This window comes from Psychrobacter immobilis (assembly GCF_003148585.1).
GTDB classification, from domain to species: Bacteria; Pseudomonadota; Gammaproteobacteria; order Pseudomonadales; family Moraxellaceae; genus Psychrobacter; species Psychrobacter immobilis.
Genome location: NZ_QGGM01000014.1, coordinates 1 through 57671, shown reverse-complemented (window position 1 = coordinate 57671; position 57671 = coordinate 1). Strand labels below are relative to the sequence as shown.

Sequence of the window (57671 nt, the reverse complement as noted above, 5' to 3'; positions counted from 1 at the left end):
CTGACAAAATTTAAGCATACGATCGGTATCGGCTTGTAGCGCCACGCGGTGTCCCAATTTTAATCCAGTTAATAATTGCGACATTGCGGCGGCATTAGTGCGGCAAAGGATGGCATCTTTTTTACTATGTACCATACCTTTATCGGTAGAGGACTGTTTGTTCGGATTGCCCTTTAACGGGACATCTTCTTGCAATGCTTTGAGCAAAGTATTGGCAATCTCAGCAATCGGTTCGCCAAAACGAAATGACTGGGTCAATAAGGTTTGTGGTAAGGGTAGTTTTTTCATCGCATTGACTGCGCCGCGCCATTCATAAATCTGCTGATGAGCATCACCCACATAAATCACTTGCCGTGGCTGCTGGGTTAAAATTCCCATCATCAAGGGATCGGCATCTTGGGCTTCATCAAACAAAATAAAATCAGCTGGAATACTAGGCTTCGATAATGCCCATAATTTAAGATAAATATCATGCCCGATACCAGCAGGATGGCGTGCATCAATTGACTGTAACCAGCGCTGCTCAACAGCAGGGTAGAGCATTTCACGCAGCTGCTCTGCGTCAGAATCATCGAGCCAGTTGGGAAACAATATATGTCTAGGGGCAGGATAACTGGCATGGGTACTACAAAAATTGCTGACAGCATCACTGACGAATCGCGATAGTCGGGCTGGAGTGAGGGTAATATATTTGTTTATACCATCCATTTGCCGACGTACTTGCACGGGCTGCAAACCCAAATCATCACCCAAACGCTTGGGTGAAAAACGCGGCAACGACAGCTTAGCAGTGATATCACGGGCGACATGCCGATAAGCAAGCGAATGAAAGGTGCGACATTCCACATGCGGTGGAAACTTTGAGCGAGCATCATTGGCAATCGTCTTGTTAAAAGCTAAATATAAGCCACGTCCACGCAAACGCTCACCAATCAGTTTTAAGGTCGTCGTCTTACCAGCACCCGCATAAGCCACCACTTTAAATGACTTGTGATCCATCGCCATGTTAAGCGCGCTCAGCTGCTCATCAGTGGGATCGCTCATATAAGCTGGCATAGATGCGGACATAAAAAATTACCTAAAAGAGTAAAACGGATCAAAAATGATGGGGGTAAAAAAAGCCACTGCATAGACAATGGCTGGCTCGTCATATGAAATTGCAAAATACTTGCAAGCGCACATGACAATAATACAAAAACTCATAGAAAATAAAGGTGGAAATAAGAGGTTATAGTAACAGATTAGCGCGTTGGCTGTTTTTGGAATAAGTACCTGACAAGTGATGTTATTCTTTACTTAACCCTGTATCGCTTGCTAAGGCAGGACTGTGTTCTTCTTTAATTAAAATTTTCGCTAAAAATAATCCTAGCTCAAACAACAACCACATCGGAATGGCGAGCATCAACATCGACACCCCATCAGGCGGTGTAACAACCGCAGCAACGGCGAAACAGCCGACAATAATATAACGGCGTTTATCTTCTAGGCTCTGAATGGAGACGACGCCCGTCAATATCAATAGCAAGGTGACGACTGGAATCTCAAAGGTTAAACCAAATACCATAAAGAGTTTGAGTGCAAAACTTAAATAACTATCAATATCGGTCATTGGCAATACGTTCTGCGGCGCGAACATAATAAAAAATTTGAGAACGCCTTTAAGGACAATAAAATAAGAGAAAGCCACACCCGCATAAAATAAAAATATAGAGGACATCAAAACGGGAATGGCGATTTTTTTCTCTTTTTTATATAAACCGGGTGCGACAAACGACCAGATTTGATACAAAATGTAGGGCATTGCAAAGAATGCTGCGACAAAAACAGTCAGGCGTATCGGTGCCATAAAGTTGGAAGTGATATCCGTCGCGATCATCGTTGAGTTGGCAGGTAACTGAGCAACCAATGGGTTGGACAAAAAATCATAGAGCTCGCGTGAAAATCCGACCAAGGCTAAAAATATTACCAGTACCGCGACGCATATCTTTATGAGATGTCTACGTAGGTCAATTAAGTGCTCAGTAATAGGCATATCACCAAGTGAGCTTAAGATATCGCCAGAGTCCTCAGTATTGCTGTCGATATTACCATCAATGGTAGCTGTTGAGGTCTCGATATCTGAATCCGCGACTTTTTCTTGACGGCTTTTTTTACGTTTAAATAAGCCCACTAATGACTCTCCTGCTCATTAACAGAAGCCTGTTTAGGTAAAGGACTGTCTATATGGCTGTTTAGTAAGATATCGGCTTTATAATTTGGTAAGTAGGGCGGTTGCGGCAAACGACGCGCTTTATCATAAGCACCAAGACGAAACCACATATTTTCCCACGGTCTAGTTGTGATGGTTTGAGACACTGGATTGGCGTTATCACTACAGTCAGTTTTTGGACTATCATTATCGCCTTGTGCCGATGACTGCTCAGGGCTTTCTGGTTTCTCAGCCTGTCTATTACTGTCATAGGCGTAGTCAAACGCTTTTGGCTGCACTGGTCGATTATCATCATTCTCACTACTGGCTTGACTACTTTGACTAGGCGTATTGTCATTGCCTGGATCACGCGATGCTTTTAAATGCTGGTTTTGCGAGGATTCAAACTCTTGCATACTGCCGCGCATTTCCGCCATCTCGCGCCTCATATCTGCTTCAGTCTGGCGAATTTTGGCCAGCTCTTTTTGCATAAGCTGGCGGGTCTCTGCCAAATCAAGCTCAGCTTCGATTTCAGATTGCAGGGTGGATACCGTGCGGCGAATTTTGGCATACCATTGCCCAGCGGTACGCGCTGCCTGTGGCAGTTTTTCTGGGCCCAAGACGATTAGGGCGATAACACCAAAGAGGAGTAGTTCAGAAAAGCCGATATCAAACATAATGTTCCGATGTCATTGTCTAAAAGGTCACTGTCTAGAGGCTATACATTATGCGTGTCATCAACCTTGGTGGTTGTTGAGCGCTCTTCAGTGTGTGCATTGCCATCATGATCGAGCACCACATGCTTTTTAGCATGCTCAGTATTTTCATCTTTGACCGCTTCTTTGAAGCCTTTGACTGCGCCGCCCAAATCTTTGCCAGCATTTCTAAGCTTTGAGGTGCCAAATACGACCACCACTACCACCAATAAAATCAGCCAATGCGTAATAGAAAAACTACCCATAAAGGTATCCTTGTGTCTTGGTTTTCAGTCTTTGTATGCCTACTTTGGGTGTATCGAATATCGTTATACTCAATAAAAAGCCTCGGCATACAATGCGAAGTAAAACAGAGCTATATTATAACCTGCACTTGTGACAAAAAGGTGAAATCAACAATAATCAAACAGGGCAATCGCCAAGCTTATAGAAACTATCGCGCCGCCTTTTCATCGATACCTGATAGACCAAAACGTCGACCCAGCTCATTTAATACCGCATCCGACTCAATATCGAACCACGCCAGTCCTACTAATGTATGAAACCAGACATCGGCCACCTCATAGATGAGCTCATGACGAGCGTCATCATATTGCGCTTTATTGCTATTTTCGTCGCAATTGGCAAAATCTTTGGCGGCAATGATACTTTCCGTACTCTCTTCGCCAACTTTCTCTAGAATTTTATTTAAACCCTTTGCGTATAAGCTTGCCACGTACGAGCTATCAGCATCTGCATGTTTACGCTCTGCCAATACACCGTCAAGCTGTTGCAAAATAGAGCGATTGGTAGTGTCGTTGTCATGGTGACTGTGATTGGCATCTGAAGGGATTACATCGTTAGCCTGCGTCTCTTTAGTTTCAGGAGTGGCTTTTTCTGCATCGCTTGAATGATAAATATCAGCAGGGTCTTTTAATACCTTATCGACGGTTTGCCATTCAGGCGTTTGGCCCGACAAATCTAAACGCTGATAGAAGCAAGACTCGCGACCAGTATGGCAAGCGATACCGCCAGCCTGAGTGACACTAAGGACAATCACGTCTGCATCACAGTCCAAGCGAATATCATGTACGGTCTGAGTATGACCCGATGACTCGCCCTTATGCCACAATTTGGCACGTGAGCGCGAAAAATAAACCGCTGTCTGCGTTTGCGCGGTTAACTGTAGTGCTTCGGCATTCATCCAAGCCATCATCAAAACACGCCCAGACTTATGATCTTGAGCAATTGCAGGAATCAAACCATCAGTATTAAATTTTATGGCAGCCAGCCAAGCAGGTAAAGTCATAATATATCTGTCTTCTTATTTATATAGAAATCAAAGGGGAATAAGTGAATCGTAACTGATTCTATTTATGGTCTGAATAAAAAAGCGGTTGGCATTAGGGCATGTCCTCAATATCAAATCCTATAGAGATGTGGGTACAGCGCTTCTTTCATAATTTTATCAAGCGCAATCGACTTATTGAGGCGAAAGTCATAATTGACAAAATGCTGCCGCGCCTTGGCTACTGTTTCTCCAGTATGCATACGGGTAATTTTTATCACTATAGTGCCGCCATTATCGTATAACGGCTCAACGCCTACTTCAAATAATAGCTCTTCACGCGCCCGTATGCGACTGACAATACTTAGCTGTAACTCATCGATAATTAAACCGTGATAATCTGCATCGATCTCTTTAATACCTTTAGAGTAAAAAAATCTCTGCCGCGCCTCACATAGCAATGCCGTCAATGATTCGAGCGTCAGGTACTGAGCCATATCAAGTTCAATATGACGCACACGCATCACTGTTTCAAAGACAAATATGTCGTTATCAAAGTCTAATTCTTGTTTTGACACGTTATCTCCTAGATTGATTGCAGGCTATGAGTGCTGCTAATCATGGTGTAGGTTGGTAGCGTCATCATCGTACGATAGACGCTCGATAAGTGTGATAAATAACTTTGTATTATTAATGCTCAGCTTATACTAAGGTTCAGTCTCTACTTAAGCACAGCTTAAGCTGACATTCAATCTATTTGGCGGTAAATCCGCAGTTTTATGAGTGTTTTGACTAAAATCTTTATAAATGGGCTCATACCCATTATCCACTGTCATGACTACTAGGGCGTGTCCTCATTTTAAAAATGATGATAAGAATGATATAAATTGCCGTCAAAAAGGGAAAATAGCGCAAATAATATCGAGATATTGATGAGCTATTTGACGTAGCTTGGCAGAATTTAACCGTTTTTAGTCCATTTATTTGCTTTCGTTCAGATTGAGGACACGTCCTAGGCGAGGCGTAAAAGTTTCCTTGGCAAAACAGTGCATTATCTGCTAAAATACCGCCTCCCACCTCGAGGCAAATAGAGGTTTAGTGGGTGTTTTTACAGCCACTATTCGTTATTAACTATTTGACGACCAGGTTCTATCAAAGACAAAGAGGCAAATCATCATGAAAGTTAAGATGAAAACCAGAAGCGGTGCAGCTAAACGCTTCAAAAAAACAGCGAACGGCTTCAAGCGTAAGCAAGCAAACAAAAGCCATATCTTGACCAAGAAATCAGCTAAGCGTATTCGCCAGTTGCGCGGTCTAAAGATGGTGGACAAGTCTGACGAAGCAGCAGTTCGTCGCATGTGCCCATACATCTAGTAGGCTATCGTCATTTAGCTTTAATTAAGCGCTGTTTAATTTATAGCGACTAGATTAAAAATATCTGACTTTGCAATCTGATAGCGATGTCTACTATTCGATGGCATCGTGATTCGTTTAATAATGATTAAAGAAATCTTGGAGTAATTTATGGCCCGTGTAAAACGTGGTGTACAGGCGAATCGTCGTCACAAAAAAATCCTAAAACGCGCAAAAGGCTACTACGGTGCCCGTTCACGTGTTTACCGCGTAGCGGTACAAGCAGTGACCAAAGCTGGTCAATATGCTTATCGTGACCGTCGCAACAAAAAACGTACCTTCCGTCGTCTTTGGATTGCACGTATCAATGCTGGTGCACGCTTAAACGGCTTAAGCTACAGCCGCTTTATCAATGGCATGAAATTGGCTAACATCACTGTCGATCGTCGCGTACTTGCTGACATCGCTATGCATGATGCAGCGACTTTCACAGCGTTGGTCGAAAAAGCAAAAGCGGCATTAGCATAAATATTAACCTTCCTTTAGGGTTGCTGCTTGTTTAGTCAGAATTTACAAGTAGTTATCTATATGGACAGGGATAATATTGATTAATAGTATGATATTAATAAAAGCTACCGCTGGTCGGTGGCTTTTTTTATATCACATTATCTTAATACTTCATGTCACAGCCTTGTTTTAGCACCAACGCTAAATATGCTTTTTTGAGATAGCTTTTATTATCGTCTAAATATTCAAGCCATTCATATCACTGGTATTATTTTTGAATGACTGGGTAAATGGTTTGCAATATTTGGTCAAATCCCTACAATTACCAATCACTATTATTAATAGTCCGTTTAAATCAGGAAGAATGCATCTTATGACTACCCCTGCTGCTACCACCGATTTGTCGGCGCTACCGACCTTGTCCACAGAGCTAAGCGAGCTTAATGAAGCTCAGCTAAATGAGTTGGCCAGTGCCGCTGAAGCCTTGGTTCTACAAGTAACCGATGTGCATGCGTTGCAAGATTTGCGTGTGCAATTGACCGGCAAAAAGAGCCCATTAACTGGCTGGTCAAAGCAGATGGGTAAACTCAGCAGCGACGATAAAAAAACCTACGGCGGCTGGTTACATCAAGTCCGTAGCCGTATTCAAGATGCGTTAACCGCGCAGCAGCAGCAGCTAGAGGTCGCAGCGTTAAACGCTAAGCTTGCAAGCGAAAGTATTGATATCACCTTGCCTGCTCGCGGTGGTCAAAAAGGTCATTTGCATCCAGTGACCATGATTACCCAGCGTATGCAGCAGTATTTTATACAAGCAGGTTTTAACGTTGCTACTGGTCCTGAAGTTGAGAGTGATTACTATAACTTTGAGGCGCTTAATATTCCGTCGCATCATCCAGCGCGCGCGATGCACGATACCTTCTATTTTGATGCGCACTATTTACTACGTACGCATACCAGTCCTGTGCAGATTCGCACGATGGAAAAGAATGAACCGCCTATTCGCATTATTTGCCCAGGTCGCGTTTATCGCAATGACTCGGATCAAACGCATTCGCCGATGTTCCATCAGCTAGAAGGTTTAATGGTCACTGAGTCGAGCACTTTTGCAGAGCTAAAGGGTCTGATTAGTGAGTTCTTGGAAGCATTCTTTGCCAAAGAGCTGACCGTCCGTTTCCGTCCGTCATTTTTCCCCTTTACCGAGCCGTCAGCTGAAGTTGATATCCTCGATGACAATGGTAAATGGCTTGAGGTTATGGGCTGCGGTATGGTACATCCACAGGTGCTTACCAACTGCGGTATTGATGCCGAAAAATATACTGGCTTTGCTTTTGGGATGGGGGTTGAGCGCTTCGCGATGTTATATTACGGCATCGATGATTTGCGCTTGTTTTTCCAAAATGACGTACGCTTTTTAAAGCAGTTTGGCTAGATTTTATTATTTAATAATACCTCTACCTTTACTCCAAAACCTTTATTATAAAATTCTGATCTGAGATATTTATGAAAATTAGCGAACAGTGGCTACGTCAATGGGTAAACCCCAACAATACTAGTGAGCAATTGGCCGAACAACTCACGATGGCAGGACTTGAGATTGACGATCGCTTTGCGGTTGCCCGTGCCTTCAGTGGTGTGGTCGTCGGTGAAGTCATCAGCGTTGAGCAACATCCAGATGCTGATAAGCTACGCGTCACACAGGTAAATATTGGTGCCGCTGAGTCATTACAAATCGTCTGCGGTGCACCCAATGTGACTGTTGGTATGAAAGCACCCGTTGCGACCGTTGGTGCCGTTTTACCATCTAACGACGCAGAAGGCTTTAAAATTAAAAATGGCAACCTACGTGGTGTTGCCTCCAACGGTATGTTGTGCGGCGCTTCTGAAATTGATTTAGTCGATGACATTGATGGTCTGCTCGAATTGCCAGCAGATGCACCAATTGGTATGGATATCCGTGAATATCTAGGCTTAGACAATCAAATCCTAGATATCTCTATCACGCCAAACCGTGGTGATTGCTTTAGCGTACGCGGTATTGCGCGCGAGATATCAGTCATTAACGATTTGCCGATGCAAATGCCAAATATCCCTGAAAATATTGTCTCTACTTATAATGAAGCAACACCAACCGTAACAGTCAGTGCAGTTGAAGCGTGCCCACGCTATCTATTACAGTCAATTAGCAACATTGATCGTAGCATCGATACACCAAAGTGGATGCAAGATGCACTAGTGCAGTCAGGACTACGCTCGCACAACTTTTTGGTTGATGTGACCAACTATGTATTGATGGAATTGGGTCAGCCGCTACATGCTTTTGATGCCGATACTATCGAGGGCGATATCGTTGTGCGTTTGGCACAGCCTGAAGAAACGATTATTTTATTGAATGAACAAACCATTACCTTAACCGGTGATGAATTGCTCATCGCTGATGATAAAGGTGCACTTGCACTTGCTGGAATCATGGGCGGTCAGCGTAGTAGTGTGACTGATAGCACAACCAATATTGTTATAGAAAGCGCTTTCTTTGGTCAGCTAGCTATTGCCGCGCGCGCACGCCGTTTTGGGTTACATACCGATGCCTCACAACGTTTTGAGCGTGGGGTAGACTTTGAGTTACCAGAGCTAGCACTGGCACGCGCTGTTGATTTGATTACTAGCGTTACTGGTGGGCAAGCCGGACAAATAGTAAAAGCAGAAAGCAGTGAGCATTTACCAGCTCGCGCACCGATTACTTTACCAATTGCTAAAGTTCGTGATGTCATCGGTATTGAGATTGAGCCAGCAGTCATGGTTCGTATCTTAACCCAATTGGGCTTTGAGGTAGTGCAGCAAGCCGATAGCCTGATTTGCACGCCACCTTCTTATCGCTTTGACATGAGTATTAAAGAAGACCTCATCGAAGAAATTGCGCGTATCTATGGCTATGACAATATTCCAAGCGTGTTGCCGCATTTGCAAGTCAGCATGGATTATGACGATACCGCAGACTTGACACACGAGATGAAGCTGGCGCTGGTCGATAATGGCTATATGGAGGCGATTAGCTTTAGCTTTAGTGACGCAAAAATAGAAGCCTTGCTCGATGACAAAGTCCTAGGAGAAGTACTGGCACTGGCCAATCCTATTTCTAGTGACTTAGCCGTGATGCGCCGTACTTTGCTATCAAGCTTATTGCCTTGCGTGCAATATAATCTCAATCGTCAGCAGCCACGCGTTCGTTTCTTTGAAACAGGGCTTAGTTTTGTTGGTCAAAGTATTAGTGAGTTGGTGCAGACACCAAGTATTGCGTTAGTAGCAGTTGGCGATGTCTGGGACGAGCAAGCGTATCAAAACCGTGCGTTAGACTTTTATGATCTTAAGCATGATATTGAGCAGTTATTACCTGCACAAATGGATAGCGCCCGTATTCGCTATGAGCGCAGTGAGCTTGCTTTCTTGCATCCGGGTCAAAGTGCTAAGCTCTATATTGATGATGAATATGTCGGTTGGTTGGGTCAGTTGCATCCTAACACGGCTAAGCAGTTAGATTTGCCAGCTACGTGGGTTGCTCAATTATCACTTGCGCCATTACTGACCCTTACCCGTGAGCAGCATACCATCACCACCCCAAGCAAATTTCCACAAGTACGCCGTGATATTGCCATTTTAGTAGACAGTGAGATCAGCTTACAGACATTAGAGTCGACGATACGCGCGGCAGCTGGTGAGCTATTGGCTGATCTGTGGCTGTTTGATGTGTATCAAGGCGACAAAGTGCCAGCTGGTCAGCGCTCATTAGCTTTTGCGCTAATATGGCAAGACAATGCACAAACGCTATCTGATGACGCCATCAAAACCGCGACTGACAAAGTGGTACAAGCACTAACTGAGCAACATGCTGCAAAGTTGCGTGACAGCTAACACATAACTCTTATCATAGACATGCTCTGTAGCCTCATTCTTAAAGAGGCTATAGGGCATTGCTATTTATAAGAATTATAATTTTATAAATTTTTTTCATAAAAATAGTTAAGTGGTTATTAATAAAGGATTTTAAAGCAGTCTTTGTTAAAAAGAGGTTAGAAAACCTTTATAATAGCTAGCATTAACCCTCATACCGCTAAACCATGATATTCGACATCACGACATAGCATAGGAGTCGTACTGTGAGCACCTTAACCAAATCTGACATGATTGAGCATTTGATGAGTCATCTTGACCTAACACGCCAAGAAGGCCGCTGTTTGGTAGAGAATTTCTTTGATGAATTGTCAGAGAGTTTAATTGATGGCAAAGAGGTCAAGCTTTCAGGCTTTGGCAACTTCGAGCTTAAAGATAAAAATAGCCGTCCAGGTCGCAACCCTAAGACAGGGGAGCCAGTCGCCGTATCAGCACGCCGTGTGGTGACTTTCAAAACAGGGCAAAAATTCCGTCAACAAGTTGATGAGCGTCTATTTGACGAGTAGCAGTAACTATCAATGATATGAAACTGAACATATAAATATATCATGACTTCATGATGGTTGTTAAAGTTACGCTTTATTATTAATGTGAGATGGTTGATCTACATTTGATCAGAGACATTAACTATCATGTTTAGCTATGAATAACCACGAACAATGGTAAATGACGTAAATGACACGCACAAAAAAAGAGAGCTTAGGCTCTCTTTTTTTTACTACAGTATTTCTATCATATAAACGATAAAATTACTGAGCTGGTTCTTCAATAACTACAACTTCGTCAGCTGCGTCTACAGCTGGAGTTTCGCTAGCTACGTCAACGCTAGTAGTAGTACCGTCTACAGGTACTTCAGCATCGATTTCGTCAGTAGCAGTAGCAACTTGAGCATCAGCGATGTCAGCTTCAGCTTCAGCAACAGCAGCGTCAGCATCAGCAGTTACTTCGCCTTCAGCAGCAGCTTCGTTTAGCTCTTCTGATGCATCTTGCACTTCTTCTTGTGCGTCAGATAAATCTTCAGCAGCGTTTTCTTTGTTGCTGTCACAGGCAGTAAGGCCCATAGTTGCAGTCATGATACCAGCTAGAGCAAGTAATTTTAAGTTCATAAGGTTTTCTCCGGGAAAATGAAATGATCAGTAGCAGCAAAAAAGGTTGAAAGCTGAGATTTCTCAGAATTCAACTAGTCTTAGTTACAGCTACTCAGCTTTCACGCATTCTATAGGATTTCTATATAAATAGAAATAGGCTGTACAATTAAGTAACAATAAAATTGTAAATAGTGTTTTACATCACTTATTCGTTATAATTTTTAATACAACGAGCCAAATTAATAGACGTATAATCAATGACATCACCCTATTCTGATGACTTATTCGATGTCTTGATTTCTACTATGCTTTTTAAGCATCTATTGTATCTATTAGGGGTTTAATAGTTATTAAATGTCTTGATTAGTGCGATATCAAGAGCCCAGTAAAGTAGCCTTTATCAAAAATACTTTGAGATTACTTACTTGTTAGAAATCGGATTTGATCAAAAAAATAAAGAATTGAGTCAAAATTACACTATATAAAAAATCATCAATACGAGTAGCTATATATATCGTATATTTGAGGAATGAAACAATGAAATGGCAAGGTAGACGCGGCAGTTCCAATGTGCGCACCAGCAGTGGTGGCGGTAAAATGATAGGCGGTGGTATCGGTGGTATTATTATTGCTGGCATTTTATGGCTGGTATTTGGGGTAAATCCAATGACCGCTTTACAGACGGGTCAAGTAGTAGCAGGCGGTGGCAATAGCAGTGCCGCTACCGAACCTGCGACAAGTAACGATCGAGATACGCAGTTTGTCAAAGTAGTCTTGGCTGATACTGAAGAAGTTTGGCATCAGATATTCAAAGAAGCAGGCAGCACCTATCAGGAGCCATCATTGATTCTCTTCAATGGTCAAGTTAGCTCAGCCTGCGGCAGTGCTAGCTCCGCGACGGGCCCATTTTATTGCCCAGGCGATCAGACTGTCTATCTAGACAAATCTTTCTTTGTAGAAATGCGCCAAAATCTCGGTATCACGGGTGATAAGCAAGGCTCTGGCGACCAAGATAATCAAGGTAAAGCGGGTGATTTTGCGCAAGCTTATGTTATTGCGCATGAAGTTGGTCACCACGTACAGACTTTGTTAGGCATCAGCCAGCAAGTTAATGAAGCCAGCCGTCAAGTCACTCGTGCACAAGCCAATAAGCTATCAGTACTACAAGAACTGCAAGCTGATTGTTTTGCTGGGGTTTGGGCACAACGCAACCAAGAGCGTGTACAGTTTTTGGAGGCAGGTGATATCGATGAGGCCATCAATGCCGCTGGTCAAATCGGTGATGATCGTTTAGCGCGTGCTAGCGGTGGAGCAGTCGTACCTGATAATTTCACTCATGGCACCAGTCAGCAGCGTGTTCAGTGGTTCACTCGTGGTTTGGAAAGTGGCAACGTGCAGTCTTGTGATACTTTTAGCGGGGCATTATAGTCAGTATCGCTATGATATTTTAGCGTAGTAACTATCGCCTAAAAAAGGCGATCCAACAAAAAGCCTGCAACATCGATTGCAGGCTTTTTGTATTTTAGAGCGTTTTAGACATATTCAATGAATTTAAAATACACGCAGTTGAAATGCTTAAAAACGGTCTTGATAGCACCAAATAATCATTTAGTGATTATCTGCTGTTGTTAAGAATGTAAGCACCAGCACCGCCTACTGCAGCACCACCAAGTGCGCCACGAGCGATGTCTTTGCTATCGCCGCCACTTCTAATAAGTGCACCAGCAGCAGCGCCGGCAGCAGCACCTTTAGCGGTATTGCTCAAGCCACTATTGTATCCATTAGTTGCACAGCCACCCATGATAAGGGCAGAGCTAGTAAGGGCAGTCATTGCGATAGTTTTAGCAAATTTCATAGTATCACCTGTTAGGTTATCAAGTTAGTTTATCAAAATCAAAATACGATATTTTTATTACCACTGATTTTAATACCGATAGTAAGCTGTATTAAAATATTTGGGCAAGTATCTTAGAATAATCTATTGTGCTACCGCAAGACATACAAAGGTCTGCATTAGTAAGGATTACATCAAGGATGTTAAATATCTCGAAAATTATACTGCTATCAACACGTGATAGCAGAGTATATCTATACTGGCTCCTATACTAACCCATATAATAATTTCTAGGCGTAGTAAAAGCGCTAAGCTTTGCAAATAGCCTGTAAAGGATGTTTCTCCACTGTATCGTTGGTAGGGGTTTTGCTTAGGGTTATTGTATTTATATTGATAGTAAGCTAACTGTTTTTAAAAATAGTACTTTTGGCGTTTAATAGTGAGGTATTAAGGTCTGCTCTCATTTTCATTGCCATTCTCAAATTCAGGACATGCCTGAATATATAAAAAATGAATACAAAAAGAAAAGACCGCACGAATGCGGTCTTTTCTGCTTAAGTGGCTTATTTATTGAGTATGGGAAAGCAGCACGGATCTATCATTAGTTCTGTGATTTACGTTTCATCTGCTCAAAGAATTCATCATTGGTTTTCGCTTCTTTCAAGCGGTCCAGTAAGAACTCAGTAGCTTGTACGCCATCCATCGGCTGAAGCAGCTTACGTAAAATCCAAACTTTGCGCAGTTTATCTTCATCAAGCAGACGCTCTTCACGGCGTGTACCAGATTTTTTGATATTAATCGCAGGGAAGACACGTTTTTCAGCCAGATCGCGCTCAAGCGTAATCTCTTGGTTACCAGTACCTTTGAACTCTTCAAAGATAACGCTGTCCATTTTACTACCCGTATCGATAAGCGCACTGGCAATAATGGTCAAACTGCCACCTTCTTCGACATTACGTGCGGCACCGAAGAAACGTTTTGGGCGCTCTAACGCATTGGCGTCTAGACCACCGGTTAACACTTTACCTGACGATGGAATAACCGTGTTATAAGCACGCGCCAAACGAGTAATCGAATCCAGTAAAATAACCACGTCTTGTTTGTGCTCGACCAAACGTTTGGCTTTTTCGATAACCATTTCAGCAACTTGTACATGACGCTGTGGCGGCTCATCAAAGGTAGAGGCAACCACTTCACCGCGTACCGTACGTACCATTTCGGTGACTTCTTCTGGACGCTCATCAATTAATAGGACGATTAAGTAGCATTCAGGGTTATTACGAGTAATCGACTGAGCAATGGTCTGTAGCAGCATCGTTTTACCCGCTTTTGGCGGTGCAACAATGATAGAACGCTGACCTTTACCAATCGGCGCGATTAGATCGATGATACGACCCGTCAGATCCTCAGTGGTGCCGTTACCAAGCTCGAGTTTTAAATGCTCAGTTGGAAATAGGGGTGTCAGGTTTTCAAAGATAAGCTTATGACGTGAGCGATCTGGGGTATCAAAGTTGATTTCGCCAACTTTCAATAACGCAAAATAACGCTCAGAATCTTTTGGTGGACGAATCGTACCAGCGATACTATCACCCGTCTTGAGACTAAAGCGACGAATTTGGCTAGGGCTGACATAAATGTCATCAGGACCGGCTAAGTATGAGCCTTCTGATGAGCGTAAAAAGCCAAAACCATCCGGAAGAACCTCAAGTACGCCGTCACCATAAATGGCTTCACCGTTCCGCGCATGGGTTTTTAGGATAGCAAAGATGATGTCTTGTTTACGGCTACGCGCCATATTATCAAGACCCATTTCTTTGGCGATAGCCAATAGCTCAGCGATTGATTTTTTCTTTAATTCAGTAAGATTCATAGATAGGTCATTAGCAATTGATCAGATGAGAGATGCCATTAGCAGCACAAGTCACGACAGTGATTAAAACAACGATAGTATGGTGATAGAGGGTGCGTGCACAGAGCTGGATTTATGTAGTTTGGATATTACGTGTCAGCTTATATACGAATTGCAATCGTTTATGCAAGGTAATAAGAAATAAGGATAAAGAAGTCTACATAAGAGTCTGCGTCAAAAACTCAATATCAGTAATTGTGTTTAGTCATTTCGTTCAGCAATGGTGTTTATAACGACGATTGTGTTTTTGTTGATAAACACGAGGAGAATAGCGATAAGACAGTTAGGAAAACCGTTAGTTTTCTGTTGTCAGCAGACTATACGGTCTTCACAATAGCATTGTCAATAAATTTTGCCAAAAAAGTCGTCTAATTGAGTTTTTTGCATAAAAAACAAGCAAAAAAGCCACTATCTACGTTAGATAATGACTTTTTCGACGGTGTTGCTGTCTCTTTAGAATGCTTATGCAAAACGAGTAAGTCTCGATTTAGAGATGCTTGTCTAACACTTTTGCCAATTCAGCTTTTGGCTGTAGACCCATCACTGAGTCAACTTTTTCGCCATCTTTAAAGACAAATAGTGTTGGGATATTACGGATACCAAAACGGCTGGCCGCTTGTGGGTTGCTATCCACATCAACTTTGACAATTTTAACTTTGCCTTGGTACTCAGTGGCTAGATCTTCTAAAATAGGGGCGATTGCTTTACAAGGACCACACCATGCTGCCCAGAAGTCTACCAATACTGGCACATCTGATTGCAATACGTCTTTGTCAAAGTCGGCATCGGTAGTATGTAAAATAAGGTCTGACATAATTTATCTCTCTTGTTTTATTATTTCTATCGCCATCCATCAACTAATATATTTGTTGCATAATAGAATGATGAGTGACCAAAGAAGCGTTTAGAAGTGGTTAAAATGTGCCATTATATTAACATGTTTGCTCGGGGTTAACAGATGCAGGCTGGTTAAATTGTTTAACAATTACGATTAGCACAATAAATCGACACATAACGACACAGGCATGGTTTTATCTGTCACTTGATAATACTGTCTGTGTCTTTTGCTCAAAAATAAGCGGTTTATCACACTATATCTATACTCTAATATCTACCACTTAAGACAGCTTTCATATGCAAGCTCATTAATCATTCAAGCCCATTTATATAAGTGCCTATTTTTATGCCTTTTACTGCTGAAGAAGTCAACGCCCTCAATGCTCAAGAAAACGCCTATCCGCTTGAGTTTTTTCAAGCATTTGCGCAACAGATTACTGTCTACGAAGATGATGATATTTGGGTGGTTGATAAGCCTGTAGGTCTGTTGAGTGTCGATGGCAAAACGCTCAAGGTCAGTTTGCTGGCAAGACTTGAGCGTGCCAACCCCGCGGTCAAGCTGATTCATCGTCTGGATATGGATACCTCAGGGCTGCTCATTTTTGCCAAAAATGCTGCCGCACAAACCCATATTAGTAAGCAATTCATTGAACGTTTGCCACAAAAAAAATATCAGGCACGCGTCTTTGGAGAGTGGGAGCGTGTCGGTGCAACGGGTGAAATATCCATACCAGTGCGCTATGAGCCAGAGACGAAACCGCGCCATATCGTCGATCCTAGCTGGTCAAAGCATGCCTTAACTTTATATGAAGTCATCAGCCATGAGCAATGCAACGGTCAGACAGTCACGCGCGTAATGCTAAAGCCTGTCACCGGTCGTAGTCATCAGCTGCGCGTCCATATGGTGCATGTGGGTCATGTGATGATTGGCGATCCTATTTATGCAGAAGGTACGGCTTTAGCGATTGCGCCAAGGCTTAATCTTCATGCCCAGCAATTGCGTCTCAAGCATCCTACGCTTGGGGCGTGGATGGATTGGGAAAGCCCAAGTCCTTTTTAAATGAATTTATGTCAAAAAATCTTGTAAAACCCATCATGCAAAAACAAGGAACGTATTATGCTTGATATGACGGCAGCCAAACAGGCAGTTAAGAAACGCTTCAAAGCTCAATCGGCACTCTCAGACACACCAGTGGATTATGAAGTACTGATTATCGGTGCAGGAATTGCCGGTATTGGTATGGCGTGCCGATTGCAGCAGCAAAAACACAAAGGACTGTTTGGTCATAAAAATCCAGGTAAGCAGAAACGCAAATCAGCAAAGCAACAGCAGAAAAGTGCACAGCGATTTTTGGTGTTAGAAAAACGAGCAGATTTGGGTGGTACATGGGATTTATTTACCTATCCAGGCATCCGCTCTGACTCTGATGCCTTGACGTTTGGCTACAGTTTCAAACCATGGCTAAATCACAGGATTTTGGCAAAGGGCGGTGATATTAAAAACTATATTGCTGATACGGCGCGTGAGTGTGGTATCAGCGAACATATTCGCTATCAGCACGAGGTGCAGCAGCTGTCTTGGTCAAGTAGCCATCAACAATGGACGGCGATGGTAAAAAATCATGCCAGCGGTGAGGTGTTTACGGTAACGGCAAAGTTTGTCGTTGGCGCCACGGGTTACTACGATTATGAGCAAGGTTATCGTCCTTCTTTTAATAAAGAAGCAGATTTTCAAGGTGAAATCATCCATCCGCAGCATTGGCAAAATGTGGATTATGACGATAAGAAGGTAGTCATTATCGGTAGCGGTGCCACAGCGATGACATTGCTGCCAGCTTTGGTGGATGAAAAAGGTGGGCAATGCGCGCGTCACGTCACTATGTTACAGCGTTCTCCCACGTATGTGGCAAGTGTACCGGGCGATGATTATACGCTTGATTGGCTAGCAGGTAAATTTTCACCGTTGTCGAAAGAGCAAGCTTATACGCTGCTGCGTACTCGTAATGTATTGATTCAACAAGGTACTTATCGAGCGGCTATATTGGCACCCAAGCTTATGAAAGCGTTATTAAAACGCGGTGTCAAAACAGAGCTAAAGGGTAGCGGTATCGATGTGGCGCATTTTGTACCAGACTATAATCCTTGGGATCAGCGGATATGTGCGGTGCCAGACAGTGATTTATTCAAAGCATTGCATGGCAAACGCGCCAGCGTCGTCACCGATCAAATCAGCCATTTTACCAAGACAGGCATTATGCTTGATTCTGGCAAGCATCTCGATGCTGATATCATCGTCACAGCGACAGGATTAAAGCTACAAATGCTCGGCGGTGCCAAAGTATATATTGACGGGCAGGCGATAGATATTGGTTCGCGCATGACTTATAAAGCGGTCATGATTGAAGATATACCAAACATGGTGGCACTGTTTGGTTATACCAACGCCTCATGGACGCTAAAAATCGATTTGGCGTGTCAGTATGTGATGCGACTGCTGGGCTATATGCATCAGCATCGCTATCAAGTGGTATTGCCACAAGCACAGACTAAAGATGCCAAAGCGCTTAAGCAGACAGATACGGTGATGGGCGCGCTATCCTCAGGATATGTCAAGCGCGCTCAACACGAGCTACCCAAGCAAGGCGATATATATCCTTGGCGGGTGACAAACAACTATCTAAGCGACCGCATCATGCTCAAACATCGCAAAATAAAAGATGATTGGTTACGCTTTAGTCGTTAAGGTCGCTTAGTTACAGTCGTTTGCTAAATGCTTTTTAATGGCTATTAATAAAATCAGTAACTTGTTTGCTTAAGATCTGCCACAAGGTTTCTTGCGCGCTTTTGCTGCCCCACGCATTATGCGGGCTAAATATAACGCGGGGATGCTTGGCAATGGTCAATAAAGGGTCGTCAGCGGTGATTGGCTCTTGCTCAAAAACGTCGCTGGCGTAGCCGATGATTTGCTCATTGTTAATGGCATCAGTCAGCGCTTGGCTATCCACGATGCCACCACGAGCGACATTGACGATGAGCGGCTGTTTGACCATTTTTGTTAAAGTATCTGCATTAATCAGGTGCTGAGTTTTCTCGTTTAATGGGCAATGCAGGCTCAGTACATCAGACTGTGCCAGTACGTCGTCAAACGCGGTATAGTCGTCATTGCGCGGTGCGCGTCCTTGCTGCTCCGCCCACAATACTGTCATTCCAAAAGCGCGCGCAATATCGGTCACGCGTTTGCCGATGGTACCGACCCCAATAATACCTAGCGTTTTATCTTCCAAATCTATCAGCGGAATATCCAGTAGGCAAAAATTACCGTTTGCTTGCCATGTGCCATCAGCGACTTTTTGATGATAATAAATACCCGCGCGCATGGCGTTGAGCATGAGCATAAAGGTATGTTCGGGCACACTTTTGACTGCATAACCTGCGACATTATAAAGCGCCACATGGTGCTCAACACAAGCGTCTTGATCGACGTTGTTCATACCAGTAGCGGTCAGTTGAATAAGCTTGAGCTTGGGCAATTTGCTTATCACTTCAGCGCTGATTTGCACTTTATTGGTGATAATGATGTCGGCGTCTTTGCAGCGCTCTACGATAACAGCAGCATCTTTTGGGGTATCATCATAAGTGAGGTAGTCGCTGATGCCTGCTGGGGCTGGTAAGTCGATGCCATCAGAAAAAGTGCCTTTATCTAAAAAAACCGCGCGCATGGTTATTCCTTATTAAATAGTTATTTTAAAATGCTTTTAATAGTTATAGACTTAATGTAGCACGTTGGTGATTTTAGTCAAAAAGCACGTCAAAAAATCCATCAAAAAAGTCCAAAGCAAAAACCTCTACTTCAATATTGAAATAGAGGTTTTGTTTATTGAGATAGTAGTCTTTTGTGCTTATTTAGTCTTATGCACTTATAAAGAAAAGCGTTTACGCAATTTGCCAATAAGGCTACGTACGCGACTGCTTAAATCAATACGAACGTCGTTTTCAGGGTCATGCTCGACTTCATAGCGTTTGACCAAGTCAGGGCTGGCTTTTAGCTTCGCATGATGCTGAAACGCACGGTTGACGCTAATCTCAAGCAGGCTGGCGCGCATCGGTTTCGGCAAGCAGCGATAAACCTGACCTTTATTAATCAAATCAATCAGCAAGCCAGCATCTTGAAATTCAGTCTGTACCAAAACCACCAAATGCGGCGCATCTTGTTTTAAGGTAAAGATAATCGGCGCGATATTCTCACCGCTGACATTGATATCGGTGATACAAACACCGATATCTTCATTCGCCAAATAATCGTACGCTTCTTCTAAACTCTCAGCATGCAGTACTTTATAACTGTGAGAAAATTGCTTACGTATTTGCTCAATCAACTCATTGGTTTCATCGATCACTAGCAGCGTTTGCTTATTACCTGAACTGTCGAATTGATCGGCATCTTCGTCTGGATTATAGGTCAAGGCGATTTCGGTAGCGCGTCCGACCACGGTGATCAGCTCTTCAGATTTACAAGGCTTAGTCAAATAACGATAAATCTCACCATCGTTAATAGAGCCAATAATGGCGTTTAAATCGGCATAGCCCGTCAATAAGATACGCATGGTAGACGGTGAGACATCTTTTACTTCGCGTAAGATATCCACACCGACTCGCTCAGGCATCCGCTGGTCACTGACCGCCACGTGTACATGGTTGTTCTTGATATAGTCAATATACTCAGTCGGGTCGGTGGTGATAAACACGTCATGGGTCTTACGAAACAGCAGTTTCATAGACCGTAAAATGCGTTGTTCGTCGTCGATAAATGCCAACTTCGGCTTTGACTCAGCGCTGGTTTCAACTGTGGTTAAGTCATTTTCTAATTCATTCATGATGAGTTCCTTATGATGATGAATAATAGTCGTTAAATATCTAAATATGTTCTACGTAACAGGGTAGCTGACCCAGCGCTTACGCGACTAGGTTTTGCTCTGTTAAATTATTATTAATCGGCAGTATTAACGTAAATGTGGTGCCAACGCCTTCGGTCGATACGACTTTGATATCGCCATTATGTTGCTCCATAATTTGCTGGCTGATTGCCATACCAAGACCAGTGCCTTCGCCTGCGCCTTTGGTCGTAAAGAACGGCTCAAAGATTTGATTGAGAACTTCTGGACTCATGCCTTTACCGTTGTCGATGACATCAATATAAACATGGTGATCATCGGCACGGGTGCGTACTTCGATCTTGCCATCAGGTTTTTCTCCCATGGCTTGCGCGGCATTGTTCAGTAGATTGACCAAGACTTGGTTGATTTGCGACGGTGAGCATTTCACTTCAGGCGTGGGCGCAAAATCAGTCACAATCTCTTGATGTCTAATGGAGTTGCCAGCGATTTTAAGCGAGGCTTCGATACATTCGCGCACATCGATGGTTTTCACTTTTGACTCATCAAGACGGGCAAAGTTACGTAGATTTAGTACCATTTCAGTGATTTGCTCGACGCCAAATAACGAATCTTTAATCAGCTCTTTTAATTCAGCTGATAGGTCATCTTCTTGGATTTCATCAGAAGCACGGATAATATCCGCCAATAGCTTGTCAATTTTTCCATCAGTCGCCGCGTCAGTTTTAACGCTTTTTAATCCTTGTACCAATTCAATCAGCTCTTCGTATTGCTCCGTCAACTGACCAATAATTTCAAGGTTGTTTTGCACGTATGATAAAGGTGTGTTCACTTCATGAGCAACGCCTGCCACCATTTGTCCCAACGTTGCCATTTTTTCTGAACGAATCAATTGTAGCTGCGAGTTTTTCAGCTCTTTTAGCGTCTCTTGTAGCTCAGCGGTACGTTCTTCGACTTTAATCTCTAGCTGTTGGTTAATGTTGGCAAGCTTACCTTCGTTAGACTGGATTCGGTCTAGTAGGTCATTAATAGAGCCGTTCACCAGTCCAATCTCGTTGCGACCTTCTGCGAATTTAACCTCGCTCAGCTTATTGTATTGCTTATTGTTAATTAAGTTTTCCGCTTCAGAGATTTTATCAGTGGTTTCTTTCAGTGGTTTGAATGCCAAAAATGTCAGCATGAAGTAAATCACGCCCGCTGTGATAAGTAGCGCCAATGCAATCCAGTTAACCAAGTTTTCGCTGAGATTATCTGCAATGGCGTTAATTTCAGCATCAGGTTGGACAACGATCAGCTTCCAATAAGTCTCAGGAATCTCAAAGACATAGGCTTGACTGCCGTTGTAGTAACTGTCTTTTGTCAACTCAAAGCTCTGTAATAAGCGGCTGTCCATGGCGTTTTGCTTGTTTTCACCATTATTTAGGTAAGCAGCGTAGTTAACAAGATAATAACCTTTTGCCGTACCAGTCTCAGCTTTATCAAGCGTGGTCAGTACCTGCTGAACTTGTGGTGAGACGCTAGCGGCGACTTGTTCGATGATCTCATTACGTTGGACATCTAAGAAATCAAGCACGGGTTGCCAAGCAGGGTCTGAGTTGATGACTTGTTTGATATCAAGTGGCGTACCCGTTTTCTCGTCAATATAGCTTAAGCGTTCAGGGTTAGAGGAGGCGATCACCTTATCACTATTATCCAAGAGTAGAATGTAGCCTGAGCCTGAGCTTTCGCTTAACTTGACGATGTTCTCTTGTAGCTGATTCAGCGTAAAGTTAACCGTACTGGCACCCCAAAACTGATTGTCACGCTCGATTGCCACACCGCAACTCATCGCAAGCTCGCCTTTGGTTTGGCTAGCGCGCACATGGTTCCAAATACAGCTCTCAGGTTTGAGCAACTTTAAGACGCTAAACCAATCTTCTTGATAATAAGGGTTGGTAGGATTTGGATCGCTCAACACCGCTTGATAATCGCCGTTTTGACGCACCATCAAAAATGGATGGGTCGCGGTATTTGCCCCAAGTGCCCCTTTTTCAGGCCAAATGCCACCACTACCCAGTAAGTTATAATCACGCTTATCAAAGGCATTGGCAGTACTGGTTTGTAAAATCGCCTCTTCTGTGGGCAAGGTTTGCGCGCTTTGCTGTAGTAGTAAGGCACTACGCATTACCCGATTGATATCGGCTGAAATACTATTTACCGCGGTATTGCCACGCTCAGCCACCAATTTTGCAGATTCAAGGCGGATTTTCTCATAGCCCTCTTTATCAACAACATAAACGACGACCGCCAGTACGACCGCAAAAGCAATAAATAAAATAGTGGTTACTTGGGTACTGACTTGATTAAAAAAGCCAACTTTTTTGGAGGCACTCATGATGGTGATAGTCCTTGGATAATAGTGACCACGAAGAAGAGTGCCAATGCTAGGTATTGATGGCAATCAATTAGGTGGTAATGCGTAATCTTAATTAAAATGGTCTGTACATAATGGCAAAAAATTAAAACTATAACTTTACTCTTATAACTTAAACGACTTAACTATTTATGTTCTTATAACTTAAAGGACTATGAAAGGCCATACTGTGCCCATAAATCCTTAAGGATAATTAATCATGAATATCAGGTGGCAAAAGAGTATGTATAGACGTGCGTTTGAATAATTCAGGTAAGAAAGAAGAAATGTTCTATTGCATTTCTTAACAATACAGAATCAATTTTATAATGACAATATTTTTCCTTTACTTGCGAGTCGTTATCTTATTGTTTTATATGACCAACTTATGCTTGGCGTTGATATAATCTTGCAATAATCTGCTCTTGAAAAGTCAACTTAGCGCACTCATCTAGCTGCTAACGTTATATAATGGTCGGCTTTATCTTGCGACCTAGCTAATGAGCTGACGCTGCCGGTATGGCCGGTGACCTCTCAGACTATTAAGTAATGACATCGCGCTAGTGATTCACGCTAGCAACTCTCATTATGAGCTATCTATTTTTTCCTATTATCTGAGTACAAAAGACATCGCCCTATGACTATCTCTATCGCTTCATTGCACAATACTGAATTTGCCGTTGGTCAACGTTATTTATCTGATACGGAGTCCGAGCTGGGCTTGGGTGTGGTCATCGATGTAGATGACCGATGTGTGCACATTCTATTTCCACAAAGTGAAGAGACGCGCGTCTACGCCAAAAACTCCGCGCCATTATCACGCGTGGTGTTTAAAGTCGGCGATAGTATTTCTGATCAAGCGGGTAAGAGCTATACCGTAACCGCGGTCGAAGAAGTGATGGGTGTACTCAAATACAGTGTCGATGAGCATGAACGAGGCATTATGGAAACCCGTCTGGCTGCCAATATCACGCTTGCTAAGCCGCTTGAGCGTCTGCTGGCTGGTCGGATTGAGCGTGGTGATTGGTATGAGCTGCGTCAAGATATCTTGCGTATGCAGTCGGCGCTAGCGGGTCATCCGCTGAAAGGTTTGATGGGTGCGCGTGTCGACATCATTGAACATCAGCTCTATATCGCTCATGAAGTTGGCAAACGTATCGCACCGCGTGTGTTGCTTGCTGACGAAGTTGGTTTGGGCAAAACCATCGAAGCAGGTTTGATTATTCATCAACAGCTGTTAACAGGCAAAGCTGAGCGTGTGCTCATTCTTGTACCAGATAGTTTGCAATATCAGTGGATGATTGAGCTGCGTCGTCGTTTTAATCTAAATTTTGCCTTATTTGATTTGGTACGTGCAGCAGCCATTAAAGAACATGATCCTGAGCAAAACGTCTTTGCCACTGAGCAATGTATCATTGCGGGTATGGATTTATTACTCGATCACCCTGATTTGTACGACCAAGCGATGGATGCAGGGTTTGATTTATTGGTGGTCGATGAGGCGCATCACCTGCATTGGGATGAGGCACAAGGCGGCAATGATAAATATGACTTGATTGCTGACTTTGCCGAAGAAACGCCAGGGGTCATGCTATTGACAGCAACGCCAGAACAGCTTGGCGCACAAAGTCACTTTGCTCGTTTGCGTTTGCTTGATCCAGATCGCTTTGATGATTTGGATGAGTTTATCAATGGTCAAGAAGCCTTTGCTGAAACGGCTGCCGTTGCTGGTGTATTGATAGAGGATAAGCCATTAAGCGACAGTCAAATTGCCGCTTTAAGCAGCTTGTTAGACATCAGTCTTGATGAGTTGGCAACGATTAATGATGACGAAAAATTGCGCACCTATGCGCTCAACGAGCTATTAGATCGTCATGGTACAGGTCGTATTCTATTCCGTAATACCCGTGAAAGTGTGAAAGGGTTTTATGGTCGTAGCAGCCAGCCGTACCCACTGGCATTACCTGCAGCATGGAAAGACAGCTATCAAACCAATGGTAAATTGCGTGAGCAGCTATGGGGCGAAGAAAACCAACCTGATGGTGGCTGGCTAGAAGATGACCCACGTGTGCCTTGGTTGATTGATATTTTGCGCGGCGAGCTTAAGCACAAAAAAGTGCTGTTGATTGCCCGTAGTGGCGCGACGGTTGAGAGCTTGGAGGCGGTATTACGTCTGCATGCCGGTATTAAAACCGCTATCTTTACTGAGCAGATGACCTTGCTTGAGCGTGACCAAGCAGCAGCGTTCTTTGCCGATAGCGAAGGCGCGCAGATATTGTTGTGCTCGGAGATTGGCTCGGAAGGTCGTAACTTCCAGTTTGCCAGCCAGCTGATATTGTGGGATTTGCCAGCCAATCCAGATACCTTAGAGCAGCGTATTGGTCGCCTAGATCGCATCGGACAAACGCAGCAAATTATGCTGCACGTGCCTTATGTACAGGGCACAGCGCAAGAGCGACTGTATCATTGGTATCACGACGCGCTGAATATGTTTAATCAAATCTCTCCAACGGCGCAGAGCGTGCAAGAGCAGTATATTCAAGAGCTAAAACCCATGCTTGAAGGCGCGGATACTGACGAGAACCGTGCGATACTACAAGATATCATTGAAGAAGCGAAACAGACGCGCTTGGGGTTAGAGGCACAGCTACAAGCGGGTCGTGATCGCCTATTAGAATACAACTCGTGTCGCCCACGTGTTGCCAAACGTATCGCTGACGCCATGCGCGATTTTGATGGTCATAATCTATTGCCGCAGTTTATTGAGCGCTTTTTTGCCTCAGCCAATATCGATCACAATATCCAGCGCGATGGCTCGTGGGTAATTGCTCCGATCGACAGCACTGAAATTAGTGATTATATCGATGGTCTGCCACTCGGTGACGAAGACGGTATGACGTTGACATTCGAGCGTGAGCAAGCACTACAGCGTGAAGATATCGAGTTTATCACTCACGAACATCCATTGATGCGCGCGATTTATGAGTTGGCGAGTACCAGCACCTTTGGTAATACCACGGTGGCAATGCTAAAAAGTTCTGCTGTACCACAAGGTATGGTACTGCTCGAAGTGAATTTCCGCGTTGAAGCCATTGCGCCAAGGTTGCTCAATTTACCCGCGACGCTGACCACGCAAAATATCCGCGTGTTTATCAGTGAGCAAGGCAGTGATTTGTCCTCGCGTATCAGTGCGGAGATGATTATGCCGCATATTGAGCGTCTGGATAAAAACCGTGCTCGCCAAGTCATTAAAGTACGCGGTGATGTGATTGAGCAGCGTTATTATGAAGCGGAAGAGATTGCCCGTCAGCAGCTTGCTGAGATTGGTGAACAAGCCAGTGCCCGTTTTAGCCAGCAGTGGTCACGTGAAATCAAGCGTCTTAAGCATCTACAAACGATTAATCCTAACGTACGCCCTGCCGAAATTGAGCGCTTGGAGCAGCTAAAAGCCCAAGGTGAGCAAGCACTAGGGAGTCTATTATTAGTCCCAGACTCTATCCGTGTGTTAGTGGCAGTGAAGCCATAAATGTAAATGATCAAAAGAACGAGATGCTATTAAACATCTCGTTTTTTTATGATTAATATCGTTTATATTAGGACGCGCCCTAAGGCATGTTAAGCAAAAATATTAACATGATATTGCCAAGTGAGCGTCGCTCTCTAGTCAAAGCCATCGATATTGGGTAAGATGTTTATCTTTTCGATTTATAGCCCGTTTGCTATAAAAGGGTGACCGCGTCTCGTGTGAAGTATCATATATACCTTTGTACTCGATGGCTTTGTACTTCTTTTAAGTTGAAACAACGATATAATAAATGCTGGTGATAGCGCTGCTATGACCGTGTTTTTTGCGCTAAAATTTTCGTGTTAAATCTCTCTTGTGCATTTTCAGCAAGTGATTTCATATTATTTTACATTCAAATGCAAAGTGTCTTTTGTCTTTCGCGATATCATATCGATATCTTTAGGTGCGTATTTTCAGATGCTTAGCGTTTTTGATAAAAATAAGGAAACCTATCGTCATGTCCGATTATTCGCAATTGATTGATGAGCTGCTAGCTACTGTAGCGCTTATTGAAGTGACCCCCGATGTCTTTGAGGGTAAGAGCCATGACTATGTTGGCAGTCGTATTTTTGGTGGACAAGTGCTCGCCCAAGCCATCATGGCGGCGGCGCATACATTAGATAAAGACAAGCCCTGTCATTCACTGCACGGCTATTTTTTGCGCGGTGGTGATATCACGCAGCCAGTGATTTATCAGGTGCGCCGCTTGCGTGATGGTCGTAGTCTGTCTGCGCGTGAAGTGACGGCGATTCAGTATAAAGAAGTGCGTGGTAAAGCGCCTATTGAGCAAGTAATATTTTCAATGATAGCTTCGTTTTCGCCGATGGAAGAGGGTTTAGAGTATCAAGAGGATATGCCTGTCTATCCGCCACCAGAGGATTTACTGGCTGAGCAGGACCTAAAAGAAGAGTATGTCGGAAAAGTCCCAGACGCACTCAAAGCCCGTTTTATGCGGCGTCGTCATGTCGAAATTAAACCCGTTAAACCGCGTGATCCGATTCATCCAGAGCCAATGAAACCGAAGCAGGCGAACTGGTTGCGTATCCGCGAATTGGGCAATCAACCTGTTGCGATTCAACAAGCGCTATTGGCATTTTCGTCCGATTTTTATCTGGTTGGTACAGGGCTGATGTCACATGGTGTTAGCTTTATGACCAGCGGCTTGCAAGCGGCCAGTATCGACCACTCGATGCATTTTCATCGTAATTTTGATCTAAACGGTTGGATGTTATATGACATGTGGAGTGATACCACGTCTAATGCCAAGGGCTTAAACCATGGGCAGTTTTGGCAAGATGGTAAGCTGGTTGCTACGGTACAACAAGAAGGCCTGATGCGTTTACGTGTGCCAAAGTCTTAGCACTAACCGTACTACAATGGCTAAAGAAAAAGCGACTCACTATTGATAATGAGTCGCTTTTTTTATTCTAAAATTTTAACCATTGCTCGTGGCAATCCAAGCGTTGCCTGAGCATCAACAGCATTTAGCCAATTAATATTAATTTGTGCTGCTTCTAAAGCTTCGGTTATTTCGGTAATTTGCTCAGCATTTAAAATCAGCGATTGCGGTGTCAAATACCAATGAAAATGGGTCAGTGAATGTTTAATAGGAGCATCGTCTAATAAAGTTTTACTGACTGCTTTTGCTGTCAATTTATGCTTATCTAACCACTCATTGATAATTTGCTCGGCAGTGGTAAATTCTGCTTCGTATACTTTTTCATTACTGGTCACTTTTAATGATGTATCGTCAATTTCAGTCGTTTTTTCTGCAGCAGTTTTAGTATTCATTTTGCCTGCGATTTTTTCTACAAACTGTAAAGGTAAACTCCACAGTCCGCCCCAAATGCCATTGTCAGGACGTTGTAGCCACAGTATTTTGCCATCAATATCTTCAATCAATAACGCATTGCTAAACTTGCTGGGTTTGGGCTGCTTTTTTGCTTTGACTGGATAATCTGTTTCGCGTCCTTGCTCGTGCGCTAGGCAGTCCTCTTGAAGGGGACATAATAGGCAGGCAGGTTTGCTACGCGTGCATAACGTCGCGCCCATATCCATCATCGCTTGCGCGAATAACCCTGAATTCTCTATTGGGGTCAAACGCTCTGCCAATGCCCATAGCTCTTTGGTGGTGGCAGATTTGGTGATATCACCGTCAATCGCTGCCCAACGCGTCAAGACACGTTTGACATTACCATCACAAATGACGCCATAACGATGTAAGCCCATCGCCATAATCGCGCCAGCGGTCGATGGCCCGACACCAGATATGGCTTCCCACCCTGCTAGCGTCTGCGGAAAGTCGCCCGTCTCATCAATGACTTCGACCAGTTGTTTCGCGCCTTTATGCAAATTACGCGCACGCGCATAATAACCAAGTCCCGCCCAATGCTCCGCAACCTTATCCCATTTTGCGGCGGCTAAATCTTGTACCGTTGGAAACGACGCCATAAAACGGGCAAAGTAGGGCAGTACCGTCGTTACTTGCGTTTGCTGGAGCATGACTTCGGATAGCCAGACGATATAAGGATTGGGCGCGTCGGTTTGGTGCTGTTGCCAAGGTAGGTCATGGCGACCGTTTTCGGCGAACCAATCGAGTAGGCGCGGGGCGAACGAATCGAGAGAAGTAGAGTATTGAGTAAAAGTGTTTTCTATCGTTGTGAGGTTTGCAGTGGGGGTAAGCTGAGTCATATCATCAATTTGTGGCATATTAGTGTATGAATTATAACCGATTTTTGAGAGAAGTAAGTTGATATTGCTGTCGTGCGCTGTTTGAGATTACCACGATGTAAGCGTCTTTTGAGTATGAGTGTTAAAAAACAGAGTATGTAACAGAAATCTTAATATAGAGTTGCAAATTTATAAAGTAAATCTTACAAAATTAAGTGAATTTTGTAGAAAAATTAACTTATCATTGTTGTGCTTTTTGCAAGATTATGACTCTTATTCTCGCTAGGGTCGCAAGAGCACCTTTGAGTTAACGATAACTCATTGTCTGGTTTCATCAAATACGCTTATTAAAGCTCACTAAGCATCATTTCAAACAAACGCTCACATGTATGAGTAATATTTAGGACTCTTTATGAAGTTAATGTCGAACTACTTATCTAAAGCAATATTGGCGCTAGCAGTCATTGGCTGTTCAGCCAACGTTTTGGCCGCCAAACCAAATCTAGTATTACAACAGCCTAATGTTTCTTTAGAGTTGGCCAATGAATTAATCGATGCCACCATGGCAGCCTGTCACGCAGAGGGCAAATCTGCCGTGGTCGCGGTTGTTGATCGTGCTGGTAATTTAATCGCACTACAACGCGATGATAACGTTGGTCCGCACAATACTGATGCTGCTGTTCGCAAGGCATTTACGGCATTATCTACCAAAACGCCTTCACGTACGTTGGCAGATAATGCTCGCGCTAATCCAGACTCAAATAACCTGAATACGGTAAATGATTTACTGCTGATTGGCGGCGGTGTGCCGTTAAAATTTGGCAATGATGTGATCGGCGCTATTGCAGCGGGCGGCGCAGGCGGTGCAGTACAAGATGAAGCTTGTGCGTTGAAAGCTATCGAAAAAGTCATGCCTAAACAGAAGTAGTTGATGACTTAGATATCGCTAAATGATTTAGATATCATCGAAAAACTTCGATATCGCTAACAGTAGACATAAAAAAAGCCCTTAGGGGCTTTTTTTGCATGAGCGCTAAAATAATTTTATGCAGCTAACATTATAGACAAAAAGGGTTATCGATTTACTTTCGATTCTTCCGCGTTTTCAAACGACGTAAGCGCTTTTCTTCTTCTTTGGCGATTCTTTTTTCTTCTGCTGCTAAGCGTTGCTCAGCGACGACGAGTTCTTCAGCTTCAGACATGGCTGGCGTCTCAAGCGTAATACGCCCAAGCTTAGCGCTACGTAACTCGTTGATCAAAATCTCAGACATGCGGTACGTATCGACTTGATTGCCCGAACGTACACAGCCGCGATTGCGTCCAGCGACTTCAAAAAACTCCCAATCAGTCTTTGGTAGCGCTTCAATTTTATAGCGAGTTTTTAGCAGCTCAGGATAGGCTTGCATCAAGTATTCAGCGGTATAGCTGGCAACATCAGCGAAATCAAAAGCGGTATCACGAATACCGCCCGTCGCTGCCAAACGATAGCCAGAGTTTTCGTTTTCGACTTTTGGCCATAACATACCGGGCGTGTCATAAAGCATGATGTCATCGTCAAGTTTAATCAATTGCTGCGACTTGGTGACCGCTGGCTCATCGCCAGTTCTAGCAACCGCGCGCCCTGCTAAAGTGTTAATCAACGTCGACTTACCAACGTTTGGAATTCCCATAATCATGGCTTTGATTTGGCGACCCGTACCGACTTTATTGGGCACAAGTTGTTTACAGATGGCGATGATACGTTTGACATCATTGGCTTTTTCAGTATCGCAAGCAATGGCTTTCACACCGCTTTGCTGCTCAAGATAGTCCATCCAAGCTTGGGTCAATTCAGGATCAGCAAGGTCGGCTTTGTTCAGGATTTTGATGACGGGTTTTTCGCCGCGCAATGCCGCGACCATTGGGTTTTCACTACTATATGGGATACGCGCATCGATCACCTCGATTACCAAATCCATCTGTGGCATGATTTCTTTGATTTCGTTACGGGCTTTGTTCATGTGCCCAGGGAACCACTGAATACTTGCTCTCTTATCCATCTGCTTTCATAACCTTTTATAAAAAATGCGCAAAGTAAGACGATCGTCATTTACTTTTCATGGTGTCCAGTTTACTACAGAACCACCTTGCTCACGCTACAATTTCGCCCAACCAGATGCGCGGTTACTCTTGAGCTGGATTTTCTATTTCATCGCGGGTAGGAGGTAACGGTGCAAGATAACCAATTAATAGTATTAAGCTGCCTGCGCCAAGGAAAGATATCACTCGCCAAATCGCTTCGGTCTGTGACAAATCAACCAATACCAGTTTGAGCACGACGATACCTAATAGCCCGATGCCCATAAACCAAAGCGTCCGCTGCCAATAGCGACTGGCGACGATGGTGGCGGCTAAAGCCAAGAGCGTCCATAAAATAGTCAATCCTGTCTGCACTTGCTCGCTATTCCATGCGCCGCCCTGAGCGCTGTCCCACAGCGGTGTACCGATAAAGGTATGTAGGGTTCTGACCAACATACTGGAAATCAGCCAAAAGCTGATAAGCCCTAATATAATCAGTAAATTATCAGTAGTGAATATACGCTTAGTTTGGGGGGCTGCACTTGATTCGATAAGACTCTCATCGCGGCGATGTTGGCTCATGTAATATAGACTAAAACCAACCAATAGCGTCAGCAATGAGGTAATGTCGTATAAATTCAATAGCGGAAAATATGACAGTTCCCAAATTACACCATCATATGACCAGTTGGTCATGATGACCCAACTTAAAGCAATGGGCGCAAAGATAGCCGCGCAGCTCAATAGCGCTTGTTGCCAATCAAACCAGTACAGTGGGCTTTGTTTTAATACCTGATTCGTGCGCTTATTTTGCTTACGATAGCTGGCATAACGATGACAGCACCATAATCCAGCCAATATTAAAATGGCTGGCATCAATACAGCCATCACGCCAGCGGAATCTGCGAGTCCATAGTGGGCGGCGGCAGCAATGATTAGAATGCTAGCTCCCAGCCAGCTTGCGCCATCATAGCGTGACAACTCGGAATGGTCGTACCACGTCTTTAACCACGATTGTCCGATAATCAACCAACCAACGATTAAACCAGTCAATAGTAGCCAATCTGCTCTCTGCCATATTAAATGAAACTCGAATTTTTGCGGTAACTGTAGGACGAGCATGAGATAAAAGACGATCGATAAGCCATGGCTAAGTTGTCTGATTTCTATCCACGAGTGATAACGATTGATTGTCCAATATATGGCAAGGCTGATTAGAGCTGCGAGTGCAATCATGGTCGTCGTTGCCAGTGTCCAACTGACAAACCACTGGTTAAAATCAAGCAAAAGCACTTGTAGTAGCCACGCTATAGCTGTAAAGGTCAAAAACCTTATGAGTATAGGACTGCGCCAAACAAGATTAAACACGGTGCTTTTGCTGTTGATTGAGGTTAGCCATTGCTGTGCGGCTTGGGTGCTAATACCTAATGCGTCGGCATAGGTTGCTATCGCATCTGGCGTGGCGTTTTGCTCTTGGGAGAATGCTAAGCCATTGTTTAAATTATTGTTTAAGCTGCTATTTAAGTCGTTATCCAAGATGTCGCTGCTATCATTCAACGTAGTTGGCGAGTTGTTCTTGCGTAAGATAAATACAGTAGCTAGATAGCTGATAGCCGAAATGGTTAAGGCCAATGTCGGATAATCTTGAATGGCGAAGACCACTTTTACCATCAGCATGCTGATACTGATTAGCTGCAATAACAAACCAAATAGCACTGACCACGCTCGCAATGAACGCCGTCCAAACCACACCAGCGCCAGTCCTTGTACTGACCAGCCAAAAGCAATCCATTCAGCATCTAATGCTAAAGGGATTACCAGCGCCAAAAAACCAAATCCTAAAGCCAGCATGCCTTCGGTGATTAAGGCATAACGTTGGCTACGCTGCACAAACAACCAGCCGAGTCCTAAATAAACAGTGGCTAAAATAGCACTCGCGATGGTTAAGGCGTTAGGAATGTCATCTAATAATGCCGCAAATAAACCAAAGGCTAATATCGGCACTGAAAACAGTAAGCCAGTATCAATAGGGAATACATAGCTACTATTTCTTGCATGAACGCTATCTAAATGCTTTACGTTATCTGTCTGGATGATGTCTGTTTCATTAAGAGTATTGTAGACAATGATTTGTTGGGCGTAGCGAATGACGACAAACAGATATAGCAGTAAGTGTAAGGTGATCAGTAAGACTAAAGACCAGCGCTGCGCCTCAATGACCGTGCTCAAATTTTCACTGATGCCCCAGTAGTAAGCCAATCCAAAGGTCACAGTGACACCGAATAAATTCAGTATTTTCCATGGGCGGTAATGCGCGATAATCGCAATCGTCACGTTCAATAGTAGATAGTAACTAAACAATACCACCAAACTGCCCGTGTCTTCACTGGTCAAAATAGGCGCAAAAAACCCACCCGATAATGCCAACAAAGCCAGTGGAAAAGCGTTTTGACGCACGGCGAGAGCAATGGTAATCGCAGATAATAGCCCAAGCCCAATAAAGCTCGGTAGACTAGGCAAGACTTGGTAAACGCTATAGGCAAAAAAGGTCGTTAAATACGCAATCGCTAAGCCTGCGCCTTGTAGAGTGATGCCATAAGCAAAGCGATTTTTTGCCAATTTTAGACCTAATGCTGCCAGACCTAAACCGAGGATGCCTATCGCTAAAAGCTTGGACGCTATCGACACTTCGATATAGTCGCTTAACAAGCGAAGTAGTAGCACCACACCGATAAGTAAGACGATCACGCCAACGCGCACGACTAGATTACCGCCAAAAAACCAGTTTTTGATAGAGTGAATTAATGAAGTGACGATAGGCAGTGAGCGCTCATCCGGCTCTATGGGCGATGACTTTTTTGGAGAAGGGGCTGGTTTCGGGTGAATCGTAGCAGTAGGTAAAGGAGGTGCTGAGTCAAATAGCTCCTCAATAATAGGTTGGGGCGAGTGAGTCTCAGCTAGCGTTTGAGTCATTGGTTCAGTATGAACGTCAATGTCATTATCGGCGTTATTATTCATAGAGCTGACACGGTGTTGCTGCGCTTGTAACTCATCTTGCAGTTGCGTGATGTCTCGTTGAAGCTGATCAACGCGTCGCTTTAGTTTATTGTAAAAAACGATAATCACTACTAGACAAACAAGCAATACAAACCCGCTGATATCAGACATAGCGCTACCACACCGTTACTCAATATTTGATGGCTTGATGATGACTCGATTTCAAAGCAAACACAAGCAAAGCGCTCATCAAAATAAAAGGGCTAGCCCAAGATTATTCGTTCACGATCATGGAGCTGACCTTGATGCTTTATAAACTAAGATATTTATGCGGCATATAATTTATGTCTTTCTGATAATGTGCATTCACGTAGGGTTAGATAATTCACCATACCTGAGACGATACCTGCAATAACACCGATAATAATTAAAGCTGAAATCAAAGATACTTCGACCGTACCTGCGTATTTTTGCCATAGTACAGCAAGAGAGGTCAATACCCCAAAGGTGAAAAATCCATGCTTTATCGTCAGCCAAAAAGCGGTTGGAAAGAAGGCTACTTTTTTTTCTTTGATACCAAAATAAGCCACCATAGTTAAAATCATGGCTAACGTAATCGATAAGGTAACGGAGGTACCGAGCACTGTGTCTTCATTATTGGTAATAGAGTCAACAGATATTGCGATTGATGAGTATGTTTTTAAGAAGAAATATTGTATGCCGCCGTTAATGAAAGCATTGATTACGCCAGTAAGCATAGCGCCTTTTAGCAATTTTGCGTTTAATGTTGTTGTCATGGTTTATTTTCCAAGTCCAAAATAGGTTTATGCATAAAAAATACTGAGTAGATAAAATCCTACCCAGTATGGTCAATGTTCAACATGCCCTATTATGTATCGTTTATAAATTTATGATTAAAATGATGGCTAAGTTTATGAGGTTGGCATTTTGCTTTTGTAAACACCGCCACCATTGACTGTCAGTTCAGCACCAGTAATCCAAGACGCTGCATCACTTAATAAAAATGCCATCGCTTGAGCAATATCTGCTGGCAGGCCACGTCGTTTTAGGACGATACCTTTGACCACATTATCGATCATCTCTTGGGTATAACCGGCTTCTTCAGAGGAAGCACCATTATCTACTGTACCGATGATTAATGAATTAAAGCGCACTTCAGGACCTGATGCGACTGCCATACTTTTTACCATATTTAGCAAGCCCGCTTTAGCTGTGCTGTATTCGATAAATTCTGGCGATGGTGTATTACCAACCATGGATCCAGAAAATACCACAGAGGCGTTTTCTTCTTGTTTTAAATACGGCATACATAAACGAGTCAAATGATAAGATCCCAAGGTGTTGAGCTTATACGCATTGACCATTTTTTCGGTGGTAGATTCCCACAAAGGCGTATTCGCACCCCAACCGACGTTGTTGACTACTGCAGAAATCTTGCCGAATTTTGCAATAGTTGCATCGACCAAGGCTGCAATTTGCGTCTCATCAGTAAAGTCGGTTTTCAGGCCTAAGGTTGCATTGCCTGTTTCTTTTTCGATATCAGCGGCAATTTTCTTCACTTTATCTTCATTTAAATCAGCGAGGACAATGTTGCCTCCTAATGAGCTTAAAAACCGTGCCGCCTCGCTACCAATAGCGCCTGCTGCACCACTGATAATGATGGTTTTATGATGAAAGTCGAATAGTTGTTGGATGGTTTTCATGGTTTTACCTTATTATTAGTGAGTGATTAGTAAGCTATCAGCAAGTGGTGTGACCGATTTTATGAATCACGACTGTGCAATAACCATGTTAGCGTCTTAAATCCTTACTAATAGTAAGCCTTTGTAAGTGTATAATGAGCAATGTGGGTTTTGTATGATCAAAAAAAGCAGAGTGCGGCGGACGCACTCTGCTATATATTGGGTTAATAGATAGGGATTAATAAATAGTGGGTTAATAACCTGAAAACAGCTATTGATATGCCTGATCCAAAGATTATTTACCTAAGTTATTTTCCATAAATTCAAGCATGTTTTCCCAGCTTTGCTTGGCAGCGGCTTCATTGTAGCCAAGATCAACATTATTTTTAGCAGCGCGCTCATCAGCATGTGGGTTGGTAAAGCCATGTTTAGCGTTGTCATAAACATCGATAATATAGTCAACACCAGCAGCATCTAGTTCTGATTTTAGACCTTCTATTGCTTCCATGGATACCATTGAATCATCGCGACCGTGAGCAACCAATACGTTAGCGGTGAAGTTTTTATCCGCTGGCTGTTTTGGTGTTGGGTTGCCATGGAAAGTGGCGACCGCTTTTAATGGCATACCTTCGCGAGCCATATCAAGCACGACCTTACCGCCGAAGCAAAAGCCAATCGCTGCTAGATTGTCACCATCAACGGCTAGTTGGTCGCTAAAGTCATTAAGAATCAAACGGCAGCGCGCCATCAGCATATCTTGATCTTCTAATACTTGCTCCATCCACATATTCGCTTGTGCAGCATCGGTGGTCAGCTTGCCTTCACCGTACACGTCCATTGCGACGGCAGCATAACCTGCTTCTGCCAAGCGCTCGACCACTGATTTTGGGTGATCAACGATACCCCACCATTCTGGCGCTACTAAAATTCCCGCAACAGGATGGTCGTCAGATGCATTTTCTGGCAGTGCCACATAGCTGATAAGCTGGACACCGTTTTCGGTGGTACTGATTAATTCAAAAGTCTTAATTGACATATTATTATCCTTTTTTATGTGAGGAGTTTTACGTTATAAAGATTATTTGTCTGTGTTTTTGCGACATCGTTTTTCTTACTTTTACTACCTTAACGCTCAACCTAGGCAAAAACAGCTATAATACTGTAACGCTCTTTATCAAAATGCTACGGCACCTTTATGACACTAAACTTGTTAAACAACTGTGCAGCCCATCTAGACTCTGACGAAACGTTGCCGCTAAAAGTCACGGAAAAATCAGCTGTGAGCTTATTTCCTGACAGTGGTAATGAAAGCAACAGCGACCATGACAGTAAGCTCAATGACACATTGCGTCCGAATTTTTGGTCGCGCTTTGCATTGTCAGAACTCAATCATAGTGAATGGGAAGCGTTGTGTGATGGCTGTGGCAGCTGTTGTTTGATTAAGTATATTGACGAAGATGAGAATGGCGATGTGGATGAAGAGTTGGTCGAGTATACCGATGTGACTTGCCAGCTAATGGACTGTACGACGGGTTATTGTCAGCACTATGACACGCGTCAAGAGCATGTGCCAGACTGTATTCAGCTGACCATGGACAATCTGCCGCAGATGATGTGGTTGCCTTCGCACTGCGCCTATAAGCGTTTGTATAAAGGACAAAATTTGCCAAGTTGGCATTTGTTATTGACCCAAGATGCAGTGGTAACGCAGCAACAAATGCGTGCTGCCAATGTTGGCGTGGCTGGGCGCTGTGTTTCTGAGACTGGTATGTCTGATGAAGCGATGGAGGAGCGGGTGGTCAGCTGGGTTAAGCCTTGATAATACTGAGAGTTACTGAAATCAGTGACATTGGTGTTATTGCAGGGTAAAAGTATAATGCTACTTAATTTTAATAAGAAGCATGAGCTGCAGATTTGGCTTTTGCCTCAGCATCTTCTTGCGTGTCAGCCAATGGCGGGATAGGAATGTCCTGACGAATTTGCTCAGAGAACTCTCGGCTGTTTTCGTTGCTATTAAGGCCAGACTCTAGATTGATTTGATTATCAAATCCTTTAACCTTTGAGTTGATATGGGTACGCTCGTACCATGTATCCATTGACCAAGGCTGTCCAGTATTTTCTGGAGTAGCGTCAAGCATACCGACATCATATAGATAATTTGGCAGCCAGCCAGAGACCCAAATACGATAATCCCACGGCAGGCGATCACCACTGACGATACGCGCCATATAAAAAATGATATTGGTGCAATTACTGAGTAATGTGTTATACCAAGCAGGCTTGGTATTCAATTCATCGGCAGCGGTTAAATAAGATTCAAATAGTGACTTGACCTCGTGCTGCTGCAAGTTGCTAACGGGAAATAGATAAACTTGCTCGCCACGCGCATTCGTTCGGGTATAAATAATATCGCGCTCTTCTGCGGCAATCAGGCTCAGCTCATAGCGTCTAAAAAACCCTGCCAATGCCGAAAACGATTCGCCTTCTTCTTTACGAATCTCAAACGAGAAAGCAAGCGGTCTATCGTCTTCAAAACGAAAGCTGACCAACGTATGAGCAATCAGTGGACCCATCCAGTAAGAGTTGGTGACATCGACGCCAGATAGTTTGGACATATCAATGGTACGTGTGTCCCAGCGTTCGGTCGCCTCCGTGTCGGTATGCCAATCAAAGTTACGTACATTGGTTAGGGTCACTAAATCAGGATTGGTTGCATCGCGCTCATAGGTGACCCTTTCACTTACCTCAGCCATCCAGTCGCGCTCTTGTTGGGGTTCAATAGAAAAAAACCAGCCAACGCCTACCAACCAAATAGCGCCATATAAAGCGGTTAACCATTTATTTGCTGACTTGCTATTTATGGTTGCTTTACTGCTACATGGTTTACTGCTGCGTTGTTTATGATCAAAGCGCTGAGCTATTTTTGGCCAACAGCGAACGCCCAGTAAGGCTGTCAATACACCAACAATGAAAAGTGCGGCTAACCAAGTGATGGCAGAGCCTGCCCCAAACTGATACCAAATCGCCAGCAATAACCAGACGGCTGACAGTAGCAAGGTAATAATGATGAAAAACTGTACAAGATAATATCGCCATGTAGGTGTCGGTTGGCGACCATTCGCAGTGTTATTTTTTAAGCCGTGTCTATCCGAACCATGATTATTTGGCTCAAGCGTGTCCAAGCCGTTATCTGAACGATGGCTATGTGAGTGCGGCGTGAGCAGGCGAGAGAAAAAGGAACGTAGCGACATAGGGTGTGCTTTGGTGTGTGAAGGCTTTGACCATAGCAAAGTTTATAACGTACTGACAATACAATTTGAGTGAATTTATCGTTGAATGTCGGTGAGCCTTGCGCTAAAGTGAAGCTACTTTGATCTGCTCTATTTATAATTTAATAATCAAAGATCTGTTTTATTTGCTGTATTCATCCCCATCTACGTCTGTTATTACGTATTATTATTTTAATTGTTATTAACTAAAGAGGTTAAATCACATCACCATGTCTGACGACACTCCCAGCCCGAGTAGTTGGTCGATGCGCGGCTTAAAACGCTGGCTATCGACCGCCCCCGAAACCCGTGACGAATTGATTCGTCTGGTACAAGACTCGCGCCAGTTCTTAGAGCCTGATACCGTCGATATGTTAGAAGGCGTGCTGGATCTGCCTGCGACACAAGTGCGCGAAATCATGACTCCGCGCCCGCAAGTGGTTGGGCTGCACGAAAGCACCAGTCTCGCTGAGGTGATGGATATCATCCTTGAGACCACCCATTCGCGTTATCCTGTCTTTGATAGTCAAGATGATGATGCCGTCATTGGCATTTTATTGGCAAAAGATTTGATTCCTATTCTTGTGCATATGGTGCGCGATCAAGAAGATAAAATCGATAGCAAACGTTTGAGAGATCTGGTACGTCAGCCGCTATATATTAGTGAGACGGCACGTTCTGATACCTTGTTACGCTCATTGCAGCGTACCCAAGTACATATGGCGATTGTCGTCGACGAATTCGGCAACTTTGGCGGTGTCGTTACCATGGAAGACTTGCTTGAAGAGATCGTCGGTGACATCGTCGATGAGCATGATGACTTCGATGAAGACAGTGATATCAACAATATTGTTGCTGATCCTGAAAAGCCAAATACGTGGCGTGTGCAAGCGTCTACCGTGATTGAAGATTGTAATGATGAGCTTGGCAGTCATTTTGATGATACGGATGTCGATACCATGGGTGGTCTAGTCATGCAGGCGCTTGGTTATGTGGGTGATTTGGAAGGTGAAAGCGTGGTGATAGATGATTGGAAAATCACTATTACTGATGTTGAAGGGCGTTTTATCCAAAATCTTGAGCTCACCAAAATCAATCCTGATCAGCAAATATTGATAGGCAGTCATTGATGTGTCGATAGCGACCTAAACATTGTTTGATATACTCAAAAAAACACGATTGCGGTCGTGTTTTTTTTGTGTTTGCTATTGGGTATTTGCTACGCAATGTTACCTATTAATGGGTTGAGACTGGTATCATGGGCGGGTTTAACTTTTAGATGCTGTACAAAACACAATACGGTCTGCTTCAGCTTGGTTTTCATCTGAATGTTGACGCTTAAAATTTTGAAAAATATGGTTTTGGATAACTGCTATGCGCCTGTCTACTGTTGATTTACAAAAACGCCTGAACCCTGATAAGCCCAAGGGTTTGCCTATAGCGCTGACGGTATTGATTGCGTTGTTGGCAGGTGCGGTGTTTATATTTGCACTGGCGCCTTATGGCATTTGGCCACTGGCGCTAGTGTCGCCTGCTATTTTATACGCCTTATTGATGCCTGATATGAGTGGCAAGCGTGCTTTTCTTATCGGTCAGGCTTACGGTACAGGACTTTGGTGCGTTGGTGCATTTTGGTTATACACCTCTATTCATATTTATGGTGATACGCCAGCATGGCTTGCGCTGATTATGATTGCGTTGATGGGTCTGGGCATGGGGTTATTCCATGGCTTTTTAGCGTTGGTTTTCAACCGTATGGTTGGCCGTCAGCCGTTGTCTTTTGCAGCTTTATGGATACTCCAAGAGTGGCTGAAAACGTGGCTGTTTACTGGATTTCCGTGGTTGTTTGTCGGTTATGCCTTTACGGAGCAGTATTGGTTATCGTCATTAGCACCAGTCGCTGGCGTCTTTGCAGTGTCTTTTGTGGCGGTATTATTGGCAGCCAGCTTGGTTGAGCTATTGCGTCGCCGTGGCGGCTATATGATTCCGTCGATAGCATTGTTGGTCATTAGCAGCGCGTTATGGTTGATTAATCCGCAATGGACCAAACCAAAAGGCACGCCTGATTTGTCCGTGTCCTTAATCCAAGGTAATATTCCACAAGATTTAAAATGGCTCACCGAATATCAAATAGAAACCCTGAAAATTTATGCAACTCTGACCAGTACTGAGTGGGATCGCGATATCGTCTTATGGCCGGAATCCTCTATTCCTATGTTTCAAGATGAAGCGATTGGCTTTATCAGTGAAATGGTTAAAATGGCCAAAGAAACAGATACCACATGGGTAACAGGTATTCCTTATCGAGATTTAGAAAACTTTGACCCAAAAACAGATAAATATCCACCATTTTATAATAGCGTGGTTGCGCTAGGTAGTGACGCTGAAGGGATGTATAAAAAGCAGCGTCTGGTGCCATTTGGTGAATATATTCCCTTCGAAGGCATGTTAGATATCTTGCCAAACCTTGCTGGTAGCCAAGAAATCATGAGCTATAGTCGTGGTAGTGACAACCAATCACCGCTGCGTGTACGTGGTCATAATTTGGGCTCAGCAGTCTGTTATGAAGTGGCTTACCCTGATACCACCCGTAAAAACGCGATTGGCACGGACTTCTTATTGACCATCTCAAACGATGCTTGGTTTGGTACGTCGGCAGGTCCATTGCAACATCTGCAAATGGTGCAGATGCGCGCGCTAGAGAATGGGCGTTGGTTTATGCGCGCAACCAATACGGGCGTGACAGCGATCATCGATCATAAAGGTCGTATCGTCGAGCGTGCACCGCAGTTTGAGCGCACCGTATTGCGCGGTGATGTTCAGGCGCGGGTTGGTAATACACCTTTTATGAGCTTCGGTAATTATCCGATTCTCTTTATCATTACGCTGTTACTTGTCTTGAGCTACTTTGGTAAGCGTGGGATGCCGCAACCGCGTTTGGGTAAGTCGCTAAAATAACTGGCTATTATTACCAGTGATAATGAATCGCTCGAATGGGTTATCAGAATTAACCATAAAAGCGAGTGGCAAAGTTTGTTGATAATAAATCCTTTAAATACTTAAGGGTTTTAACAAATCGGTACGAATTGCGATATAATAGACCAATATTTTAAATATTTTGTGCAAGGTGGATAAGGTATGTCAGAACATATTGTCGAAAACAATCCTAAGAAAGAGTTCTTATTTGCTTTAGGCGGTGTTGCCTTATTTTTAGGTATCGTCTTACTTATTGGTATTTCTGGATTTTTGCGTCCAGCAGGCGAGCACATTACTGCTGAGACAACCGAAACGTCAGCGGCGGCTGATGAAGCAGAAGCGATTGCTGCTGAAGACACTGCGCCAGCTGAAACAGCACCTGTAGCTGCGGATGCTACAGCGACTGATACTGCTGCAGATGCAAGCGTCACCCCAGCGACCGATACTGATAGCGCTGTGGTTACCGCAGAAGCTGGTACTGCAACTGCTTCTGGTACAGTTAGTCAAACTGCGGTTGCAGATGCTGATCTAACGGCTGAGCAAGCAGACGGTGATTTGGAAGCGGGTGATACTACTGATGAAGCGGTAGCCGCACAGTAATATACGTAAGTCGATGCTACATTTTTAAAGTATGGCTCGACAAACCGCTTCGCTTAAAGTCCAAGTATTTTCGCTTAAAGCCTAAGTGGTTTTGCTTAAAACCTAAGTATTATGGCAATATTATTGTAATACCATAAGCACAACAGCGTCGTCATCACTGCCATTGATGCTAAAAATAAAAGCCCGCTTTCAGCCAATGATAGCGGGCTTTTTTGTGGGTATTTGTGTAATTATTGACCAATTATTTCTTTACTTGATTATATCCAAGTGAAACAATGATGCGCCTATATGACCGCTTGTCGGGATAATTATATATTTGGTCGTTAATACAGTGGTCTTTAAAGGAATAAAGTTATGAGTACAGAATCAAAGTCAGAGGTTAGTGCTGCTGAATTGGCAGCACTAGATAATGGATTTATGGGGCATCCTAAGCCGCTACGTCCATTGTTTTTCACAGAAATGTGGGAGCGATTCTCTTATTATAGTATCCGTCCACTATTAGTATTATTTATGGTAGCGACCGTCGGTAGTGGCGGTTTTGGTTTCGATGAGGTCACAGCTTCTGCTATCTATGGTATTTTTGCTGGTTCGTTATATTTAGCGGCAGTACCGGGTGGCTGGTTGGCTGATAATTGGCTCGGTCAAGAGCGTGCACTGTGGTGGGGTAGTATTATTATCGCCCTTGGTCATTTGTGTATCGCACTATCCGCTATGTTTGGGATGACGCTGTTTTTTGTGGGTTTGATGTGTATCGTTCTCGGTTCAGGCTTATTTAAAACCTGTATCTCCGTGATGGTCGGAACGTTGTACCCCAAAGGCGATGCACGCCGTGATAGTGGTTTTACTCTATTTTATATGGGTATCAATATCGGTGCGCTACTGGCTGCCCTTATCGTTGGCGTATTTAAAGAAAAAGGTATGTGGCATGTAGGCTTTGGTGTCGGTGGTCTTGGCATGTTAGCTTCACTATTGATTTATCGTTTTTCAGCTAAAAAAACCTTAAATCGTTATGCTCGTGCCAAAAACATTACGCCTGAATGGGAACAAACGACCGGACGTTTCAAAAATGTAGGTCGCTGGGTTGGCGGGTTTCTTGCGCTACTCGCTGCCATTACTGTCTTAGTGTCGACTGGTATTATGCCATTTAACCCTGAAATGGTTGCTCAGTATATGACTTACCTCATTGCCGCAGTCGTCATATTATACTTTGCTGTCATGTTTATTTCACCGCGATTGGACAAAACTGACAAGCTGCGTTTGTTAATTTGTTTTATCTTAATCATCGGCTCGACGCTATTTTGGTCAAGCTTTGAGCAGCAGCCAACGTCTTTTAACTTGTTCGCCGATCGCTATACAGACCTGAATGTTTTAGGCTTTGAAGTGCCTAGTATTTGGTTCCAGTCGCTTAATCCCTTATTTATTTTAATATTAGCACCGATCATCAGCATTGTCTGGGTCAAGCTTGCCAATCGAGGTCTTGAGCCAAATAGTATGGTAAAGTTTGCGCTTGGTATGTTGTTTGCCGCTGCAGGCTTTGCTTTGATGATATTTGCCTCAAAAAGCATTTTGACTAGCGATGGTGGATTGGCTTCACCTTTATGGTTAGTGGGTAGTTTATTATTGCTGACCCTTGGTGAGTTGGCGCTCAGTCCTGTTGGTCTGTCTGCAATGACTAAGCTTGCGCCAAAAGGCATGCAAGGTCAGATGATGGGGCTTTTCTTTGCTTCTCTCGCTTTAGGTAATTTGGTTGCTGCGTTCTTTGGTGGTCAAGTATCAGCGGATAAGATCGAAGGGTTGCCGGGCTTATTTACGATGATGACGATCTTTTTGGTGGTCACAGCCGTTGTCTTATTGGCATTAGCCAAACCGATCAATAATATGCTGCAAAAAAGCGAGCGTGCAGATAAGCTGAGCTAATTCAGACACACGGTTAACGGATTTAGGATCAATAGCAATACCAGCAAAAATGTTAGATGGCGAGACGTGTTACCATATCGGTAGCACGTTTTATGGTGACACTTATTAAGTTATTGCCCCCACGCTATTGAAAGTCCGCTTTCCGCCCAAACATCTAATGATGCTCTGCTGTAATGCTCCTAAAAATAGTTAGCCTTATCTATCTGGTCATTGACAATATTTTAATTTTTAAGACATTGAGCGTCTTACGCAGGTTTAGATGCTGAGCATTCAGTGAATGATAAATAGCAAACGCCTAAAACATTTTACTCGCTCAAATAAGACGACTATCCATAGTCGCCTCACAATATGATTTTTCCAAATCTTATTTTTTAAAATCAATAAGGACACCTTTTATGAATAAACAAAGCATCCACGATCGTATCGACAGTCTACGTCAGGCATTGGTAGCACAAGATCTGACCGCGATTATCGTACCGTCTGCTGATCCGCATTTATCTGAGTATTTGCCAGAATATTGGCAAGCGCGCTTATGGTTATCAGGATTCACAGGCTCAGTCGGTACGCTCGTTGTTACCGCTGATTTTGCTGGATTATGGACGGACAGCCGCTATTGGGTACATGCCGCTGACCAATTAGAAGGTACCGGTATTAGCTTAGAGAAGCTTGCACCAGGTCGGCCAAATCATATTGACTGGTTAGCTGAGCACTTAGCAGAAGGCGATAGTGTGGCAGTCGACGGCAATGTACTGTCTATCTCTGAGCAAGATAGATTGTTAAATGCCTTTGATGCCAATGACATTACGTTAATCACTGAGCGTGACGTATTGACAGAAATATGGAGCGATCGTCCAGCGCTACCAACCGCCAGTCTATATCAACACGATGCGCATTTTGTCGCGCAGTCTGCTACCTCAAAACTTGCCGCTGTACGCGCAGGTATGGCTGAGGCAGGCGCAACCCATCACTTACTTTCAAGCTTAGACGATATTGCTTGGTTGACCAATTTACGCGGCGCTGATGTTGACTATAACCCTGTGTTTTTGGCACATATGCTCATTAGCGAAAATGACGCGACATTGTTTATCGATAATAATAAAGTCAGTAGCGAGATAGCACAAAGCTTAAAAGACAGCGGTATCACCCTTGCTGATTATGATGCTGTGCAAGATGCATTGGGCACATTGACTGCTGATGACTTATTGCTATTAGATCCAAGTAAAGTGGCAGTGGGTACGTTATCTAAAATGGGCGATGGCATAGGTTTTATTGAGCAAATGGCGCCAAGTACTTTGCTAAAATCGGTTAAATCTGACGCTGATATCGACCATGTGCGTGAAGCCATGCGTCAAGATGGCGCGGCATTAAGTGAGTTTTTTGCCGCATTTGAGCAGCGTTTAGCAGACGGTGAGCGTTTAAGCGAGCTGGACGTTGATAGTATGCTCATCGAAGTGCGCAGTCAGCAGCCACATTATGTATCGCCAAGTTTCCCGACTATCGCAGGCTTTAATGAAAATGGTGCGCTGCCACATTATCGCGCAACACCAGAAAAATTTAGCTACCTAGATGTGGCCGAGGGCGAAGGCGGATTGTTACTAATTGACTCAGGCGCTCAGTATCAAAACGGCACCACAGACATCACTCGTGTGGTCGGTATTGGACAGGTAAGCAGCGAACACAAACGTGACTTTACTACCGTACTCAAAGCCCATATTGCCTTAGCAAAAGCGCATTTCCCTGATGGTATCGCTTCACCACTCATCGATGCGATATGCCGTGCACCATTATGGCAGGCACAGATGGATTATGGTCACGGTACTGGTCATGGTGTTGGTTATTTCTTGAACGTCCATGAAGGTCCACAAGTGATTGCTTATAGTGCCAGCATGCCGAAAGAGCGTGCGATGAAAGAGGGTATGATCTCAAGTAATGAGCCAGGTCTATACCGTGAAGGCAAATATGGTATTCGTATTGAAAACTTGATGGTTAATAAACGCGTTGCTCAACCAGTAGAGACGGAATTTGGCGATTTTCTTAATTTTGAGACCGTTACCTACTGCCCAATTGACACCCGTTTAATTGAGTCATCATTATTGACTCAAATCGAAATTGATTGGTTGAATAATTATCATAGCCAAGTCTATGCAGAGCTAAAAGACCGTGTTGAAGGTGCGGCACTTGAATGGCTGACTGAGCGGACTAAGGCTATCTAAAGTAAACGCTCATATCGACAAATCTAAAATGAAAAAACCCCCGTAAAGTTTACGGGGGTTTTTTAGTACTAGGAATTTATTACTGAGGATTTATTGCTAAAAGGTGATGCGTAGGACGCAGCGTTTAGCTTTTTTTAGACTCTTTGTCAGTTACTGCTTCATCTTCGCTTAGATTTTGAGTCACTTCAGCACGTAACCAAGATTTTAAATTCTCAGACATCAGCATCATTTGCTCACTGAGATAGTCATCAATTTGCATTTCCAGCTCACGGATCATCTCTTGATGCGTGGTACTCAGTTTTGCATCTTTCAGTGCCAGTTTGATGGCGGCGCTGGCTTTGTCGTTGACCGCTTTTATACTGTGGTCGTCATTGATATGCTTGTCATTAGCGACATTAGCATGTTCACTGATGGTTTTGTTCTCAGAGCTAGATTGCGTCGCAGCCGATTTTTCAACATTTTGGTTTTTTTCAACCGTGTTATCAATGCTGAGCGATTCTGAATCACTCGCATCATTGGCATTCATAGCAATCGTTTTATCAGCAATATTCTTCTTCTCAGCGGCTATTTGCTCAGTTTTCTGTTGTTCTTTTTGCGCGGTATCTGCTGCTTCTTTTAATCTAGCACTTTCTTTTAATCTGGCATCCTCTGCCGCTTTTACTTTTTGTTGTTCTTCTCGCTGCTGTTTTTCTGCGGTCGCTTGCTCTTCGGCCTTTTTGTCAGTAATGGCTTTAGCGATGGCTTGCTCCGCTTCATGGTTTTCGTAGAGCTCATCGATGTGGGTATCCAGATCATGAGTATTAAAGACAAAGCTTTCAAATGGGGTATCGTTTTGCAGTAAGGTGGTGATGTCTTTTAGCTCTTGGGTAATTGCTGCGCGAATAGGCTCAGGCGCACACGTCCAGCGCTGGTAAAACTGATGGGAAAATGAGTAGCTTGACATGGTATCGTCCATAAATGTTCCAAAAATTACCCCTTATCATACGCAAATACGATAAGGGGCTGCAAGTGGACAAACGTAGCAAATCTGACACCAAGGTTACAACAACCGATATGGTGAGTGTTATACCTTAATGATTCACGGGCCAGCGCGCAAATACTAACGAGCCATTGGTACCACCAAAGCCAAAGCTATTGGATACGGCATACTGTAGGTTTTCAACTTTACGCGATTGGTTGGCGACATAGTCGAGGTTACAGTTGTCTTCCACATTGTCCAAATTAATGGTGGGTGGCACATGCTGATGCTGTAGGGCAAGGACGGTGAATATGGCTTCAACAGCACCCGCGGCACCAAGCAAATGACCCGTCATCGATTTGGTTGAGCTGACCAAAATGCGGTCTTTGACTGGGGCAAAAACGGTTTCAATAGCAATCGATTCAGCGACATCACCGGCAGGGGTGCTGGTGCCATGAGCATTGACATAACCAACACTCGATGGCTCAATGCCTGCATCATTTATAGCATTACGCATCGCTCGTGCCGCACCGCTGCCATCTTCAGGCGGTGCTGTGATGTGACTGGCATCATCACTCATCCCAAAGCCGACCAGTTCAGCGAGTATGGTCGCACCGCGTGCTTTGGCATGAGCGAGGCTTTCTAGTACCACCATACCCGCGCCATCACCGAGCACAAAACCATCACGGTCTTTGTCAAAGGGACGCGACGCCTTGGTCGGTTCGTCATTGCGAGTTGAGAGGGCATGCATGGCACCAAAACCCGATATGCCAAGCGGGCTGGAGCCTTTTTCACTACCACCTGCTAGCATGACATCGGCGTCACCATAAGCAATCAAACGTGCAGCGAGACCCATCGCATGGGTAGCGGTGGTACAAGCAGTCGATGTCGCAAGGTTGGGACCTTTTAGGGTATGTTTAATCGCCACTAAGCCTGCTGCCATATTTACAATAGAGCCAGGAATGATAAAGGGCGAAACTTTCATAGCGCCTTTTTCTCGTAGCGTATCGCGACTGTTTTCAATGGTTTGGATACCACCAATACCTGAGCCTAAAATAATGCCGAATCGCTCTTGATCGACATTTTGTACAGGTGCATCAGCAGCACTTACTTCATCGATAAAACCAGCGTTCTGTAATGCCATACTAGAGGCGGCAATACCATAATGAATAAATTCATCATAGCGTCGCGCGTCTTTGGCATTCATATATTGCTTGGCATCGAAATCCTTGACCACACCAGCAATTTGAGCGCGATAGCCAGTAGCATCAAAATGTGTAATTGGCGCGATGCCGCTATCACCATTGAGCAGCTTAGTCCATGAGCTATCGACGTCGAGTCCCAAAGGTGTCAACGCACCCATACCCGTAATTACGACGCGCAAGTCATCGCTACGCTCATAGTGCGGTGGTTTCTGACGCGGTTGATGCTCTGCTGTTGCGCTAGCATCATTGGTAGCTTGATCAGTGAGTGAACTGCTGTGTTGGCTCATGCGATATATCCTATACTTACGAGTCCTAAGAGGAGGGTATTTCAGAAATCATTATAAAACACATAAGTGCACGTGTGTAAACTAAAATTTGACCAGTCAGGCGAAACAAACCTGACCCAAAACCACGCCTTTACTCGCGCCGGTGACAGCTGGTAAGTTACCCGTTTCACCTATTAGTGTTTGCCGTGCGAGCCATGCAAAGGCGACGGCTTCGACCCACGCTGGATTCAGCCCTAAGCTTGCGGTGGTCTCTACCGTGCAATGAGGCAAATGCGCTTGCAAGCGGGTCATTAAGTAGTCATTTAACGCACCGCCACCGCAGACGTAAACCGAGCTATCTTCATGAGCATTAATAAACATATTAATTTGCATGCTGGCACTCATCGCTGTCAGTTCAGTAAGCGTCGCCTGTACATCCGCTGACGAATAGCGAATATGGGCAGATGCCTGATCGAACTTTTGCAGCTCATCCTGTAGCCATGCTAAGTTAAAATCTTCACGCCCAGTGCTTTTTGGATACGTTCGCGCAAAAAACGGATGTTCTATTAGCTGATTAAGTAGCGGCTCAATCACTTGTCCAGACTGCGCCCAAGTGCCGCCAGCATCATAATCTTTATCCGTATGCAACGCTGTCCACGCATCCAACAATAAATTGGCAGGACCCGTATCATAACCAATCGCAGGACTATCGTTTGCTGGCAAGACAGTGATATTGGCAATACCGCCTAAATTTAATAACACGCGCGTGCTATCAGGCGTGGCAAATAACGCTTGATGAAAAGCTGGAACCAACGGCGCTCCTTGTCCACCAACCGCCATATCGCGGCGGCGGAAATCGCTGACGACGCTGATGCCAGTCCGCTCAGCGATGATATTGGCATCGACCAATTGCAAGCTAAAGCCCAATTGCGGACGATGGCGTACCGTTTGACCGTGACAGCCAATCGCCAACACCGACTCTACATCAGTATTCGATTGCTGCAATAAATTATTGACCACCTCGCTGGCAAATTCAGCGTATTCTTTACTTGCCCAACCGAACCAGTCTAATTCGCTGTTTGGTTCACCCTCTGCGGGTACTAACTCTTGCACACCATTAGGCTGACATAAAGCCAATAACACTTCACGCAAACGCAGCGGAAACTCTTGGCTATGAGTTGCTAACAGTCGCATCGGTTGCTGGGTATCTGTTTCAGCACTACTGTCACTACTAAACTGACAAAGAACCGCATCCATCCCGTCTAAGCTGGTGCCAGACATCATGCCGATATATAAACCATCATCGAAGTTTTCAAACACCGTTTGCTCAAGCGCATCGGTCAAAGTGGCATAATTTAAATCGTCATCTAAAGTCTTATTTAAATTATCGTCATAATTTATAGTTGAATCATTAGTATCAGCAATCGATGCAGGGTTGGTCATGGCAATTTACCTTAAAAAACGCTAGTATATCTCTCAAATTCTAACATCTTTTACTGGCTACGAGATTCTAAATAGCCCAAACGCGTTACCCTTTTAATAAAGACAATAAAGAGAGCATCATGACCACGCAAACCTACACCCTAGAAGAACAGCTTGCCCTGATCCAACGCGGTACGCAAGAAATCCTATCTGAAGAAGATTTGGTTAAAAAGCTGAAACTCAATCGTCCGCTACGTATCAAAGCAGGCTTTGATCCTACTGCACCTGACCTGCATTTAGGTCATACCGTACTGATTAATAAGCTGAAACATTTTCAAGATTTGGGTCATGAGATTTACTTTCTCATTGGTGATTATACCGCCAAGATTGGCGATCCGTCTGGTAAGAACAGCACGCGCCCGCCATTGACCGATGAGCAAATCAAAGTCAATGCGCAGACTTATGCTGAACAGGTTTTTAAAATTTTGGATAAAGAAAAAACCAAGATTGTCTTTAACTCTGAATGGTTCAAGGATATGTCAGCCGGTGACATGATTCAGCTTTCGAGCCAGTTGACCGTCTCACGCATGCTTGAGCGCGATGATTTCTCTAAACGCTATGCCGCGCAAACGCCAATTGCTATCCATGAGTTTCTCTACCCATTGGTGCAAGGTTATGACTCTATCGCGCTAAAAGCGGACGTCGAGCTTGGTGGTACTGACCAAACCTTTAACATCCTAATGGGGCGCACCCTGCAAGGTCGCTATGGTCAAGAGCCACAAGTTTGCATCACCGTACCAATCTTAGAAGGGCTAGACGGCGTTAATAAAATGTCTAAGTCTCTTGGCAACTATGTCGGCATTTACGATGCACCGGGCACCATGTACCAAAAACTGCTGTCAATGCCAGATACCTTAATCCGTCGCTACTTTGAATTTTTAAGCTTTAAGCCAATGGAAGAAGTCGAAGCGTTAATGGCAGAGATGGAAAACGGTCGCAACCCACAAGAAATCAAACGTATTCTTGCTGAAGAATTAATCGAGCGCTTCCATGATGCTGACGCTGCTGCTAATGCGCACAAATCAGCGGGTAACGTATTAGCTGATGGCGAATTACCAGTTGATTTACCAGAAGTGACGCTAGATTTAGAAGGTGCTGAGGCGCTATTTATTACTCAAGTACTCAACCAAGCTGAATTGGCTAAAAATAGCTCGTCTGCTAAAGATATGATTAAACGCGGCGCGGTAAAAGTAGATGGTGAAGTCGTCGATGCAGGCTTTAGCTTAACGTCTGGTCAAACAGTCGTTATCCAAGCAGGCAAAAAGGCTTATGCGAAAGTGACGGTAGGGTAGTTAAGAAATTGAGTTAGGTAGCCAAAGTTTCTAAGTTCATTATGGCTTAAGGAGAAGTAGATGTTAGACCTGCCGACGTTATCAAGTAATGGCATTACCCTTAAGCCGTTGACGCTAAGTCATGCAACTGACTTAACCGAAGCTTGCCAAGATGGTGAACTATGGAAAATAAATGAGACGTCAGTACCTGAGCCAGACAAGGTTATTGACTATATTAATACCGCAACATCAATGGCTGATAGACAAGCCTTTGTCGTCATTGATGACTTAACTGGAAAAGCGATTGGTACAACGAGCTTTCATGATATTTCACCTATCAGTAAACGCTTAGAGGTTGGCTATACTTGGTATGCCAAATCGTATTGGCGAACGCATGTCAATACGACTTGTAAGCTCATGCTGCTAACCCATATATTTGAAACTTTAGAGTATCAGACAGTAGGTTGGCGCACGGATATTGGGAACGACCGCTCACAACAAGCGATTCAACGTTTAGGTGCTAAGAAAGATGGCGTGATTCGAGGTAATCGAGTACGCCGTGATGGTATTATTTCGGATACAGTGATGTATAGTTTAATAAAATCCGAGTGGCCACCCGTAAAATTAGCGCTGACGAAAAAGCTTAATGACGCTCACTAAGCTTTTATAATAATTGATACAAGTAAGAAAATTATGACTAAACAACTTCAAACCATCCCCCAAGGCATTTACCGCCATTATAAAGGCAGCCTGTATCAAGTGTTGCACACTGCTCAGCATTCGGAAACCCAAGAAGCATTAGTCGTTTATCGCTGCCTATACGGCGAATATGGCGTTTGGGTGCGACCACTAGCGATGTTTTCTGAAACGGTTGAAGTCGAGGGTAAGCAAGTGCCGAGATTTGAACTGACCAAAGCATTAGCGGATTAATGCTTAAAATTTATTGCTCAAATAAAAAGCGACTTTTGGAGTCGCTTTTTTATTTATATTCTAAATTAAACAGCCAAAAACTTCTTTAATACTTTATAAAACCCAATTGGCTCATCCATCGGTATCGCATGACCTGAGCGCGGCAATACTATCTCAGTTGCATTGGGTAGCATTTGGGTGACTTGTTGCTGCCACTTAGCATCATAGAGTTTGGAGCGACCACCGATGAGGTTGACCACTGGAATAGTGACCCGCTCTATCGCACCACGAAAGTCATAGGGTAGTGTCAAATAGGCTTGCAAGCAGCGCATTTTATGATGCCAAATACTGTGGTCATAAAGCGCAAGTTTGGGGTCGTTTTTATAAGTCATCACTTGTATAAACGCTTTCGAGCGCGTTCGATTAACGGATAATAGAGAAAACAGTAGTTCGACATCCGTTGCACAGCGTTTTAGAGCAAACGGTAGGTGGGTAAAGCTTTTTATTTCAGCATAAGGTAAAGTTTTCTCAATTACCTCGTGAAAGATATCGAATACTTCTTGCTGGCGCGTGCCAAACAAGCCACCTTGCCAATCAGGCTGATTATGGATAGCAGGACTTTGGTCAATATTCAAATAACGGCTGACTTTCGCGCTGCCATAACGCTCAAAATACGCCCACATCACTTGTGCGCCCATCGAAATAGCGGCAACAGGCAAGGACTCTATATTGCGCGCTAAGCAAATTTGCTCAATGACGACACTGATATCATCGGCATACTGGCGCACAAAATCAAACTGGGTGAGGTCGATATTTTTTGCAGCGCCAAATCCTCGTAAGTGCGGCAGGTAAAAGGCATACTTGCCAACCAAAGGTAAAATAAATGGCAAAAACTCACGCGCGTCCATACCATAAGCATGCAGTAATATTACAGGTTTGCCACTGCCTATGACTGACACTGGTAGCAACGTACCATCAGTTAAAGTGATATCAATCGTTTTCAACTGGTAGTTAATAGGCAAGTTGATTAAGTTTCTCTTCATAAGGCAATGTACCTTGTTTTCATTAAGCGGTTTTACCAAGTCGATTGAGCCAAAATGTATCGTAGCAAAAGTCTTTATCTCATTTCTAAAAGACTGCTATATTAAAGTAGGTAATTAACCATAGCATAAAAACTGTTTAGGGTTAAAAGCAGTTGAGTGGTAAAAGTAGTGACTTGTCATAGACTTTGACCAATCGAATCAAACGTCAGCAAGTAAAATATAAGGATATCAGTCTATGGGCAAGCTGACGTTACCATTGCTTGATAGCAGCCTATATCCGCAAATCTGGCAGCAGCAAACCTTGCTCAATCCGCAGGCGCTATTGATGGCAATGCTGACAGCAGATATCACGCCAGATGCCAATACTTTCACTAGGCAATTACTAGCTAATGATACTTATCAAGACTGGATTAATAGCAGCGTATTTGGGCGTTATTTACAGCGTAATTTTACGGCGTTTTCTCAGCAAACAGAAGACAGTTTCAACATTGATATGCCTTCGCTGTTTCGTCAGGAATTGATGCGTCACGCGCAGTATTTGCCGCTAGAGCAAGTCTTGTTTTTTGCAGGGAATTTGCCAAAAATTGTGCGTCAGACAAAGGTTTTAAGCACCACTGTTAATCCTGCCACTGCCGTGATTAATGCGCAAAAGCTGAGTAGGAAAGTTATGATGAATAATCCGACCATGATTATCAATCAAGTAGTGATTAGGGATAAGCAAGTATTAGGATTTCCGATACGCCATAATAAACGTACTAGCGAGCGTTTGCGCAATGAGGTATTGATTTTAGACTTTCAGGATTTACGCTTGGTTAATGAGATGAATATCAAAGGCAAAAAAAGAAGCAATATAGAGGAATCTATATTGCTTCGGTCTTATGAATTACGTTAGTGAGCCAAATGTTCGGCTAAACCTTTAAGAATCTTGCTTAGCAATCGTCAGCCCGTTATAAGTTTGCGCAACTGGCATCACTTCTAAACGATTGACGTTAATATGAGCAGGCGATTCAATCAGCCATAATAAAATATCGCCAATATCATCGCCGGTCATGGTTTTAAAGCCGTCGTAAACCTTGGCGGCTTTATCGTCATCGCCATGATAACGGACGTTTGAAAACTCAGTGCCCGCGACATTACCCGGTTCAAGGTTGGTCACGCGCACTTGCGTACCGATGAGATCCGCGCGCAGATTTAGGCTAAACTGTTTGACAAAGGCTTTGGTCGCACCATAGACGTTGCCACCAAAATAAGGCCAACTGCCAGCGATTGAACCAACATTGATAATATAACCGCTATCGCGCGCCACCATCGCTGGCAAGACTGCATGGGTTAGCGCCATCAACCCTTTCACATTGGTATCAGTCATACGCATCCAGTCATCAAGATTTGCCTTGTGCGCAGGCTCTGTACCTAACGCTAGCCCAGCGTTATTGACCAAGACATCGATTTGACTAAAGTCAGCAGGCAAATCAGCAATGATTTGCGGGATAGTAGCCGTGTCACTCACATCCATGACCACAGGTAAAAATGCTTCGCCTAAAGTGTCTGCTAAAGCATTTAGTTTGTCTAAGCGTCTGGCACAGCCAATCACGCGATGACCATTGGCAACCAAACGCTCGGCCAGCGCTTTACCAAAACCTGCGCTTGCTCCTGTAATCAATACGTTCATCTTATATCCTTATCATTGATGTTTTGCACATGTGTCATGGGTGTTACGACGATAGCTAGTTTTGATTCATTTTTTTTCTTACTTGTTGAATAATTGCTTACCAAAGATTTTATCGCCCGCATCGCCTAAACCTGGGATGATATAACCGTGCTCATCCAAATGGCTGTCTAGTGCGGCGGTATAAATGGTGACGTCAGGATGTGCTTCATTGACCACACGTACGCCTTCAGGCGCGGCAACCAATACCAATGCTTTAATATTGGTACAGCCATTTTTCTTTAGCATCTCGATGGTCGCAACCATAGATCCGCCAGTGGCTAACATTGGGTCAATGATAAGGGCTGGGCGTTTGTCCATATGGCTGACAAATTTTTCAAAGAACGGCACAGGTTGTAAGGTTTCTTCATCACGTTGCAAGCCGACGACAGAGATTTTTGCGGTAGGAATCAAATCGAGCACGCCGTCAAGCATACCAATACCCGCACGTAAAATCGGTACAATCGTTGCAGTCTTACCGATGATTTGTTCACCTGTGATTTCACCACACCAACCTTGCATTGGGAAGGTTTCGATTTCAAAATCACGGCTTGCTTCATATGCCATCAAGCGTGCAAGCTCTTTGGTCAACGTGCGAAACTTATAAGTGCTACAGTCTTTTTCGCGCATAAGGCTGAGTTTATGACGGACTAACGGGTGATCAATGACGGTGATTTTTAAGTCGCTCATAAGGTTTCTCTTGGTTTTTGGTCTGATGCTTGCGCAGTTACTGCGGTTGCCATTAGTATAAAAGATACAAACACTTACTGCACTTCAACCTTATATCTGTCTCACAAATAGTAAGCTTGCTACTTTGATAATAAAGTAAGCTAAATATATTTATAGCAGGGTTGGTCTTATTTAAGCCGACTATGTTTGACTATAATCGCGCCCTAATAAATGAAGCAGTGTTTAGGCTTGCTATGATAGCAAAAAAACCGCTTTTCTGATGAAGAATCTTATGACTACACAACCATATCACACCCATAATAATACGCATAAAACCGATAACAGCTTAATATTATCTGAAGCCCAAGCAGCAGAAGTAGAAACACATCCGTTTGCTCCCGTTTTACCACCTGATGCGACGGTAATGATGATGGGCACTTTTCCACCGACCGCTGATAAATGGGCAATGCCATTTCACTATCCAAACTTTTACAATGACATGTGGCGTATTTATGGCAGTGTATTTTTTGACGATGTGGATTACTTTCGGGTAGGTAAAGAAAAACGCTTCGATCCTGAGCGTATTCGCGCCTTTATGTTTGAGCGCGGTATCGCCTCCTGTCCGACCGTCAAGCAAGCGATTCGCGAAACGGGCAATGCCTCAGATAAGAACTTAACCGTCGTCACACCCGTTGACCTAGATAGTATATTGCCACAAGTGCCAAAGGTTGAAACCTTATTTACCACGGGCGGTAAAGCAACAGAAGTGCTGCTTGGTTTATTAGCCGAGCCACCTGCTAAATCCAAGTATCCTAAGACCAATCAAAGTATGGATTATCCTTACCAATGGCAAAACGATCACAATCGAAAAGTGGATGTAAATAATCTTACCTTATATAGGTTGCCTTCTACCTCACGTGCCTATCCTTTGGCCTTAGATAAAAAGGTCGCTGCTTACAAAGACTTTTTCAAAAAGATAGGCAAGCTGTAAAAGTGCTTCTATATAGAAGCGCTAACTGAGAACAAGGGATGTTTTTGGTAAGGGTAAAACTATTTTTAACCCTAACGGACTGATAAATAGATGGTATTGACGGTAAGGTTAGATAATCTTCAAAATAGAAGTTACACCACCTTGACCCTAATTTAAAGCCCCATACACTGCCGCTCGATTGAAGCAAAAGTAGCGTCGCCATTCTGCCAATTTAGTCTAATCACCAAGATTATTCAAATTAAGCTAAAATAGCCCTTGACTAAAGATTCAAACCCT

48 protein-coding genes (1 of these 48 running past the window's edge) are annotated in these 57671 nt (G+C 43.8%); 22 read left to right on the top strand and 26 right to left on the bottom strand.

The annotated features are described in order from the left end of the window. From C8D84_RS10995 to C8D84_RS10970, 6 genes are all read right to left on the bottom strand, one after another. Positions 1–1068 carry the 5' portion of a UvrD-helicase domain-containing protein gene (locus C8D84_RS10995; RefSeq protein WP_109592124.1) on the bottom strand. The gene continues 432 nt to the left of window position 1, outside the view, so 1068 of the gene's 1500 nt are visible here — the first part of the coding sequence; the start codon lies at positions 1066–1068; its stop codon lies off the left edge, out of view. Positions 1069–1285: 217 nt separating this feature from the next. Continuing rightward, a complete protein-coding gene (gene tatC / locus C8D84_RS10990; RefSeq protein WP_109592122.1) occupies positions 1286–2170 on the bottom strand; it encodes a twin-arginine translocase subunit TatC in 885 nt (294 codons plus the stop codon). Beyond that, positions 2170–2865 carry a Sec-independent protein translocase protein TatB gene (gene tatB / locus C8D84_RS10985; protein WP_109592120.1) on the bottom strand — a complete coding sequence of 232 codons (696 nt, stop codon included), beginning with the start codon at positions 2863–2865 and terminating at the stop codon, positions 2170–2172. Before tatB ends, tatC begins: the two co-directional genes overlap by 1 nt. A 41-nt stretch (positions 2866–2906) precedes the next feature. Further along, complete coding sequence (gene tatA / locus C8D84_RS10980) at positions 2907–3149, bottom strand: Sec-independent protein translocase subunit TatA (RefSeq protein WP_109592118.1); 243 nt, start codon at positions 3147–3149, stop codon at positions 2907–2909. A gap of 188 nt (positions 3150–3337) precedes the next feature. Further along, the gene (gene hisIE, locus C8D84_RS10975) at positions 3338–4192 is read right to left on the bottom strand and encodes a bifunctional phosphoribosyl-AMP cyclohydrolase/phosphoribosyl-ATP diphosphatase HisIE (RefSeq protein WP_109592116.1); all 855 of its coding nucleotides are present in this window, start codon (positions 4190–4192) and stop codon (positions 3338–3340) included. Between the two features lie 113 nt (positions 4193–4305). Next, a complete protein-coding gene (locus C8D84_RS10970; RefSeq protein ID WP_045445921.1) occupies positions 4306–4749 on the bottom strand; it encodes an acyl-CoA thioesterase in 444 nt (147 codons plus the stop codon). 598 nt (positions 4750–5347) lie between these two features. On the opposite strand from C8D84_RS10970, the gene rpmI reads away from it, so the two are divergent. From rpmI to C8D84_RS10945, 5 genes are all read left to right on the top strand, one after another. Further along, a complete protein-coding gene (gene rpmI, locus C8D84_RS10965; RefSeq protein WP_010197866.1) occupies positions 5348–5545 on the top strand; it encodes a 50S ribosomal protein L35 in 198 nt (65 codons plus the stop codon). A 150-nt stretch (positions 5546–5695) separates the two neighbouring features. Further along, the gene (gene rplT / locus C8D84_RS10960; protein WP_025651520.1) at positions 5696–6052 is read left to right on the top strand and encodes a 50S ribosomal protein L20; all 357 of its coding nucleotides are present in this window, start codon (positions 5696–5698) and stop codon (positions 6050–6052) included. Between the two features lie 352 nt (positions 6053–6404). Further along, positions 6405–7460, top strand: coding sequence for a phenylalanine--tRNA ligase subunit alpha (gene pheS, locus C8D84_RS10955; protein WP_109592114.1), 1056 nt, complete (start codon positions 6405–6407; stop codon positions 7458–7460). A 71-nt stretch (positions 7461–7531) separates the two neighbouring features. After that, positions 7532–9937, top strand: a complete 2406-nt coding sequence (gene pheT, locus C8D84_RS10950) for a phenylalanine--tRNA ligase subunit beta (protein ID WP_109592112.1) — start codon at positions 7532–7534, stop codon at positions 9935–9937. A gap of 245 nt (positions 9938–10182) precedes the next feature. Further along, positions 10183–10482 carry an integration host factor subunit alpha gene (locus C8D84_RS10945; RefSeq protein ID WP_045445928.1) on the top strand — a complete coding sequence of 100 codons (300 nt, stop codon included), beginning with the start codon at positions 10183–10185 and terminating at the stop codon, positions 10480–10482. Positions 10483–10725: 243 nt separating this feature from the next. Here C8D84_RS10945 and C8D84_RS10940 read toward each other — a convergent pair whose 3' ends face one another. Then, complete coding sequence (locus C8D84_RS10940) at positions 10726–11082, bottom strand: hypothetical protein (RefSeq protein WP_045452446.1); 357 nt, start codon at positions 11080–11082, stop codon at positions 10726–10728. Positions 11083–11601: 519 nt separating this feature from the next. Here C8D84_RS10940 and ypfJ point away from each other — a divergent pair. Beyond that, positions 11602–12492 carry a KPN_02809 family neutral zinc metallopeptidase gene (gene ypfJ, locus C8D84_RS10935; protein WP_045452448.1) on the top strand — a complete coding sequence of 297 codons (891 nt, stop codon included), beginning with the start codon at positions 11602–11604 and terminating at the stop codon, positions 12490–12492. 187 nt (positions 12493–12679) lie between these two features. On the opposite strand, the gene C8D84_RS10930 is transcribed toward ypfJ, so the two are convergent. The 3 genes from C8D84_RS10930 to trxA form a co-directional block, all read right to left on the bottom strand. Further along, positions 12680–12919, bottom strand: coding sequence for a hypothetical protein (locus tag C8D84_RS10930; RefSeq protein ID WP_055125335.1), 240 nt, complete (start codon positions 12917–12919; stop codon positions 12680–12682). Between the two features lie 580 nt (positions 12920–13499). Continuing rightward, positions 13500–14768 (bottom strand): transcription termination factor Rho, encoded by a 1269-nt coding sequence (gene rho / locus C8D84_RS10925; protein ID WP_055125334.1) that lies wholly within the window; start codon positions 14766–14768, stop codon positions 13500–13502. Positions 14769–15294: 526 nt separating this feature from the next. Continuing rightward, the gene (gene trxA, locus C8D84_RS10920) at positions 15295–15621 is read right to left on the bottom strand and encodes a thioredoxin (protein ID WP_060491956.1); all 327 of its coding nucleotides are present in this window, start codon (positions 15619–15621) and stop codon (positions 15295–15297) included. Positions 15622–15990: 369 nt separating this feature from the next. Between trxA and C8D84_RS10915 the strand changes: the two genes are divergently transcribed. Further along, entirely contained in the window at positions 15991–16704 is a 714-nt protein-coding gene (locus C8D84_RS10915; protein ID WP_055125332.1) for an RluA family pseudouridine synthase, read from the top strand. A 57-nt stretch (positions 16705–16761) separates the two neighbouring features. Next, entirely contained in the window at positions 16762–18387 is a 1626-nt protein-coding gene (locus tag C8D84_RS10910) for a flavin-containing monooxygenase (protein ID WP_109592110.1), read from the top strand. A 34-nt stretch (positions 18388–18421) separates the two neighbouring features. Here the strand turns inward: C8D84_RS10910 and C8D84_RS10905 are convergent, their stop codons facing one another. From C8D84_RS10905 to C8D84_RS10895, 3 genes are all read right to left on the bottom strand, one after another. After that, positions 18422–19363 carry a D-2-hydroxyacid dehydrogenase gene (locus tag C8D84_RS10905; protein WP_109592107.1) on the bottom strand — a complete coding sequence of 314 codons (942 nt, stop codon included), beginning with the start codon at positions 19361–19363 and terminating at the stop codon, positions 18422–18424. A 198-nt stretch (positions 19364–19561) separates the two neighbouring features. Further along, entirely contained in the window at positions 19562–20518 is a 957-nt protein-coding gene (locus C8D84_RS10900) for a response regulator (protein ID WP_045445938.1), read from the bottom strand. A 79-nt stretch (positions 20519–20597) separates the two neighbouring features. Next, a complete protein-coding gene (locus C8D84_RS10895) occupies positions 20598–22910 on the bottom strand; it encodes a sensor histidine kinase (RefSeq protein WP_109592105.1) in 2313 nt (770 codons plus the stop codon). A gap of 655 nt (positions 22911–23565) precedes the next feature. Here C8D84_RS10895 and rapA point away from each other — a divergent pair. Together rapA and C8D84_RS10885 are read left to right on the top strand one after the other, a co-directional pair. Further along, a complete protein-coding gene (gene rapA, locus C8D84_RS10890) occupies positions 23566–26454 on the top strand; it encodes an RNA polymerase-associated protein RapA (RefSeq protein WP_211181268.1) in 2889 nt (962 codons plus the stop codon). Positions 26455–26950: 496 nt separating this feature from the next. Next, positions 26951–27853 carry an acyl-CoA thioesterase gene (locus C8D84_RS10885; RefSeq protein ID WP_045452453.1) on the top strand — a complete coding sequence of 301 codons (903 nt, stop codon included), beginning with the start codon at positions 26951–26953 and terminating at the stop codon, positions 27851–27853. Between the two features lie 62 nt (positions 27854–27915). Here C8D84_RS10885 and mutY read toward each other — a convergent pair whose 3' ends face one another. Beyond that, the gene (gene mutY, locus C8D84_RS10880; protein WP_109592171.1) at positions 27916–29184 is read right to left on the bottom strand and encodes an A/G-specific adenine glycosylase; all 1269 of its coding nucleotides are present in this window, start codon (positions 29182–29184) and stop codon (positions 27916–27918) included. 391 nt (positions 29185–29575) lie between these two features. Between mutY and C8D84_RS10875 the strand changes: the two genes are divergently transcribed. Then, positions 29576–30091: a GlcG/HbpS family heme-binding protein gene (locus C8D84_RS10875; protein WP_228244541.1), complete on the top strand. Its 516-nt coding sequence runs from the start codon at positions 29576–29578 to the stop codon at positions 30089–30091. Between the two features lie 154 nt (positions 30092–30245). Here C8D84_RS10875 and ylqF read toward each other — a convergent pair whose 3' ends face one another. From ylqF to C8D84_RS10850, 5 genes are all read right to left on the bottom strand, one after another. Continuing rightward, complete coding sequence (gene ylqF / locus C8D84_RS10870) at positions 30246–31202, bottom strand: ribosome biogenesis GTPase YlqF (protein WP_109592102.1); 957 nt, start codon at positions 31200–31202, stop codon at positions 30246–30248. 124 nt (positions 31203–31326) lie between these two features. Continuing rightward, the gene (locus C8D84_RS10865; protein ID WP_109592100.1) at positions 31327–34389 is read right to left on the bottom strand and encodes a DUF2339 domain-containing protein; all 3063 of its coding nucleotides are present in this window, start codon (positions 34387–34389) and stop codon (positions 31327–31329) included. A 155-nt stretch (positions 34390–34544) separates the two neighbouring features. Continuing rightward, positions 34545–35015 carry a hypothetical protein gene (locus C8D84_RS10860; protein WP_055125326.1) on the bottom strand — a complete coding sequence of 157 codons (471 nt, stop codon included), beginning with the start codon at positions 35013–35015 and terminating at the stop codon, positions 34545–34547. A 135-nt stretch (positions 35016–35150) separates the two neighbouring features. Then, entirely contained in the window at positions 35151–35942 is a 792-nt protein-coding gene (locus tag C8D84_RS10855; RefSeq protein ID WP_045445946.1) for an SDR family NAD(P)-dependent oxidoreductase, read from the bottom strand. 274 nt (positions 35943–36216) lie between these two features. Beyond that, complete coding sequence (locus C8D84_RS10850; protein ID WP_109592098.1) at positions 36217–36957, bottom strand: dienelactone hydrolase family protein; 741 nt, start codon at positions 36955–36957, stop codon at positions 36217–36219. Positions 36958–37266: 309 nt separating this feature from the next. On the opposite strand from C8D84_RS10850, the gene C8D84_RS10845 reads away from it, so the two are divergent. After that, positions 37267–37740: a YcgN family cysteine cluster protein gene (locus C8D84_RS10845; RefSeq protein WP_045445994.1), complete on the top strand. Its 474-nt coding sequence runs from the start codon at positions 37267–37269 to the stop codon at positions 37738–37740. A gap of 70 nt (positions 37741–37810) precedes the next feature. Here the strand turns inward: C8D84_RS10845 and C8D84_RS10840 are convergent, their stop codons facing one another. Further along, positions 37811–39172, bottom strand: a complete 1362-nt coding sequence (locus C8D84_RS10840; protein ID WP_109592094.1) for an Lnb N-terminal periplasmic domain-containing protein — start codon at positions 39170–39172, stop codon at positions 37811–37813. Between the two features lie 248 nt (positions 39173–39420). On the opposite strand from C8D84_RS10840, the gene C8D84_RS10835 reads away from it, so the two are divergent. The 5 genes from C8D84_RS10835 to C8D84_RS10815 all read left to right on the top strand — a co-directional run bounded on the left by C8D84_RS10835 (position 39421) and on the right by C8D84_RS10815 (position 46896). Next, on the top strand, positions 39421–40320 hold the full coding sequence (locus C8D84_RS10835; RefSeq protein WP_045445952.1) for a CBS domain-containing protein: 900 nt from the start codon (positions 39421–39423) through the stop codon (positions 40318–40320). 244 nt (positions 40321–40564) lie between these two features. Further along, positions 40565–42148 carry an apolipoprotein N-acyltransferase gene (gene lnt / locus C8D84_RS10830; protein WP_109592092.1) on the top strand — a complete coding sequence of 528 codons (1584 nt, stop codon included), beginning with the start codon at positions 40565–40567 and terminating at the stop codon, positions 42146–42148. A gap of 180 nt (positions 42149–42328) precedes the next feature. Further along, positions 42329–42766, top strand: coding sequence for a hypothetical protein (locus tag C8D84_RS10825; protein ID WP_060491940.1), 438 nt, complete (start codon positions 42329–42331; stop codon positions 42764–42766). A gap of 354 nt (positions 42767–43120) precedes the next feature. Further along, on the top strand, positions 43121–44683 hold the full coding sequence (locus C8D84_RS10820) for a peptide MFS transporter (RefSeq protein ID WP_109592090.1): 1563 nt from the start codon (positions 43121–43123) through the stop codon (positions 44681–44683). Between the two features lie 395 nt (positions 44684–45078). Then, positions 45079–46896 (top strand): aminopeptidase P family protein, encoded by a 1818-nt coding sequence (locus C8D84_RS10815; protein WP_109592088.1) that lies wholly within the window; start codon positions 45079–45081, stop codon positions 46894–46896. A 124-nt stretch (positions 46897–47020) separates the two neighbouring features. On the opposite strand, the gene C8D84_RS10810 is transcribed toward C8D84_RS10815, so the two are convergent. From C8D84_RS10810 to C8D84_RS10800, 3 genes are all read right to left on the bottom strand, one after another. Next, positions 47021–47851, bottom strand: a complete 831-nt coding sequence (locus C8D84_RS10810) for a hypothetical protein (protein WP_109592086.1) — start codon at positions 47849–47851, stop codon at positions 47021–47023. 115 nt (positions 47852–47966) lie between these two features. After that, positions 47967–49346, bottom strand: a complete 1380-nt coding sequence (fabF, locus tag C8D84_RS10805) for a beta-ketoacyl-ACP synthase II (RefSeq protein WP_211181269.1) — start codon at positions 49344–49346, stop codon at positions 47967–47969. Positions 49347–49442: 96 nt separating this feature from the next. Next, positions 49443–50768, bottom strand: coding sequence for an anhydro-N-acetylmuramic acid kinase (locus C8D84_RS10800; protein WP_109592084.1), 1326 nt, complete (start codon positions 50766–50768; stop codon positions 49443–49445). 119 nt (positions 50769–50887) lie between these two features. Here C8D84_RS10800 and tyrS point away from each other — a divergent pair, with 119 nt between their 5' ends. Genes tyrS through C8D84_RS10785 form a run of 3 tightly spaced genes read left to right on the top strand, consistent with a single transcriptional unit; the run spans position 50888 to position 53008 of the window. Continuing rightward, positions 50888–52099 carry a tyrosine--tRNA ligase gene (tyrS, locus tag C8D84_RS10795; RefSeq protein ID WP_109592082.1) on the top strand — a complete coding sequence of 404 codons (1212 nt, stop codon included), beginning with the start codon at positions 50888–50890 and terminating at the stop codon, positions 52097–52099. 60 nt (positions 52100–52159) lie between these two features. After that, the gene (locus tag C8D84_RS10790) at positions 52160–52738 is read left to right on the top strand and encodes a GNAT family N-acetyltransferase (protein WP_109592080.1); all 579 of its coding nucleotides are present in this window, start codon (positions 52160–52162) and stop codon (positions 52736–52738) included. A gap of 33 nt (positions 52739–52771) precedes the next feature. Further along, entirely contained in the window at positions 52772–53008 is a 237-nt protein-coding gene (locus C8D84_RS10785) for a DUF1653 domain-containing protein (protein ID WP_109592078.1), read from the top strand. Between the two features lie 65 nt (positions 53009–53073). Here C8D84_RS10785 and C8D84_RS10780 read toward each other — a convergent pair whose 3' ends face one another. After that, the gene (locus C8D84_RS10780; RefSeq protein WP_109592076.1) at positions 53074–54030 is read right to left on the bottom strand and encodes an alpha/beta fold hydrolase; all 957 of its coding nucleotides are present in this window, start codon (positions 54028–54030) and stop codon (positions 53074–53076) included. 235 nt (positions 54031–54265) lie between these two features. Between C8D84_RS10780 and C8D84_RS10775 the strand changes: the two genes are divergently transcribed. Then, a complete protein-coding gene (locus C8D84_RS10775; RefSeq protein ID WP_109592074.1) occupies positions 54266–54922 on the top strand; it encodes a hypothetical protein in 657 nt (218 codons plus the stop codon). A gap of 24 nt (positions 54923–54946) precedes the next feature. Here C8D84_RS10775 and C8D84_RS10770 read toward each other — a convergent pair whose 3' ends face one another. Together C8D84_RS10770 and upp are read right to left on the bottom strand one after the other, a co-directional pair. Continuing rightward, positions 54947–55699 carry an SDR family NAD(P)-dependent oxidoreductase gene (locus C8D84_RS10770; protein WP_060491932.1) on the bottom strand — a complete coding sequence of 251 codons (753 nt, stop codon included), beginning with the start codon at positions 55697–55699 and terminating at the stop codon, positions 54947–54949. 78 nt (positions 55700–55777) lie between these two features. Then, the gene (gene upp, locus C8D84_RS10765) at positions 55778–56425 is read right to left on the bottom strand and encodes a uracil phosphoribosyltransferase (protein WP_045445969.1); all 648 of its coding nucleotides are present in this window, start codon (positions 56423–56425) and stop codon (positions 55778–55780) included. 403 nt (positions 56426–56828) lie between these two features. Here upp and C8D84_RS10760 point away from each other — a divergent pair, with 403 nt between their 5' ends. Next, positions 56829–57395 (top strand): DNA glycosylase, encoded by a 567-nt coding sequence (locus C8D84_RS10760; protein WP_407691883.1) that lies wholly within the window; start codon positions 56829–56831, stop codon positions 57393–57395. The last annotated feature ends 276 nt before the right edge of the window (positions 57396–57671 follow it).

Excerpts from the sequence above, each read along its gene's own strand:
- C8D84_RS10865 (WP_109592100.1), bottom strand. The coding sequence starts at position 34,389 with ATGTCTGATATCAGCGGGTTTGTATTGCTTGTTTGTCTAGTAGTGATT.
- fabF (WP_211181269.1), bottom strand. The coding sequence starts at position 49,346 with ATGAGCCAACACAGCAGTTCACTCACTGATCAAGCTACCAATGATGCT.
- C8D84_RS10855 (WP_045445946.1), bottom strand. The coding sequence starts at position 35,942 with ATGAAAACCATCCAACAACTATTCGACTTTCATCATAAAACCATCATT.
- C8D84_RS10875 (WP_228244541.1), top strand. The coding sequence starts at position 29,576 with ATGAAGTTAATGTCGAACTACTTATCTAAAGCAATATTGGCGCTAGCA.
- tyrS (WP_109592082.1), top strand. The coding sequence starts at position 50,888 with ATGACCACGCAAACCTACACCCTAGAAGAACAGCTTGCCCTGATCCAA.
- pheT (WP_109592112.1), top strand. The coding sequence starts at position 7,532 with ATGAAAATTAGCGAACAGTGGCTACGTCAATGGGTAAACCCCAACAAT.
- C8D84_RS10840 (WP_109592094.1), bottom strand. The coding sequence starts at position 39,172 with ATGTCGCTACGTTCCTTTTTCTCTCGCCTGCTCACGCCGCACTCACAT.
- C8D84_RS10860 (WP_055125326.1), bottom strand. The coding sequence starts at position 35,015 with ATGACAACAACATTAAACGCAAAATTGCTAAAAGGCGCTATGCTTACT.
- upp (WP_045445969.1), bottom strand. The coding sequence starts at position 56,425 with ATGAGCGACTTAAAAATCACCGTCATTGATCACCCGTTAGTCCGTCAT.
- pheS (WP_109592114.1), top strand. The coding sequence starts at position 6,405 with ATGACTACCCCTGCTGCTACCACCGATTTGTCGGCGCTACCGACCTTG.
- rho (WP_055125334.1), bottom strand. The coding sequence starts at position 14,768 with ATGAATCTTACTGAATTAAAGAAAAAATCAATCGCTGAGCTATTGGCT.
- trxA (WP_060491956.1), bottom strand. The coding sequence starts at position 15,621 with ATGTCAGACCTTATTTTACATACTACCGATGCCGACTTTGACAAAGAC.
- rplT (WP_025651520.1), top strand. The coding sequence starts at position 5,696 with ATGGCCCGTGTAAAACGTGGTGTACAGGCGAATCGTCGTCACAAAAAA.
- C8D84_RS10785 (WP_109592078.1), top strand. The coding sequence starts at position 52,772 with ATGACTAAACAACTTCAAACCATCCCCCAAGGCATTTACCGCCATTAT.
- rapA (WP_211181268.1), top strand. The coding sequence starts at position 23,566 with ATGACTATCTCTATCGCTTCATTGCACAATACTGAATTTGCCGTTGGT.
- C8D84_RS10825 (WP_060491940.1), top strand. The coding sequence starts at position 42,329 with ATGTCAGAACATATTGTCGAAAACAATCCTAAGAAAGAGTTCTTATTT.
- C8D84_RS10770 (WP_060491932.1), bottom strand. The coding sequence starts at position 55,699 with ATGAACGTATTGATTACAGGAGCAAGCGCAGGTTTTGGTAAAGCGCTG.
- C8D84_RS10910 (WP_109592110.1), top strand. The coding sequence starts at position 16,762 with ATGCTTGATATGACGGCAGCCAAACAGGCAGTTAAGAAACGCTTCAAA.
- C8D84_RS10915 (WP_055125332.1), top strand. The coding sequence starts at position 15,991 with ATGCCTTTTACTGCTGAAGAAGTCAACGCCCTCAATGCTCAAGAAAAC.
- C8D84_RS10775 (WP_109592074.1), top strand. The coding sequence starts at position 54,266 with ATGGGCAAGCTGACGTTACCATTGCTTGATAGCAGCCTATATCCGCAA.
- C8D84_RS10940 (WP_045452446.1), bottom strand. The coding sequence starts at position 11,082 with ATGAACTTAAAATTACTTGCTCTAGCTGGTATCATGACTGCAACTATG.
- rpmI (WP_010197866.1), top strand. The coding sequence starts at position 5,348 with ATGAAAGTTAAGATGAAAACCAGAAGCGGTGCAGCTAAACGCTTCAAA.
- ylqF (WP_109592102.1), bottom strand. The coding sequence starts at position 31,202 with ATGGATAAGAGAGCAAGTATTCAGTGGTTCCCTGGGCACATGAACAAA.
- lnt (WP_109592092.1), top strand. The coding sequence starts at position 40,565 with ATGCGCCTGTCTACTGTTGATTTACAAAAACGCCTGAACCCTGATAAG.
- mutY (WP_109592171.1), bottom strand. The coding sequence starts at position 29,184 with ATGACTCAGCTTACCCCCACTGCAAACCTCACAACGATAGAAAACACT.
- C8D84_RS10810 (WP_109592086.1), bottom strand. The coding sequence starts at position 47,851 with ATGGACGATACCATGTCAAGCTACTCATTTTCCCATCAGTTTTACCAG.
- C8D84_RS10800 (WP_109592084.1), bottom strand. The coding sequence starts at position 50,768 with ATGACCAACCCTGCATCGATTGCTGATACTAATGATTCAACTATAAAT.
- C8D84_RS10930 (WP_055125335.1), bottom strand. The coding sequence starts at position 12,919 with ATGAAATTTGCTAAAACTATCGCAATGACTGCCCTTACTAGCTCTGCC.
- C8D84_RS10790 (WP_109592080.1), top strand. The coding sequence starts at position 52,160 with ATGTTAGACCTGCCGACGTTATCAAGTAATGGCATTACCCTTAAGCCG.
- C8D84_RS10885 (WP_045452453.1), top strand. The coding sequence starts at position 26,951 with ATGTCCGATTATTCGCAATTGATTGATGAGCTGCTAGCTACTGTAGCG.
- C8D84_RS10905 (WP_109592107.1), bottom strand. The coding sequence starts at position 19,363 with ATGCGCGCGGTTTTTTTAGATAAAGGCACTTTTTCTGATGGCATCGAC.
- C8D84_RS10760 (WP_407691883.1), top strand. The coding sequence starts at position 56,829 with ATGATGATGGGCACTTTTCCACCGACCGCTGATAAATGGGCAATGCCA.
- C8D84_RS10815 (WP_109592088.1), top strand. The coding sequence starts at position 45,079 with ATGAATAAACAAAGCATCCACGATCGTATCGACAGTCTACGTCAGGCA.
- C8D84_RS10900 (WP_045445938.1), bottom strand. The coding sequence starts at position 20,518 with ATGAATGAATTAGAAAATGACTTAACCACAGTTGAAACCAGCGCTGAG.
- tatA (WP_109592118.1), bottom strand. The coding sequence starts at position 3,149 with ATGGGTAGTTTTTCTATTACGCATTGGCTGATTTTATTGGTGGTAGTG.
- C8D84_RS10780 (WP_109592076.1), bottom strand. The coding sequence starts at position 54,030 with ATGAAGAGAAACTTAATCAACTTGCCTATTAACTACCAGTTGAAAACG.
- C8D84_RS10895 (WP_109592105.1), bottom strand. The coding sequence starts at position 22,910 with ATGAGTGCCTCCAAAAAAGTTGGCTTTTTTAATCAAGTCAGTACCCAA.
- tatB (WP_109592120.1), bottom strand. The coding sequence starts at position 2,865 with ATGTTTGATATCGGCTTTTCTGAACTACTCCTCTTTGGTGTTATCGCC.
- C8D84_RS10835 (WP_045445952.1), top strand. The coding sequence starts at position 39,421 with ATGTCTGACGACACTCCCAGCCCGAGTAGTTGGTCGATGCGCGGCTTA.
- ypfJ (WP_045452448.1), top strand. The coding sequence starts at position 11,602 with ATGAAATGGCAAGGTAGACGCGGCAGTTCCAATGTGCGCACCAGCAGT.
- C8D84_RS10850 (WP_109592098.1), bottom strand. The coding sequence starts at position 36,957 with ATGTCAATTAAGACTTTTGAATTAATCAGTACCACCGAAAACGGTGTC.
- C8D84_RS10820 (WP_109592090.1), top strand. The coding sequence starts at position 43,121 with ATGAGTACAGAATCAAAGTCAGAGGTTAGTGCTGCTGAATTGGCAGCA.
- hisIE (WP_109592116.1), bottom strand. The coding sequence starts at position 4,192 with ATGACTTTACCTGCTTGGCTGGCTGCCATAAAATTTAATACTGATGGT.